Raw genomic sequence first — 46,121 nt, 5'->3', positions numbered from 1 at the left:
TTAGTCGCGCTCTCACGGGAGTGCGTGGATTGAAACCCGGCCACGCAGGTCGTTCGGTCGATCGAGGCGTGTCGCGCTCTCACGGGAGCGCGTGGATTGAAACACCAACCTGCACGTTGCGTGTCACCACGCCGCTACCGTCGCGCTCTCACGGGAGCGCGTGGATTGGAACCTAAAAAGGTGTCCGACACCTTTATTGGAAAGGGAACACTAATCGGCACTGATCGATACTAATCCTGAGCACCCCAAAAGGTGCAGGCATCAACGCATCGATTAGTGACAATGAGTGTTCCTTTCCTCCGGGCAAGAAAACGTTCCGGCACTCAAGTTAAGGTTAATACCACCCGCGGGTGGCACTGAATCAAAACCCATCCCAAAACAAAGTTGGTCCTGCGAACTCGATATGCAGATTGGTTCTCCGGCGCCGGGCACCAATTCTTTGTCTGGTCACTTTTAGCGTTCGTAGTTCTGCAATCGTTCGAGGTACAAATGTGATTCGACGAAGTTCCGGTGCGCCGAATCCGTCATCTCCTCGAGCAACTCCAGTGCTGAGATATAGCTGGCGAGATTCCCGTTGGATGAGATCATCTTGCCGTCTTTGACGAAACTCACTTGACTGTCGTCCTGCACGGACAGGCTTGGGTAGGTCTGCTGCAATAGGTCGCCTCCACCGATGTAGGTCACGATTTTGCGTCCGTTCGCGACACCCGAAGCGCCAATCAAATGAGCTCCGGCGCAGTTGCTCATCGTGAAGTCAGTCGTTTTCCCCTTCGTTTTGACAAACTCCACAATCGCATCCGTCGCGACCACCGTTTCCATGTCATACGAGCTGGACACGACCAGCACGTTCAAATCCGGACAGTCGTCGAACGAATAGTCCGGGACCACTCGCAACCCGCTTTCCATCGGAACTGGTTGATGCGATTGGGCGATTGTGACGACGTTGAAGATCCGCTTGCCTTCTTCGTTGGGCTTGGAGAAAACATCGATCGGAGCAGTGACTTCCGTCATCAAGACATTGTCGAACAACAAGACACCGATGGTCGGCAACGACTTGTCAAACGTGGCACGATTGACACTGTCGTTCACATTGATGGTGCACGTTTGGGGTGACGCGGTGATCGCAGCAGCCTTTGAATCAGTTTTTGCTTTTGCGACTTCTTCGGCGGGAATGGTCAGACGCCGAGCGTTTCTGGGGTGAACCATGGTCACAACGACTTGCGTTTCTTTTGTGGTGTCCGGATTTCGGGCGACTTCGTGCAGAACCATGGTGGGTTCAAAGAATGTGTCACCTTGGTGCAACACCCGCAGGGGCTTCCCTTCGATTTTGAATTCCAATGTTCCTTTCAAGACGTAGCCGACCACTTCACCGGGATGATGGTGTGGCGGAGAGGACGCACCGGGAGCGAAGGTGAGTTTGATCAGCGACTTCGACATGAGGGCTCCGTCCACCTTGCTTGAAATGGGATCGGTGCGAAGTAATTTGACAACCGGCATCTTTGAATGCGACGGTTGTTCTGCCACAGGATGACGCGGCGTTTTTGCCGCCCCGGACTCGGTGTCTCGACCATGCGAGGTGCTGCCAGAAGCAATCAAGAGCACATACAGAGAAAGAGTGATCAATGGGCTTGTCTTCATTTCTTTTCCTTCAATTGGTCAATTTGGTTGGTTGCTTCAACAAAGATTCGATGTATTTGTGATCGGTCTGGAATGGAACCGCTAATCGGTTCCATGTGTTGATCATGGAAACCACGATGCTCAACTGGCAGATTCCTTCTTCGCCAAATACGGCAACGGTTTCCTGATAGAGTTGGTCGCTGACTCCTTCTCCACCGGCAAGCCGAGTCACTGCTTCCGCCCAACAAAAAGCCGTTCGTTCTCGCGCTGTGTAGCAACCGGCTTCTTCCCAAACGCTGACCAAGTCGATGCGTTCATTCGTTTCATTCATCAATCGCAGTTGTTGGGTATGCAGACTGACGCAAAATGAACAGCCATTGAGTTGCGACACACGTAGCTTGACCAGCTCGAGCAACTCGGCCGCCATCGGGTAATCCGCAATCGTTGCTTCGATCTTGGACAACTGCTGAATTTCGCGTGAAATCAATCGAAAATAGTCGGCTCGCATTCTCTTCTCCATGTGGTTGTCGAGCATCGTTGTTGAGTAGAATCATAAATATCCGGTGGCTCCTAGAAAGATCCACTTTAGGCAGAAACAACGGAGCCACTTTGGAGAGCCAATGCCGCGAAGAAAGGAACAATTTGAGTTTGACTGGATTCAACTGGACAACAACGCCGCGACTCCGGTCTATCAGCAACTGGAAAACCAGCTTCGCCATGCCATCACCAATCAAGTCTTACAACCGGAAGACCGCGTTCCTTCGAGTCGCAATCTCGCGTCGGCGATCGGCGTGTCACGAAACACCGTTTTGTCCGCTTACGAACAGCTGATTTCGGAAGGGTATTTGGAATCCGTTCGAGGCAGCGGTACGCGGGTGGCCAAGATTCCGCCGCAGGCTTTTGAATTTGACACGGCATCAAAATCCAATGATCCTCCGGTCAATTCGCTCGACGATCTTTCCCCTTTGGGACAGCAACTGTCCGAAGAGTCGCACTGGTTGCCACCCGTGGCAACGCATCCCAAAGCATTCACGCCTCACTTGCCCGCGACCGATGAATTTCCACTTCAAATTTGGAACCGATTCAGCAACGAGCAGGCTCGATGGTCGTCGAGGCACCTGAATCTGGGCGAGCCGCAGGGATATCTTCCGCTGCGAGAGTCCATTGCCCAGTACATGGCCGTTTCACGTGGCTTGTCATGCACGCCTCAACAGGTCGTGATCACCTCGGGGTCTCAACAAGCCTTCACAATGATCGCTCAGTTGCTACTGACTCCAGGCGACAACGCGTGGGTAGAAGAACCAGGAAACGCACCGGCAAATCGATTGCTCGACATCGCGGGAGCACAACTGGTTCCCGTGCCGCTGGACTCCGAAGGAATCGACCTGTCACGAGCCCCAAAAATGAAGCCCACGCCAAGACTCATCTGCGTGACGCCGGGCGGGCAATGGCCAATGGGAATGACCATGAGCCTGAACCGAAGACTGCAGCTGATCGCCACCGCACAGCGGCACAAGAGCTGGATCATTGAGGATGATTACAACGGCGAGTTTCGCTACACGGGACGCCCGCATGCTTCGCTCAGCAGTCTCGACTCTTCCGGCCGAACGATCTACATGGGAACGTTCAGCAAATTGTTGTTTCCGGCCATCCGACTGGGCTTTCTAATTGTTCCCCCGCAGTTGGCGAAGGCGTTTGCCTACGTGCGATTCCTTCAAGATCGTTCATCGCCGCAGCTCGTTCAAATGACTCTCCACCGGTTCATCGAGTCCGGGAATTTTGTCAAGCACATTCGCCGTATGCGTTCACTGTACGCTCAGCGTCAGACAACGCTCTATGAATCGTTGCAAAAACACTTAGGCGATTTCATTGAAGTCCAGAAACCTGAGTCTGGAATGCACCTCACGGTACGGGGCGTCGCCAAGGAAGCTGAAGAGAGACTCATCACCGCCGCATGCCGAGCGAAAGTAGAGTTTCATCCCGTCAGCATCTATTCACGAACGCACGAAACGCAAGGGATGATTCTCGGCTTCGCCGCGTTTGATACTCAAACCATTCAGAGAACCGTTCGCCGCTGGGCTAGAGAGATGAGCTAAGAATCGCCTCGACTACCGTGGCAAGATTGCAGGGTTGGTTGGATATCTGCACCCTCGCAGTTGCAGAGACGTAAAACGCGTTGCCATCTCCCCTCCATAATCGCGAGACAAAGCTCCAATTCCATTTGCAGAGCCGCCGTGAGAGGAACCGGTATCGTCTCATGGGAGAATGGGAACACTAATCCGCACTGATCACACTAATTCAGAGCTCCCAAAGGTGCAGGCATCCACGCATCGATTAGTGACAATGAGTGTTCCTTTCCTTCGATCAAGAAAACGTTTCCGCACTCAAGTTCAAGACAGTGCCACTTGCAGGTGAACCTGAAAAGTTGTCCGTGAACCCTTTCTTTCCGATGAAGATTACGCGACAGGCCGATCGCAGGGAGAGTGGCTCCTGTTGGGAAGCACCCTCCCCACGCGGCAAAGAGGTCGTGCAGTTATTAAGTGCTGTGCAGTAACGCGTTGAGAACCCCGCCCGCGCGGGACGTCGATTTTATTACTGACGTTCTTCGAGGCGTCCTTGGCCCAGGACCTGAACCGTAGTGGGCGAGGCGACGAGTCCTTCCCCACGCAAAGGACTCGTCGCCTCGTCCACTACCAAATGCTGCCCTTAATCAACCGACATCCCCAGCGGGAGCGGGCGAAAAGCGAGCGTTCAGTGAGATTTCCGGGGGAGGGCAAACCGCGCCGCTTCCCATGCTCGGCCCCCCTCCCTCGCGTACGCCTGAACGGCGGCGCTCGACCTCCCCCAAAACTTCGTTTCGGGAGAGGTTCTCAAATGCTGAAACCCGCTAAAACGCGACCTCGACAAACTGCACGACCTCCAAGTTCGGAGGGATGAACCGGGTGTTTGATCTTCTTGGTTTAGAACTCTTCGATTACTTCTTTGCCTTTGCGGGTGCCTAGCGCGTTGTAGAGTTCTTCGTCGATTTGCGAGGAGATCGCGCGGACGGATCCGTCGCAGAGTGCGAACTGGCATAGGCCGACGTGTGGGGCGGAGAGGCCTTTGTCGTCACCATCGATTTCGTTGGGACGGTATTGGGTTTCGAACAGCACCATGTGTCCGTGGTCGTCGCCCAAATCGTCGATGTCGCGGACGGCGGCAGACCAGGCGGTCTCGAAGTTCATGTGGCCTCCGGTCGACGGGTTGCTCATCGGGAGTGGCCCGTTGGTGCGTTCACCCAGTGCCAGGGTGTTGGAGAGCCCGTCGAGGATGTCTCGAAATCGCGTGGGGCTGTTTCGATAGAACACGCCCTCGCTCTGCAAAGGCGTGTCGTCGAGGTTGACTGTCGCGGTGGATGGTCCCCAATTGGCCGCGTAGGAGGCGGCGGCGTAACGTTCGATCGGCGTCACTGAATCGTCGCGAACCACGTATGAGCCTTCGGAGTACGTGTCCGAGGGGCAGAGGAAGGTCGCCAGTGAAGTTTCTCGGGCGTCGAGGTTGGCGACATCCCATACCGGACGGCTGAAGTCGAACTGCTCGAACAGGCCGCGCTGTTCGATCTGAGGAAGAATGGCTGTCCCCCAGGCGACGCCCATGTGGTTGGCGTCGAACAACGGACCGCTCGGGCCCGGTTTGTGAAGGTATCCCGCGGGGAGCCGTCCGTAGGTGGATTCGTAGTTGTGGATTCCAAGGGCGAGTTGTTTGAGGTTGTTGCTGCACGACATGCGGCGGGCGGCTTCTCGGGCGGCCTGTACCGCGGGCAAAAGCAACCCGACGAGGACGCCGATAATCGCGATCACCACAAGGAGTTCGATGAGAGTGAAGGCTCTGCGGTGTTGATAGAAGGGAGAGAGTGAGTGATGCATGGATTGAGTTGGAATGATTGAGTTGGAACAGATAAATGGGAGCGCACGTTGTTGCTTCGTGGCAATTGCCACTTCATGGCAACGTGCGCGGTTGTTGACGAATGACTTGCTGACGCGAACGGCTCGTAACTCAATGAATGCAGCGCGATCGGGGCGTTCGCTCTCGACCACGGCGGACCGGGACCGTTTCCGGACGCAGTCATCTCGGTGGATGAACACGCTGGATAGGTCACCCTGAATGACCACGCTGAATGACCACGCTGAAACTGCGCTGGATAACCATACTGGCGAACGCCCAAGCGACACACGGTCGATGAGTGCGGGATCGAGCGCAGGCAGCAAGGTTCATCGCCGGTAGCGATCAAACAGGCGTCTGCCGATTTGCGAAGGATTGAGTTGGGGTGACGTGCCGCACGTCAGTGAGAGACCAACTCGGGAGGCGGCGAGGAAGGAGGATCGTCGAGGCGTCCTCCGTTTAGGCAGAGAGTTCGGTGGAACCGAATGCTCGAGGGCGTCATTGCCGACGCCAGACTTTCCGGAGGCAGCGGGCTGCGGACGTCAAAGATGCGTGCGAGCCAGCCTCGGAGATCAACGTTGCAGAAGCCATCGTGAGAGATCGAATCTCGCGGAGTGCAATCGTAGCGAGTGGCTCGGTAAGGAGTTGATCCGTATGCAGCGGATTTCTGAGCGGCGGACTCGAAGAGGATGAACTCGAACCCGAAGAAGACGTAGTGCGAGTGGTGGCTGGCCGCGGTGAGGGTCGCAGAACGATGGGGCGCAGAACTATTGGACGAGTAGGGATCTGACGTTTTGGCGAGCGTCGGTCGGTCGTCGGAAGGTGCCGGGTGCGACGAACCTATCGTCGGTTGTGAGGGCGGGTGCGAGGACGAGTGCGGGTGTGAATGTTCGTGCGCGTGATCATGAGAATGTGCATGAGCATGTTGGTGCGAGCGGCCGTGAGAATGAGCGTGCTCGGCCGGGTGAACGTGAGGTATCAAACCGTGCGGCAGGGCGGCATGGGTGTGACCTTTGTCGCCGTCGGAGTGGCTGTGCGACGTGACGCTGCGTAGCCCCAGCACGCACACCGCGGCAGCGGCGAGCATCACCAGGATGGACGATCGGTAGAGGTGTCGATAGTTCACGAAAGTCGTGATCGTCGCGAAGGAGGTTCAGGTGGCCGAACGAGGAAGGAAGGTCGCGCCGTGCAGGTTCCGTCTGCGTGCGGGGCCGTGCTGGGCTGCGGGCAGGTTTGGGCTGCGTGCGGGTTCGGGCGAGAAGGGAAGCGATATGATAGTTCCCGTTACCCGCGAGGTAAGAGGGAGTTCGCTCCGTGTGCGATTGGACGCCGCACGTCCTCGCGCGTTTTCCGGAAGATTGGTTCGGCAGATCGTGTTTTTCCGTGGTTGCGGCGAGGGCCGATGCGGGATGGGAAATTGTCGCGTTGCGAGTCCCCTCAGTGTGGACTTCTGATTAGGTTACGATGAACACTGTTCATGCTTTGATAGCTCGCGTTTTTTACCCAAGGTTGTTTTCCCATGTCGTCGCCCGTGGTGGATGTCACGCTTTGGCAAGGCCAGCAGGAATGCTGGATCGGCGAGTCGGGATTGCCGCTGGAGATTGGGCGGCAGTCGCGCGACGAGGAAAATGCGATTCTTCGAAAGGTGCAGGATCTCGGCAATCAGTACCGCATCGCGATCGCGCCGATCACTTCGTTGGGGTTGCCACGTCACGCGTTGAGCGTTTCGGTCAATGACGAGGGGAAGCTCGTCCTGAAAAACCTGCATGCCCGCTCGACGTTTCAGGTGGCGTCGGATCCGGTGCCGGTGATGCCACAGGCGAGCGTTCAGGATGACCGTGAGTTCACGATTCTGTTGCCCGAGAATCTGATCGTGAAGGTGGTGTTGTGCACGAGTTTGTCTCAGAACCAATCGGATTCGGGCGGCGAATTTGAGCCTCATGGTTCGGCGTCGTTCCGGACGATTTCGCCGGATTCGAAACGACCGCCGTCGCCCGATCCGGACGCGTTTCGGGCTGATTTCACGATGCCGATGAATCCGGGGGCGAGTTTCATCCGGACGTTCACGGAGGATTCCAACCCGAATCGTGGGCACGCGGCGGTCGACTTGGTCCGTCAGGCTCTCGCGGTGGTGAAGAAGTCAGCGGGCAGTGATGAGTTCTTTGACACGGCGGTGCAGAGCGTCGCGGGAATGATCGAACTGGATCGCGCGTATGTCTTGATGCGGGAAGGCGAGTCGAAGTGGTGGGTGCGTGCCCATTTCGATCAACGCGAACAGGAAACCGATGAGTCCCTCGAATCGGCGTCCGAACCTAACGGCGGCGGATTGTTTCGAAAGCGGTCTAACAACGACGAAACGGTCGAGGACGCCGAGGCGGAAGCCAATCCCGAGGCGTCGGCCGAGCGGAATACACGGATCGATGTCCCTCTGCCCTCAGGGAGTCGGTTGTTGTTGCAACGTGTTTTGCAGAAACGCGAAACGGTCATTTACGAACCGGAGAGTTACAAGCACACCATCGGATCATCGATCATGCTGCTCGACCGTGCGGTTGCGTCGCCGATCTTTGACGACCACGGCGTCGTGATCGGTGCACTCTACGGTGATCGTAGCTACGGTACGAATCATCCGGACACGCCGATCGGTGACCTCGAGGCGACGCTGCTCGAAGTGATGGCCGGTGCGGTGTCCGCAGGGATACTGCGCCAGCGACAAGAGGCGATTCAGGCGTCGATGACGCAGTTCTTCTCGCCCGCGATTACTCAGCGTTTGCAGCAAAACGAAGACTTGCTGACCGGTCGTGATGCGGAGGTGTCGGTGCTGTTTTGTGACATCCGCGGTTTCAGTGCGATCACTGAACGGGTTGGTCCGGAGAAAACGATCGAGTGGATCAATGATGTTTTGACGCAGTTAAGTTTGTGCGTGACCCGGACCGATGGCGTGTTGGTTGATTACGTCGGAGACGAGTTGATGGCGATGTGGGGGGCGCCGGCGGAGCAACCCGATCACGCCCGGCGAGCCTGCAACGCGGCGTGTCAAATGCTCAAGCAGATCGAACCGCTGCGGCAGCGATGGAAGGCGATTACGCCGGAGCGGTTTGGCGTGGGGATCGGGATCAACACGGGCATGGCCCGAGTGGGAAACACGGGATCGTTGGTGAAATTCAAGTACGGTCCGCTCGGTAACACGGTGAACTTGGCGAGCCGTGTGCAAGGGATCACCAAAAGATTTGGGGTGTCGGCGTTGATCACGAAAGCCACTCGAGACGCGCTGGCCAAGAGCAGCGCCAGCCATGCCGAAGCTCTCGGCAGCGAAGCGATCGCGACGGAGTGCGATGAAGCGATGCAGACACGGCGGCTGGCGAACGTACGGCCGTTGGGTGTCAAAGAGATTGTCGAGCTGCACGAGTTGCAGACCGGAAACGACCCGACGTGGCGATCGATGGCCGACCGGTATGAGTCGGCGCTGCGATCGTTTCACCATTCGGACCTCACGTCGGCGGCGCGGGAACTGGCGTCGCTCGTGCACGAACACCCGGGCGACACGCCGAGCGTGGTGCTGCTAGGCCGCGTCGTCGACGCCATCACCAATCAGACCAAGAAGGTCAATCCGGTGATGGAAATGCAATCGAAGTAGAACCGTAGCGAAAGTCGCCGATCACTCCGTGATCGGTTTGTAAGAGACGCTCCGATCGGCGCCACTCATTAAATTGACAAACCGTTGGCGGGCATGGTTGCCAAAAAATGCAGACGGAGAGAAGAGCGAGTGGCGTTGATTCCGCCGGGGCAAGCCCGAGCGGAAGCCGAGAGTCACGGTCATGAGTCACTAGCCACTAGCCATGAGCTAAAAGCTAATAGCTAATAGCTAATAGCTAATAGCTAATAGCTAATAGCTAATAACCAGCACCTGCCCGGATGGGCAGGGACGCTTAGCGTTGCACGCGGGCGGAGCCGCCTTTGGCGAAGGCTTCCACTTCGGGAAGCGTTGCTCGGCTGACGTCGCCGGTGAACGTGGTCAGCAACGCGCCGTGTGCCCAACCGATTCGCAGGGCTTCTTGGGGATCGCGTCCGTCGAGCAGGCTGTAGATCAAGCCGGAGGCGAACCCGTCACCACCGCCGATGCGGTCGATCACATCGAGTTCTGCGGTCGGGGCGACGTACTCTTTGCCGTCGTGCCACAGCACGGCACTCCAGGAGTGACGGTTGGTGGAGTGGACTTCGCGCAAAGTCGTCGCAACCGCTTTGACGTTCGGGAACTTCTCGACGGCGTCGCCGATCATCTTGAAGAAATTCGCTGGGTCGAGTTTTCCGGTGGACTTTTCTTCCACGTCGGGGCCTTTGATCCCACATCCCTTTTGCAGGTCTTCTTCGTTACCGATCAGGACGTCGACGTTGGAAACGATCTTCGCCATCATCTCTTGGCCTTTCGAAAGGCCGCCGATGGTGTCCCACAGTTTCGCACGGTAGTTCAGGTCGAACGATCGGATCGCGCCGTGGCGTCCGGCGGCTTCCATCATCTCGACGACGACTTGCGAGGTCGTTTCGGACAACGCGGCAAAGATACCACCGCTGTGCACCCAACGAACGCCGCCGGCGAAGATTTTATCCCAGTCGAAGTCGCCTGGTTTGAGCATCGCACCGGCTTCGTTGGCTCGGTTGTAGAACACAACAGGAGGACGAACACCTTGGCCGCGGTCGCTGTAAACGGTCGCCATGTTGGGACCACGCACACCGTCGTGTTGGAAGTGCTTGTAGTACGGACGCACGCCCATCGCGCGGACCTGACGTTGGATCAGTTCACCAATCCCGTTATCAACCATGGCCGTCGCAACGCCGGTCGAAAGACCGAAGCAAGACGCCAAGTTGGCGGCGCAGTTGTACTCGCCACCGGAAACGTGAATGTCAAAATTGGTGGCGGTGCGGAACGGGGTCACACCGGGGTCGAGGCGGTGCACCAAAGCACCCAAAGCCAGGAAGTCGAGGTCGGCACCAGAAGCAGGAATTTTCATGCTGAGAACTTTAGTGTGAAGATGGAAGATCGATTGGGATGCGTTGTGGAAACCGCGTCAATCAAATGCGACCGACGCGTCGGTGACCAAGAACGTTGTCGGGTTAACGGAGGATGGCGGCAAATCGGCGTCGATTCGCTCTCGCCGCCTCGGTGTTTCTGACGTGCGGTGTCTCGAACTCGAGGAGTTTGTCGCGGGTTCGAGACTCCGGCGATGCAACATGGTGTTTCGGTTGAGTTAGTCGGTCAGATCGTGACCGATGCGAAACCACCATCGACGGCAATGTTTTGGCCGGTCACGAACGAAGACGCGTTTCGGCTCGCTAGCCAAATCGCGGCTCCGGCGAGTTCTTCGGGTTTACCGAACCGAGCCATCGGGGTGTGGCCGATGATTTGGCCGCCGCGTTCGGTGTACGTGCCGTCGTCATTGAACAGCAGTTTGCGGTTTTGTTCGGCGGGGAAGAATCCAGGGCTGATGGCGTTGACCCGGACACCGGTCGTGGCCCATTCACGCGAGAGCCACATCGTGAAGTTGATCACGGCTGCTTTGGCGGCGGAGTACGCGACGACTCGCGAGAGCGGGATGATGCCGGACATCGACGCGATGTTGATGATGCTGCCGACGCCGGATTTGATCATCGCGGGCGCGAACACTTGGCTCGGCAACAAGGCACCGCCGACCAGGTTGAGGTCGAACACCGATTGCCAGGCGTCAATCGGCAGGCCGCAGATGTCGCCTCCCGGTGGAATCGTGGCGTCGGGGTGGTTGCCCCCGGCGGCGTTGACGAGCACGGTCGGCGTGCCGGCCCACTCGGTGATCGCGTCATTGGCGGATTGGAGCGACTCTTTCTTAAGTCCATCGGCGGCGAAAAATTTCGCGTCGCCACCCGCGGCCACAATCTTCTCGGCACGGGCGTTGCCGCGTTCCGCGTTGCGGCCGACGACAGCGATTTTCGCTCCGGCGGATCCGAGGGCCTCGGCCATGTGGCCGCCGAGTTCGCCTGTGCCGCCGATCACAACGGCGACATCATTACTAAGGTCAAAAAGGTTGTTCGTGTTCATAGCCGAACAATCTAGCCACACGTATGGCCGGAAACCAGACGACGCAGCAGGCATTTTTGCCAGAAGACGCGGTATGTTCGCGGCAGCGTTCCGGTCGCCGGGGTTGACGTTCATTCCATAGATTGCGGCCCTGTGTTTGGGCGTCATCCGCGCTGGTTGCCCGGGCCGTAATCTTCTGGCGAAAGAGAGGTTTGGCGTGAATCGTCTTATGACTTTTTGCCATCCCGACGAACCTTCGGGGGACAGAGCCCGGCCGGCGTGAAAGTTTCGTGAACACGCTCCGTCAGCGAGGCGTGCTCAAACGCGGCGTCCGACGTAGACGTAATAGGGGGCGCGCAGCAGTGGCAGGTACGGAACCTTGCCAAAGTTTTCGCTCAGGTGCACCGTTTCGAAATGACGCTGCAGCATCGCCAAGTGGTCCCCATTGAGGAACACGTTGTCGGCGGCGAACCAGTGCTGCCAGAACGCCCGTCGCAGCCCGCCGTGTTGGTGCATGCCCTTGTCGGCATGTTTCCGAGAAACGTAGAAATCGGTGACGCCGATTTGCCCGCCCGGCCGGAGAAGTTTGATCGCCGCCTCGACCGCGGCAAACCAATCCGGGATCATGGTGAGGGAGTACGAAAAAGTGACCAGGTCGGCCTGCCGGTCGATTGCCTGAAAGGTGGTCGCGTCGGCCAGGTGCGTTTTGACGACCGGTCCGTCCTGCGACCCGCGATGCTCGGCGAACTTCAGCAGGGATGGTGAGAGGTCGACTAGATGTACCTCGGACAGTTCACGTGCCCGGTCGCCGGCGAGAGTCAGGTTTTCACCGGTGCCGCAACCGAGGTCAACCCAGACGCCACCTTTCTCGAATTCGATTTTTTCGATCAGCGGTCGTCGCCCGTGCAGCAGTCTCGATCGAAAGCCGTCGTAGTCACCGGCCTGTTTTCCGTAGAAACTCTCGAGCCGGTCCTGGTGGGTGTTGCCTGTCGTTCGGTGAAGCAGCAGTTGCCGCAGGACTCGAAAATCGCTTGCCCAGGCACTCATGCTGCCATGCCTTTGACGTCCGCAATGTAGAAGCTGCCGTAGGTGTTCACGCGATCGGAGTTGTGGAGTTCTTGAGCGAGTTCGCGGTGATAAGAGAGCAGTTCACCGAGGCGACAACGTTTCCCATCGTACCAAACCTGCAACGGGTCGATGAAGTCGACCTCCAACGCGGCGCTCCGCCACAGCACACGCGAGTGCGATGCGGCGCGATCGAGGATCGCCTGCCATTCGCTCGCGAGGTGTTCTGGATATCGATCGTAGAGCCAGTCCATGTGATCGAGCAGGACGAACCGAGAGATCGAGCCTTGATGATGGTTCAGGAACGTTTCGATCGTGGAGGTGTGGACCGAAATGCGATTCGCAAGGCCGTCTTTCAAACGGTCGAAGTTGCACGCACGCAGGTATTCGGGGCAGCAATCCTGGGTGTATTCGCCGGTCAAGTAAACTCGCCAGAAGTAGTTTTGTTTCAGCGGAGTGTTCTGAAAGACCGACGCAATGCGGTCTTGGATGAACCCGGCGATGCCTCCTGGGTAGTCGCGATCGATTTGGTTGCGTTGGCTGCGCGGCACGCCGAGCATGGCCATCGTCGTGTCACGGCGAAGCGCCCAACGCAAGGGACGCGTCCAGAGGAGCCGGTCGACGTTTCGACGGGCATAGATTTCACGTTGGCTTTCGATGTCGGGTGCTTCGAGCAGTTCATCAATCGCGGCACGCAGTTCCGAAGAGCGTTTGACATATCGATTGATCAGCCAAGCGAACAAACCCGATGTGCCACGAAAGTAGAAACTGCGTCGGCGATGGCTGCCGTCGAAGAAATTGCTGCGCAGGTCCCAGACTTTTTTCGCTTCGGGGCTGAGTTGGTCGCGGACGGCATCACGATAGAGTGACTGCCATTGTTCGTGGCGACCTTTGCCGAAGAGTTGGAAAAAGTCATCGTGGTGCAGCGTGTTGATTGCCGCGATCTTCAATTCCAATAACGCGTTTTGTAGCGGATTGACGTCGATCGCGTGCACCTCGCGGGGACTCTCGAGTGCGTAATCCAGAGCGTTACAGCCAGCCGAGGTGATCAATGCGACGCTGTCTTCGGAAGTTAGTTCCAAAGCTCGTCGATCGATTTCCGGATCTTCCCAGCAAGTGTTGTAAACCAAATTCTGACGGTGGACCGCAGTAAAGCAACGATTAGCAAGCCACTGAAGCGCCATGAAATATTCACTTTTGTTGGGGACGATTTCGTCCGGTGTCGGACGTCGGTGGGAAGGTCATGTCGGGGATAGCGACGAGCGGATTTTTAGCAGACGCATATTTAGATTTGATGATTGTGTGAGATGCCTTCGGTAAAGATTGGCTCGCGTTTGATCGCGGTATGAGCCACCGATGAAGAACGTTTCGTGAAGGAATCGTTTGTCGCTCGCGGCTAAAGCGGCCGTCCGGGTGATCGACATGCCGCGGCGTGGGCCGGTTCGTGGCTGTCTTCAATGGGCTCGCGGTTGTCGTGAATGCTTGCCTGGTTGCCGCAAAATGTTCGCTATAGGCAGATTGCGGGGGATAGGATGGTCGTGTGAGTCGGAATTGCCTGAAGATTCCTTGGTGCGATTTCCACGTGCGATTTCGCCATACGCCAACGGTTCCAAGCAAAGAGAGCCGACGAGGTGTCGTCGGTGGAGTCTGAGTTGAGGCTCCGAATCGGAATTAGCCGCTCGATTCTTTCGCGATTATCGTCGCATTTTCGACCACCCCGCCCTGCCTTGTTCCGCCCTGCTCTGCTCTGCCCTGCCCTGCCCCGCTCTGCCCTGCCCCGCTCTGCCCTGCTCCGACCTGGCTTACTTTGCCTTGCCCAATCCTCCCGGACACAGGCTTCCCCTCAACGCAATCCTCCCTCACGGGACTGTTCATTTGATGAGAAGCCCCGAGGTTAGCCAACGGATACCAGCCCGATGCGTCACGGCTTGTTGATTTATTCGTTTTACGGCAATACCGTTCAATGAAGCACCGGGTTGTGGCGTTTTCGTTTAACCGGTAGCCGTAGGCGACGCTTGACGGAACGCAACCTACCCTTCGGGCACGGGTTAAACGAAAATTGAACGTTATTGCGTTTAACGGGTAGCCGAAGGCGACCTACTTGCCACTGCACGTCGCCTACGGCTACCGGTTAAACGAAAGCAGGTTGGCTCTTGATTAAATCGACAAACCGGTCAGTGAGTGGTTGTGTGTGATCCCTCGCTGGCGCAGCGGGCTGGTAAATCGACAAACCTTCACCGCATGCGCTGCGCGTTTTTCCCCGCCTATTTCTCCCTTGTCCTACGTTTGCACCATGTCTTTGCGTCATGAACGTTGCATGATGGAAGCGTTTGCACCGAATCTCACTCGGCACGCTGTGTCTCTCTGAGCGATGATCTAGACGTTGGATAGCAGACGATTGTTGTTGCTGATGATCGCTTGTTTGTGTTTGTTCGAGTTGCTGGTTCGGCATTTGGAGGGCTCGTTGCCCTGCCCGAGAACCGTTTGCCTGCCTGTTCGTTTCCGCCGAAGTATTCCAGTTGTCATGCATGAAAACCTTGTTCTTCGAAAAGCTGTCCTTGTGGATTCGATGAGGTCCTGTCGATCCGACGAACGCCGTCGGCCGCGAATGCATGACGCCCCGTTGCGATGGATCGCCCTGTTTGTGTTGGGGTGTTTCGTCTCGACGTGGACGCCTGCCATTGCCGAAGAGTTTACGTTCAGTTGCTGGTTCAATGGATGGCGAAAGAACGCGAACGACCCGAGCGCGGATGTCTTTGCGATCGAGACCAATCGGTATGCGATGATCCTCGATGTTGCCGACTTTGATCGTTTTCGGCTTGGGTGGATTGAGAACTCGGTGAGTTATGAACAAGCCGTTCAGCACAAGACGGAAAAATTCCTGCAGCTTCCTGACGCTGAGTTGCTGATCGAAATGGAAGTTGACGGGGTGCAGTATGTCGCGCGAACATGCGAGGCGGGACTGCAGTCAGGCGTCAAACATCTCTCTTCGGTACGGCTATGGGAGTCAGGGCGTTTCGTTCAGCACTATGACTTCCTGGATCTTCACTTTCGGTCAGAGGCGGGACGTATTCTGAAGTGCGATGCTCGCATGGATTTGGTGGCTTGGCCGGATTCCTTGACGTTGAATCTGATCGTCTCCGGTGCAATGGATTGTAATCGTTGCGAGATGCGACTCGGTGTGGATAGCCGTGTGGGGAAATGGCAGGAAACGACTGCGTTTGAGGGACCGCTGCGCGACGGCCAGGAAAAGCAACTGTCCGTCACCTGTTGCATGCAGGACTCGCCAATCTCGCGACCGAATGCTGATTCAGCCGAGGTGTCGGTTTCCGTGGTCGGCGGCAAGGCTCTACCAGTCCGCTTCGATCGTCTCAAAAACTGCTACGTCGCAACCGCGGAGGATCTGAGAAGGCGACGAGGGCCCGCTTCACGCGAACTGCGCGAGTACGATGAGTTTGAGATCACCGTTGCGGGAGCAGACGGGTCTGTTCCTCTTTTGATTGACCTGCGTCCTCCCGCGAGTGTTGTCGGGGTTTGTCCGGTTCTCTGTGACGAAGCAGGCAGGCCGAACGGGCTGCCCGTTCAGTTGAGCAAAAACTGGCACTACGCACCGATGGGATCCTACGTCATGACGTACACGATTTTGCCGCCCGCAGATGAGCCGACCACTTATCGATTGAAGATGGTCTACGGTTTCTATGGGACACTTCCTGCGGCGAGTCATGCGCAATTGTGTTTGATCGGGTATGGCGGCAATGGTCGATGGGACCAGTTGGCGATCGGTTCGTGGGGCGAGACGATTTGTTTCGACATGGACATGAGTCTGGTCAACGTCGCGGTCACGGATATCCGAACATTGATGATGCGTGATGGCGAAAAAGGGAAGAAGTGGGGATGGACCAACGCGGGTTGGGGAGGTGATTGGCTCAACCTAAGTGACACGCGGCAGGCGAAATACTTTCCCAACGGACTCAAAACCGCGTACCTGTCGCACGGCCCCTGCCTCACGGATGTTCGCCATGAGGGATATTACGGGCAGGACCGCGAGGTCGAGTTTACCGCTCGCGTGCAAACCTTGCGGACCGACGATTACTGTCGAACGTTCATGAATTTGGTGTATGAGTTCGAACGTGATCTGGACGTCGAAAAGGTTTGGCTTTTCAAACTCGGGCGAACGTTTACCTATCAAACGCCGCGGTTGGACTACGGCAATGCAGAGGGGATCATTCGATCCCTGGACGTTCCGGTTGACGTTCCCAAAGGCGAACTGTTTTTGAAATCCACTGAGCTCACCGGTGACGCGCCGCATTGGGTTTCGTTCACCGGCGCGTCCGAAGCGGGGGCGAAACGCAGCAAACCGAACGGCTACCGATCCTTGATCGTTCGTCGCTATCACGCGGAAATCAACGGGCGAGATTATGAGAAGCCGACGATCCGGTGTCCTTCCTATGGATCGGAACCGACCAACCTGGACCTCGAGTTATTGCCTCCCGGGGGAATGCGGCGTTTTCGCAAGGGAGATCGAATCGAGTTGGATCTCGAGCTAATCACTCTGCCAAGAGTCGCGGACGACTACTACGGTCCGAACGAATCGTTTCGCGACCACTTGGAGGCTAGTCCGTCATCCTGGAAAACGACCTACCGCGAAGTGAACAGGAATGACTTGCGAGTGACTGTGGATGGTGGTCGGTTGCGCCAGCGGTATCCGGTGGTGGTTGATGTGGAGCAGTCGACCGTTTCGATGGAAATCAACGGCGGTGTGGGGGCGGTCCCGATTCAGTTTCGAGGCATACCGAATTCGGAAGGTTTTGAGTTGCATGAGGTGGTCGATGGCCGCCGCGTGACTCTGGACCAATCGGTGCATGGTATGGATTTTTGGCAGGTGGATTTTGATTCGGCTACGAACACGTACCGAGTTACTTTCAACTTGCCGTTAGACCGAACCGCCACGAGCCGGTGGGTGTTCGAGACACGAGCGACTCCGTCTCAGTGATGCGAGAGCCGGCGGCGAATCGCTCGTGGCTGGGTGTGTAGCGCGTTCTCTTTTGGCGAGGCGCTATGCGTTTACTTGGATTTCGAATCCAGCTCGCTTTGCGTGGTCAACGATGGTGTCATTGAGATGATTGGGATCGCTGACGACGACACGCGTATCGGGCGGTAGGTCGGCTGGACGGTAGACTCTGCCGGTCGCGTCTTCGACGAGGACGGGTCGGTTGTCATTGACCTCTTGATGTTCATCGGTGAGAACGCCGGTGCGCGCCGCGTCGGTATTCATCCGAGCGGTTTCTTGGTTCGTTCGCATGCCGGCATCGTGGGAAAACGCGGTGTGGCGCCAGTGAACGTTGAGCGTAGCCATGGGTTTCGTACTCTCCAGAGATGTCTCGTGGTGCGTCAATGCCTAGTTTTCGGGTAGCGAAACTCGCCAAGAGTTTTGGGAGGGCTGGTGAATCACCGAAAGTCTTGGCGACTTTCGCTACGGCCTTGATCCCTCATACTTGATCGTGACGCACCACTAGGATTGCAGGGATGTTTACGATTGTGTTGAATCGAATACATCTCGGATGCAAATCACGGGCCAGAGATTCCAAGCATCCACGCCCTCCGCAAATTCTGTCTTTCCCTCCCCTGCCCCGCTCCCACGTAGCTCGGTCTCCCCGAGACCGAAACCAGTCTCTAGAACAAAACAACCGCGTTCACGATGCGGGCGATTTCGGGCTGTAGTGTCTTCGCAACCAACGGCTGAGTCCTTCGAGGCCGGGAAAGAGGACTCGTTCGGTGACGTTGCACTGATCGAGTTTGTCACGGATTTCCCATTTCAGTTCGGCAGGTATCAGTATTTTGCAGCACAACTCTGGGTGTTCCTCGATCCAACTGTTCAGCCCGAGAGTGGCGTTCGACATCACCGAAAAGAGTGCGTACTGATTGACGATCCGGTCGTCCATCGAGGGAGGCTCGAAGAACAGGAGAAAGGGATCTTCGGACATCATGTCGAGTTCACGCAGCGAGGATACCGCGTGATTGAGCATGTCGGTTGTGAAGGTGTTGGCGCCTTCTTTTTGGAGTGCGTCGCGGATCTTTACGGGGAGTAGTTTGTGAGTTTGCTCGTAATCGATTCGCCAGATCGCGCCATCGATATCCGTTTTGTCGGTGCTGACCGTTGCAAAGTGGGCGGCGATCAACGGAGAGTGAGTCCAGTCGAGCAGTCGCGTCGGCAACCCATGGTGTTGGGCGAGTGAGAGCCAGTGCCAGTACGAGTCACGGGCGACTACATTGCGATGGGCGTACTTTTTGAAGTTACGCAGCAGGTGTTGCTCGAGCCGATCGAAGGCGCCGCCGAGGCGGATCAACGTGGTGTCGAGCGGGTAGGCGGCGTCGGAAAGTCCGCGGAATGCACAGGAAGATCGAAAGCGGCCGAGCTGGTCGTTCCAGGCACCGCCGAGCAGAAGGTCTTGTAGGTGTCCCCAATTTTCAGCCGTTTCGATATGCACGGGTTGTTTCCGGTTGCAGACGTTGGATCGAAGAAATGCGTCAGTGCCCGTGGGGCATTCGCCGATCGGTCTCGTTTGATCATTCCGGCCGCCGCCCACGGATGAGGCTCATCGTACCAAATGCAATCGGCAACCCGGGACCGCGGTGAACGCGTCAGTGGGAATCGGACGGAGAGTGATGCGAGGTCGACGCAGATGGAATTTCAGAAATCTCAAACAAATTTTGTGCACGAATTCATTCTCAACACGAACCGCTATGTAGTAAACCGACTTCGTGATCCGTTGAGATCGCGAGCGGTTTGTTTGTTGTGTTGCAGAGTGTTTCGGGTTTCGTGCCGGATCACACTGCGGCGCGCTTTCGAACCTACCCAAAGATATTGGTGATCGACCGACGGCATTCGAATTACGAATCGATCCGAGAACCGTTCAGTCAGTCGGCGTTAGCCGCGGATATAACGGGCCTGCAGCGTATTCAAAAATGATGTAGTCGATAACGCCGAACTTCGGTGGTCTGTATTCTGACGAATCCGGATACAGGTATCGGATGCGTCCAATTTTAAAATGCTCAACGGCTTGTTGATTTGGATGACATCTCCGGACGAAAGCGATCGGCTCGCGAATTCACGGTTGGGTTTTGTTCACAATTCACGATGGGTTCATCGAACTTTGATTTTGCTAAGGTGGAATTTGATGAAGAAGTATGATTTTCGTTGCGCAGCATTGCTTGTTTTCGTCGGGCTTTCGGCACCGTGTTTCGGCGGGGAAGTAGCTACGAATGACTCCAGTGGCGGTGTGGTTCACTTTCGAGAAAGTGGCGGATTGGTGGTGATGGAGGCTGAATCGACTCATTCCGATTTAGGCGATTGGGTCTTGAAAACTGACGTCGAAGACTATCGCGGGAAGGGGCACATCGAGTTCACCGCGAACACGAAAAACGGCGGCAATCCCAAGTCGCCATTGCAGTACCGTTTCACGATTGAAAAGCCGGGAACGTATCAACTCTCTGTGCGGTCACGCAAACGTCTCGAGGGTGAACCGGGTGACAAATGCAACGACGGCTATTTTCGTGTGGTCGGCGATTTTCAGGCCAACGAGAAAGGGGCAGGCATAGATATCCTGACGGTGGACACGAAGCTGTATGGAGGAAATGCCGACTCGTGGGGATGGGCCAAGATGCTCGACGCTCATCACAAGAAGCACCTGCCGCTTTACGAATTCAAAGCGGGTGAGACCTACACCCTGGTAATGTCAGGCAGGTCGATTCGTTGGAACGTGGATCAAATCGTTTTTCGTCATGAATCGATTGATGAATCGGTGCTCAACGGAAAGGAACTCGAGGAATCACCTCGGGTAGAGTGAGTGCTGTGTTGAAAGAAGGGCGGGAGCCGAATCCGTTAATCGGTCGGCTTTCGTGCGCGGTGTGTGCGCGAATGTTGAGGTCGGAAATGAGGCCAATGCTTATTTGAGTGTTCTTGGAAATGATGTAGTTGATGTCGCCAAACTTCGGTCGTCTGAATTCTGGCGAATCCAGCTACGAGGTTCCGACCCGTCAAAATTTGAAACTTACTTGGGTAGCGAAACTCGCCAAAAGTTTCGGCGCGCCCTGGCGAATCACCGAAAGTCTTGGGGACGTTCGCTACGGGATTTGGACCCGTCAAGATTTGGAATTCACTTGGGTAGCGAAACTCGCCAAGAGCTTCGGCGGGCCCTGGTGAATCACCGAAAGTCTTGGCGACGTTCGCTACGGGGGTGGATCCGCCGAATTTCAGAATGCTTTGGTCGTTTATGCCATCTTTCGTTCAGGTAGTGGATCTTGCGAAAGATCCTGGTGCCTGAGGATCTTTCGCAAGATCCACTACCGCCTATCCGAAGAGCAAGCCTCGTCGGAATACTATGCTGCTCTGTCTACAAAAAAACATCCCGTTGCTTTTGGCAACGGGATGTTCGATCGAGTCGATTCGGACGCGGAGGTTTAGAACTCTTCGTCGATGATTTCTCTCGAAGCACGTGTGCCGAGCGAACCCCAAAGTCCGTAAGGGCTCTTCTCGCCTTTCTGTACTGGGTCGGCGTTGGCGTCGCCGGCTTCGATGGAGTCGGTGATGAATTTGACCGCACCATCGCCCATCAGCACGTGAGCACCGCCTTGGTGACGACTGGAGATTGTCGAGATGCCTTGGCCGTTGTCACCGCCGGTCGAGCAGGTCGCCGAGTTCGGTGGCAACACGGTATGCACTGCCGAGAAGACCCAACGTCCGTCAGCCCAACGTGAGCCACGGCTTTGGTTTCCGGAGAGAACGTTTTGGCTGCTCGGATAGAATTGAGGGCGAGTGGGGTCGGCCAGATCTTGGCACTTTTTCGGTGTGAACAAGGTGCTGTAGTGAGCACTCTGAGCGACTTCGGCGATAAGCTCTTTCTGTCCGACGCTGGTCGCCATTTCGCCAGCGGCGATGGTGTTGGAAAGACCGTCGAGAACGTCACGGAACTTGGTCACGTGGCGGCTCCAGAACATACCGCGGTTGCTGCCACGTACCCATGCAGGGACGTTTGCCAAGTCGCTGGTGGTTCGTGCCGCGAGGTCTTGAACCGAGTTCCAACCTGGCCACGCCGCGGTTCCGTTCCAGTCATAATAATCGGTCCGGTTCTTACCGCCCGAGTGAGACATGCGTGGGTTGTCACCAAGGGAACACGCATAGTTGGTGCGTCCGAGCGACGGTAGACCAACGCCTGGATCGCTCGGGCAACGGAAGGCGGGGATATCCAGTGCCCACGGTTGAAAACCACCGTACCAGGGTGCTGGTCCCATCGGTTGGTACTGATCGCCTTCGGCGTCGACACCGTTGGTGATTTGTTCCCAGATTGCTTGCTGTTCGATGAACGGGGTCACACCGACGAGCCAGCTAAGCAGCAGAGCGTTGTTCTTGCTGTTATCGCCGGTGCCACGGGCGTCCGTACCGGACATGTTCTTGGGCAATTGGTTGTAGGCGGAGTGGTAGTTGTGGATCGCCAAGCCGATTTGTTTGAAGTTGTTGCTGCAGCTCATGCGGCGTGCGGCTTCTCGAGCGGCTTGGACAGCGGGCAACAGCAGGCCGACCAACACGCCGATGATTGCGATTACGACGAGCAGTTCCACCAAGGTGAAGCCGTCTCTGGAGGAGCGGTTAGAGGGACGAGACATGGTGTTCATGGTTTTCTCACTTAGTAAAAACAAAAATGTTCGGGAAATCAGCTACGCCTGGTGGGAGCTGATCAAGGTTTCGTTGACTTCGTTTTGTTGACTTTAAAGGACGCCGCGTTTGCTGATGTGGCAACCAAGCTTCCTCGTGTTTGTGTTGGGTTTATGACCGGTTCATTGCTTCTTCTTCGGCCGTCGGTCCTGGAGTATCGGATTCTTCGCCAGAGCGTTCGAACTCAGCCGAAATGGCGTCGGCTTGCGCGTCGAGGTCTTCACGCGATTGACCCTGAAGCACGTCAACCGGTTGGTTGGAGTCACCGCAGCCGACGGTGCATGCGAGGGGGGCGGAGACCAGAAGAGCCAAAGCGAGGTGTGCAATCAGTTTCATTTGGGGATGTCCAGACTGTTGATAGGCATTGTTTTTGGTGGAGAGGCGTCCTATTTCCGAAGCGAGAAATAGTGCTCCGGACCGCCTCCTTGTGTTGTGATAAAGGCCTTGTCTATAGCGTTAAACAAGCCAAACTCGCCGATCTAAACACTGTGAGAAGAAAAAAACGAAACTATTCTTTCCGTAGAGTGTTCTTGTGGCGTTTCGTCGCTCTCTAAGCACGTTTGGTGGACTGCAAATCGTTCTCTTCGTGCCGCGTTTTGCAGTCTGTGCGCGAAGGGGCCTCACAAGATGTTGCATGCGCACGTGAGGGGGATGCGAAGAGTGCATCTAGAAACTTGATGCGACTGATGCCTGTAGTCGGACTCGCCAGAATTCAGGCCACCGAAGTTCGGCGTTATCGGCTAGGTGTTTTTAAAACGCTTCCGAAATCGCCCCTCTGTGGTTCGGTGGGTGGGTCTAGTGTAGGCCTTCCCCTCTTTGGCAGAGATTGGTTTTCGGGTAGGGGGGTAGTGGATCTTGTTAAAGATCTTGGTGGGTGAGGATCTTTAACAAGATCCACTACGCGAAGAGAGGGGTTCCGGTGCTTGTTGCTCGCGCCCTTTTAGCGACCGCTAGATCGTGAGCTCGCGTTCCTCCGCATCTTCTATTCTTCGGTTTGCTTTTCTTTGATGACGTTGATGTGGGGAGCGTTTCGAAGGGGGGCTAGCTGCGCGTCTGTGAACTGATCCACGCCAACGATGAGCCGGCGTAGGCTGCGGTTCTGAACGAGTGGGGACAGATCGGTGACGTTGGTGTCGCGAACGTCGAGTTCGAGAAGTTCAAGGTCAGCGAGCTCCGACAGATCGCTGACGTTCGTGCCACGCATGTCGAGTGACTTTGGGTGGAGCGTGTAAAGAAGGTTTACCCTGACACCGGGCGGCCATGGCGATGACAGTGTTCGAACGAGTGACTGGACTTTGCCGCGGAGTCGGACCGCTTTGCTGTCGGCATCGAAATCCAGCTCCAAGTCGGCTGGTTTGCGGTTGTTGATTCGGACCCAGGTGTAGACAATTTTCACTCGGTCTTCGATAGAACGTGGGTATTTCATATCGTAGATCAGCATCTTCTCCGCCAATGGGGCCCGGAACCGGCTGGAGTGGCACAGGTCGGTGATGAGTTGTCTGAACGCCGCGGTGTGGAGGTAACCACTATTGTTCGTTTTTTCGACGTAGCGGCGAGCGAAGTCGGCGAGGTCGGGTTCAACTCCTTTTTCGTCATCAAGCAGTTTTGTGGCTGACTTGAAGTCTTGCATCAGGAAATACAGCCAAAACTTTTTGTGCCAGACGCGTGATTCCGGTGGCGGATTGTTAGAAAGCACGGTGTCGATATGTTGCATCGACATCTTCACCGTCGTGGCAAAGGTGTCTTTCGGGATCAGCGGAATGCTGGTCAGGTGATCGGACACCTCGACCGCCGAATGAACCTGTGCTTTGAGGCGTTCTTCGGATTTGTTCTTTTCAACGATGTATTTCGCGAGTGACTCTTCGGCGCGTTCTTTGGCGCGTTCCGCGTTCTTCTGTGCGGTGGTGGCGAGTGCTCGTTCGGTATCGGCTCGGATCCATGCGGTCTCAGCGTCGGCGCGTGCGGCGACTGCGGTTTGGTGTTTTTCTCTGAGTTGCGAAACAAACAATGCGGCAAAAAGAAGGAGGATGATGACCGACCCCGAGACGACGGCGCACACATCACGGTGACGACGCCAAAACAGTCCGACTTCGCGTAGGACGCTGCTTTGTTCGACGGACGCACTGTATCCGGCCAAGAACCGTGAGATGTCTTCGTGCAGACAGTCGACGTCCGCATAGCGATCTGAAGGGTCGGTTGAGGTGGCTTTCTGAATCATCGCGGCCAACGCGGAATCCGTCTGCGGTCGCTTCTTTTGGTAGGAAGTGATCGGTTGCAAGGTGACGATCTCGCAGAGCACGCAACCGAGAGCGTAGATGTCCATTTGAGGCGTCTTCTTCGTGCCCCGGTTTTTTTGCTCGGGAGCCATGTACGTGGGTGTCCCCTTTACGGAATCGAGCAGCGGCCCGTACAGGTCGGGGTCGAGTAAAACCTCGGAGTCATGCATCGTTTCATCGGAGGGCATCACGACGCCGAGTCCCCAGTCGCAGACTTGGGTTTCGCCGAACTCGCCGATTTGGATGTTGTCGGGTTTGATATCGAGGTGCAGCACGCGTTGCGAGTGCGCATACGCGATCGCTTCGCAGACCCGCATGAACAGCATCAACCGTTTGCGAAGGGGAAAGCGATCGCGTTCATGACCGTTGCGAAGTTCATCAAGGATCGCACGGAGCGAACGGCCTTGTTTGAATTCCATGGTGAAGAACGGGCGACCGTCGGCGTCGACATCCATGTCAAACAGGTTGATGATGCATGGGTGTTCCAAACGCGCCGTCAGGTGGGCTTCACGCAGGAATGCGTCGAAGTGGTCATGAGAAAATTTGGCGAGCGGTTTTGCCAATGCGACGTGTCGGACGGTCTTGGCATCATAAACCCGAAAGACCTCTTTCATCCCACCACGACCGATCAACTCCGGGTTTTGATATCGGTCGTCGATTTTGCAGATCGACGTGTAGAGCGGACAGATCTCGTCGAACGTCGAGGGATCGTTCATCTCCTCCGAAGTGATCTCCTCGGAGGCGTCGTAGAGAAGTTTCACCAGTGGATCGATACGACGATGAGAGTCGTCATTCTCGCCGTCCGATGAGGTGGTCGCAGGTTCGGTGTTCATTCGGGAGAGTCCGGAAATTCGAGTTGTTCTCGGAGCAGTTTGACTTCTTGGGCGAGTCTCTTCTTCACCCGATTCTTGAGTACGTAAACACTCTGGACACTCACGCCGAGGTCTTCGCTGATTTTGGCCGATGATTCTCCTTCGGTGCTGCGAAGGAAAACCTCGATCGCGTTTCCAGAGAAGATTTCCTTCATGCGGTCCATTGCGAGGTGAACAACATGCCTTTGCCACTCGGCTTCGATACGCTGTTCGATCTCCGGTGAATCTTGTGGTAAATCTTCGAGGTTGCTAACGTCGGTGCTGCCGACGCGTTGAGCCCGTTTTCGTTTCCAGTAGTCGTTGGTCGCGACGTTGAGAATGAGTCGAGTGAGCCAAGTTCGAAACCGGGCTTTCTCTTCAACCCGTCGATAATTGACGAGTTCTTGCCAAACACGCGAGAGGACTTGTTGGCACACGTCATCGACGTCCGACGGTGAGGTCCCCATTCCGATCAGGAAGCGACGGATGAACGGTTCGTAGTACTGCAGCAGTTCGTTCCAATCGGGATGGTCTTTTCCCGATTGTGCCCGTTCGAGCAAGGTGATCCTGGTCGGCAGGTTTCTAGATGATTGCATGGGGCCGACGGGCGGACACTCACTGATTAACCGAAGCGGTACAAACGGGTCTGGGGGGCGGTCATGATCGAGGGTTTGCCAGCCTTGGAGGACCCAAAGGGTTCACGCGGCGGACCCAACCTTTAGCGGGAGAAATGGCACAGCCCCGTAGGTGTAATTTACAACAAAAAGGCGAGCCCGATCGGTCACCCGGCAACGGCCGTCCTGACGATTCGCAGCAGACCGTCGCGACCGTTCCCAACCAACCAGTTTACCTCGCAAAATAGGGCTGCTCAACAAGATTTCTATAGACCGGCACGTGTTGAATGTGGGCCATTTCCCGATGCCGTGGGTACCGATTATGCCGGCTGACGCTCAGGTGGCGTTCAGCTTTTCGATCGCGGTGTCCACCATTCTGCGAGAATACTGATGCAGTTTGGCGTGGCCGGGACACCATCCTTCGAGAAACCGTACGAAGTCTGCCCATGCCATCGGGTACAGGTCTCGCCATTCGCGTTCGAGCAAATCGATGTCGGTGTGGATGTCGGGGGCGATGTCGGGGTGGGTGTCACTGTTCGCCGTCGCGCTGCGTAGCGTTTCAAAATAGGTTTCCAGGTGGGCTTCCTCGAATTGCTCGCACTGCGTCTCATTGAGGCAACTGCCGAGGAAGTACGCGACGTCTTTCATGCCACAACCTCGCCCGACGTATTGGAAGTCGACCATCGCCGGTGCAATGGAGGGGGCGTCTGCGAAGCAGAAGTTGGCGACTTTGGCATCGCCATGGACCAGTGTTTGAAATTTTGCCGACTGCAGTTTGTCGTCAATGGCTTTGGCGGCATCTTTGAGCGGTCCGCTGGGCATCGCTTCCCATTCGTCGGGACGGGTTTGCAAGTGCCAATAACATCCGGTTGGCCACAATCCGTTTGGGCTGTCTTTGGCAAATGGGGGTGTTCCCATGAAGGTCGCATGGAAGTTCGCGAGCCAACGCAGTCCTGTTGCGACGCCCTGGCTATCGAGGTGTTGGCGTCGTACCGGAAAGCCTGCGGCGTCGAGGTCTTCGAGGACTAAGACACGCCCGCCCGAGATTGTGTCTTCCGCGAGGCATCGTGCGACGCGGCAGTTTGCGTCGCAGCGATCGCTCCATGATCGATACCAATTCGACTCGATGTCGTACGAGCGAATTTTGCGTTCGTGCGATCGTGATGTGTTCCATCCGCGGGGATGGCTTTTCTGTGTTGGCGGGGAAACGTGTTTGACGATGACTGACTTTTCGGGGCCCCCGCTGAGTTCGACGCGAACGATCTCTCCGTAGCCGCTCCAAAGTGATTGCAGACGTTGCACGCTGACGATGTCTTGGGCCGACAAGGCTTGGAGAAGCCATTGGCAGAGTTCGGGTGATCGTTCGAAATCGCTGGGCATGGGTGGCGCTGAGTTTCAAAAGAGGCGAGGCGAACCTCTGGGAAGGGTTGTCGGACGACTGTGTGCGGGCACGCATCGCAGATCTGTTGGCTGGGAAGTCTGTTGGCTGGGAAGAATGTGTTGTTCGCTCTATGCTGCTCGCCGGGATGCGTCCGCGCGGGAGGTCTGGAAGGGCTGGTGTGGTTTCATCTTCGATGATGGTGCCTGTTTCTATGATTGTGCTTGGTGTTTGTCTATCGTGTGTGGAGGCTTGAACTTGACCCAGTTGGCTGTGGATGGACATTCGCTCGGCGAGCATTGGTTGCTCCGCCCTGACGTTGATTTTCTCAATCATGGGTCGTTCGGTGCGTCACCCAAGTGTGTCTTGGAGGCTCAGCGGGGGTGGTCGGAGCGGCTCGAGCGAGAGCCGATCGAGTTTCTGGCACCGGAGCGAACGCTCCTGCCGAAGCTCGATGAGGTGCGTGACGTCGTCGCGACGCAGATGCAGGCGTCGTCTCGGGATCTCGTGTTCGTTCGAAACGCGACCGAGGGTGTCAATGCCGTGATCCGATCCCTGCCGTTGCAGGAGGGCGACGAGGTTCTGATTACCAATCACGGATACAACGCGTGCAACAATGCCGTGCGGCATGCGGCAGAGGTCGCCGGCGCGGATGTGGTTGTGGCCGACATTCCGTTTCCGATTCGTGGTTCCGATGAAATCCTGGATGCGATCGCCGCCGCGTTATCGCCAAAGACGCGTTGGGTGTTGGTGGATCACGTGACCAGCCCCACGGGGATCGTGATGCCGGTTGCTGAGATCGTCCGTTTGGCGCGCTCGCGCGGAGTGCGCGTGATGGTAGACGGCGCGCATGGTCCGGGAATGTTGTCGGTGGACCTTTCTTCGTTGGGGGCGGACTACTACACCGCGAATCACCATAAATGGTGGTGTGGCCCTAAAGTGTCCGGGTTCTTGTTTGCTCGCGAAGAATGGCAGAGCGACATCCAGCCGACCGTGATCAGTCACGGGGCGAACACCGAAGGATTGGGCGACACGTCGTTTCACGCCAACTTCAATTGGCCCGGCACATTCGATCCGTCACCGCTGCTCGCTCTTCCGACGGCGATCAAATTTTTGAGCGGATTGTTCGCAGGCGGCAGTGATGTGGGGCCTGGGATCAACACCGAGGGAATGCGGGCGTTGATGCAGCGTAACCATCGGCTGGTTGTCGCTGGTCGATCGAGACTGCTCGATCGACTGGAAGTCGATGCGCCCGTTCCCGAGTCCATGCTCGGCAGTTTGGCAACGATTCCTGTGCCGGGGTGGAGCGGTTTGACTGACGAGCGGCTACGCGAGATTGCCGAACGACTGCGCGGGGAACATCGTTTTGAGTTCCCAGTACTGCGGGTGGGGAATCAAGGCTGCCTGCGCATTTCGGCGCAGGCATACAACTCGATCGAGCAGTACGAGCGACTCGCGGATGTACTCGCGACGGATCAAGCGTTGGTAGCGAGACGCGGCAGCCAGTCCTGAGTCTTGATGACCTCGCTGATGAACATTTGCTGGGCGACGAGAATCGAATTCTGCAGTTCTTCCGCCTTGGCGGTTCCCGCTTCATTTTCGACGTCGAGCGTTCCGGTCGCGTCACTGAGGAATTCAACTTTGTATCCCCGGTGAAAAGCTTGGCGAGCGGTCGTGTCGCAGCACATCTGGGTCATGTATCCGGTGATGCAAACGGTGTCGGCGTTGACCGACTTCAGCCATTGATCGAGATCGGTACCGGTGAACGAGCCGGGGAGTTGTTTGTCGATCAAAATGTCGCGAGGGCGATTTTCGACTTCACTGTGCAGTTGCCACATGTCCGAGTTGAGCCGAAACATTGGCGAATCCGGATCGGGTTGATGGTGACGGATCACGGCCGTGGGGACTTTGGCTTTGGCGGCCTCGTCCATGACTTCGAGGATCCGCTGCAAGTGGCCATCGGGGTAAGAGACCGGCAACGCGCCTTCGAAATATTCTCGCTGGACATCAATTACCAATAGGGCACGACTCATCGTTTTGTCTCTCGTATCTGCGAAGTGGGGTGATCACGGCCAAGAATATAGCATTTAGGCGACATCCTGGAGGGGCACGCAGCCCGCCGGAGGAGAAGCCCCCGGATCGCTGATTTGCGGCGAAACGACGGTAAGTGCCGGTCTCTTTGCCTCTTTTGTTCCCCCATGAGGAGGGTGCGGGCGTGTTTTGGAGGGTGCGCGGTGGCTCAGAATGCGCGATGCGTGCGCATATTCAAGCGACGTCCTAGGAAACGGACAAGACTCGTTTGTCGCGAGATCTATCCTATGTTCAACGTCGGCTTGCATCAGGTTTGTTGCGACTGGAGAGTTGCCTGTTTCAGGGTGCCGAGAGCGGGAACGGAATGTTCCGTTTTATTGTTGATATGCTGCGATACTGGTTGGTAGTGATTTCGAAGTTTGTAAGGATTGAGTTTGATGCTTGGTTGACGTTGATGTGCAAGGGATGTGTTTTCTTTCGTTTGTATGTCTTGTCGATTGATAGTGTTGTCTAGTAGGCATCAGTGAAGTGTTGGTGGTGTTGTATTAAGAGCCTGATTGGAAGTATGTCAGGCGAAGAGAATGGTCGGCGGTTTAAATGAGGCAACTGGGACCAACGCTCGTCGGCTGCTGGCTTGTTGAGAAGTGATATTGTTGGATTGCATATGAATTCGTATGCATAGGTTTGGTGGTGTTTGTTAAGTCCTGTATGTCTCATGCGAATGCGGTCTTTCTCTGGCCGGTTGTCTTAAGCATGCAATGCAGGCTCCTCTCGGATGGTCGTTTCCTATCGAGGGATGTTGCTGTCTATCTTGTTGGCTATTGCGGCATTCTGGATTGCCGCGCGAGAAACATAATCGCCCGATCAAGAAAACGTTGTTCGGTTGGGTTTGATCAAGGTTTGTTCTGGTGAAACGCGCGTAGACATTCTTGCGTCTTGAAGTCTGCTCAGGGACTTATTAGCCGATCTTTATTCGCCGCGGTTTTGATGGGGGAGTTTAGGATGGCGCCCACCGGATTATAGGTTTGTTGAGGTTGGCTTTTTGGTTTTTATGCGCCTTTGGGTTGTCGCGGTGTGGATTTGGCGGGCGGGCTGTTTCTTGGCTGTCGAGCCACTGCTGCGTGATGATGAACGTGTGTTTGATACGCGATCTTTAGGTGGTGTAAGGCGTTGTTTTATTAGGCGTTTCATGCCTTGTGTGCGTGCTCGTTTTTTTGGGTGTGTGCTTAAGTTGTGCGCAGGGGGGTGTTGCTTTGTGTGTTTTGATGCAAGTGTGGCAGGAGTGTTTTTAGTTTTTTGTGTGTGGGCAGATCGCGTTTCGTTGTCTGAGTGGAGGGTGGCTTAAGCGTTATTGATGATTGGCTACGGGGGGCGTTTTTGCTTCTTTGTGCAAGACGCAAGGATCGTCTGGAGGTGATCGGTGTTTTTTTGTTTGGGGCGGCAGTGATGTTGGGCGAGTAGGAATGTGTTTTTGGAACAGCAGTTGCGTTTGTGTTATTCAAGTTTGATTTTGATTTAGTGCCCTGCAGATATATGGGATTAGGCGTAATGCGTTGGAAAAGATGTAAAGGTTTTACTCTTGTTGAATTGTTGGTCGTGATCGCAATTATTGGAGTGTTGGTTGGGTTGTTGCTTCCTGCGGTGCAGTCGGCTCGTGAGGCGGCTCGAAGAATGAGTTGCTCCAACAATTTGAAGCAGATTGGTTTGGCAATTCACAACTATCACGACGCGTACAAGCAGTTTCCGCTCGCGGTGCTCGGTGAGGGGCCGTCGGCAGATGGTTGGCAGCGTCAGACGTCCTGGCTGATTCGGATTTTGCCGCAGTTGGAACAAGGGGCCGCCGTCGACGGGATTACCTATGAGGGGACGACGTTTGATTTGATGGACGCGTCATGGGCTGCACCGGCTCGCGCGTGGGATGCGATGAATCGGTTGAGGGTGCCGAGTTACAGTTGTCCCTCGAGTGTTCTGCCGAAGACTTGGATTTACCCAACGAGTGCGGCGACACAGGCTCTTGGGGCTCCGGAGACGATCGAAGTGCAGATTTCTGACTACGCGGGAAACAACGGTTGCAACTACAAGGGCGGCACCGTGGCTGATTGGCACGAATCCGCGGAATGGCAACGTGTCGGTGTCATCGCCGACAACGGCTTTTTTGGCGTGAAGTGGCGTGAAAACATGGGGCAGAACTGGCCTGGGACGATCACGAGATTCGCCACGATGCTCGACGGCACGTCGCATACGATCGCAGTTGGTGAACAGGGTGCGTTCCACGGTTTGGACAACGATTTCCGCGCCAGTGCGGTGCGTGGCGGAATGTGGTCCTGTGCCACCGGTACGCACAGTTCAGACCTGTCGAATTACGTGGTCACCCGTTTCCCGATCAATTACTCGGGAGATAGCTGGACCGCCAAGAGCAGCCAAGGTGTGGTCAGCGGTGCGTGGGCAAACAACCAGTACACAACATCGTGGGGCAACACTGCGTTTCGTTCCCAGCACACGGGCGGAGCGCAGTTCTTGTTCGCGGACGGATCGGTGCATTTCCTCACCGAGAGCATTCAGTTTGATATTTATACCGCTCTGATGGACCGGTATGACGGGACCGTACCAGGAGAGTTCGAATGATTAGGAAGTGTTTGAGTGGAACGCGACAAGTTTTGCGTGTTCCTCTGTGGGCGGTTGCTCTGTTGGTAGCCTGCGTTGGGTGTGGTCCCGAGGGGCCAGAGATTGTTCCGGTGACGGGCACGGTGTTGCAAAACGGGCAGCCTGTCTCGAATGCATCGATCACGTTCTATGCCGCTCAGGGGCGCCCTTCGTATGGCACCTCAGATGCCAATGGCAATTACTCGTTGGAGTATTCCAGGGACGTCGAAGGGGCTGTTGTGGGCAGCCACACGGTGGTGGTGACGATGACCTCGTTAGGCCCGCCGCCGGCCGTGGAAGCCGGAGCTCCTTCGTCGCGAAGGGCGGCGCCAACGAGAGGAAGACGCGAAGGCGGTCCGATGGAAGTCACTCTTCCCGAGCCCGTTGTGGTGTCGGCAGATACGGAGAGTCTCGACCTCGTGCTTCCGTAGGCGGCGAGATACTATAAGGGAGTTGGCCTGAGCACGGGAAACGGCAGGCACTGCCCTTCTCGGACCTCTCGCTGAACGCTCGCATTCCGACCCTCCCCAAGTGCGGAGGTCTTTCAGTATTGCGTTACCCTCCCCACTCCTTTTTTTTGGGGGGGGGCGGACTGCTTCGGGCCGCGGAGGGTTGCACGCTGGATTTGATGCTGAGCCCTTTTCTCGCTTCGCTCGACCCTCCCAATCGGAGGGTGATAATAAACGCTTGGCAATACAGCACTTAAAAAACTGCACCGCCTCTGCGTTCGGGAGGGGGACATCAATCTTGCGAGCATGGCATTTTTAAACGGCGCAGCCCCCGAACAGCACGGGTGATCGATCTGCGCTGCGGGGCTTGGTGTGTGCCATGGGCAAATGAAAAAAGGGTTTTCGCCGTTCAGCGAAAACCCTTTTTTCGTAGGAGTACGGATGAGAGGATTCGAACCTCCACGCCCTTATCGGGCACTAGATCCTGAGTCTAGCGCGTCTGCCAATTCCGCCACATCCGCATGTGTGTCGCGTGAAGATATCCGCTGCGGGGGGCTTCGGCAAGACGCACTCGCGGTGAAGCCTGATGGGGCCGGTTTTGCCGGAGGTTTGAGTGGGTGTGCGACGCATTGGCAAGTGGTTTGGGGTGGAGTGCCGCAGAGCGTCGCACCGGATACGATGGTGCAATCGTTTTCTTGCTAGCCGCGTTCGATGAAGCAGTGTTTTGGCTGAACCCAACGAATCCACTCCACAATCGCTTTCCTCGTCGAAAATGACGCCGGATTCGCAGGCGGATTCGCCGCCGGTGCCTGAGTTCGAGACGTCGACTTTGTTGCAGTTTCTGCCGGGGGTGGGGCCCGCGCGGGCGGAAAAACTGAGGAAGTTGGGGCTGCGGAAAGCCCAAGACGTGCTCTTTTTTTTCCCGCGGGAACACCAGTTTCCTCCACCGCCGACCAAGGTGGAGGATTTGAAGGAAGGGAGCCCGGCGACGTTTATCGGTAAGATCACCGATGCGGAGTTGGTTTCGAGGACTCCGGGAAAATCGCTGTTTGCTGCGATCGTGGAGAATGATTCCGGCGCGGTGCGGATTGTTTTCTTCAACCAGCCGTTCCGCGCCGAACAGTTGACCTTGGATCGGCGCGTGCGGATCAGCGGCACGCCGAAGCTCGCTGGGTTGCGATGGGAATTCACGCATCCGAAGTACGAACTCATCGAGGGAGACGTCGACGGAGCCGATGAGGAGAGAAACGGCGAGATCCTTCCGGTTTATCCGCTGACCGAAGGCATCAAGGAGTACGAACTCCGGCGGCTGACGCGGCGGGTTGCCGACGTTCTCGCAGACGGCGTGAAAGAGGTCATGCCGGGTGAGATTCGGTCGCATGCGGCGCGGCGTTTGCGAGATGCCGGCGTCGCAGTTGAAGGGGCGTTGCCGACGATCGCGACTACGCTGCGTGACCTTCACAATCCGCCGTCGGAGGAGGAACTAACGGCGGCTCGCGTTCGGCTGATTTTTCAAGAGTTGTTTGTCATGCAGCTCGCCTTGGCGATGCGTCGTTCGTCACTGACCGGACGATTGCAGGCACCGGCGATGACCTGCACCGCGCAGATTCGGCAACGCATTCTTCGGCGGTTCCCTTTTGAGCTGACGAGTGATCAGAATCGTGTGATCGATGAGATCGCCGCCGAGATGGGACGGCAGTTTCCGATGAACCGATTGTTGCAGGGTGATGTCGGTAGCGGAAAAACGGTAGTCGCGATTTTCGCCATGATGCTCGCCGTCGCGTCGGGCCATCAAGCGACGTTGATGGCACCGACCGAAGTGCTCGCCCGTCAGCACTACCAAACGTTCGGCAAGATCCTCGCCGACAGCCGCGTGCGGATCGGTCTGCTTTGCGGATCATTGTCGACGGCACAACGACGTGAGACTCTCGAAAAGATCGCATCGGGTGAGTTGGATCTGATCATCGGCACGCAGGCTCTCGTGTATGACATCGAGTTTCACTCGCTCGGGCTCTGTGTGATCGACGAGCAACACAAGTTCGGTGTCCGGCAACGAGTTCGGTTGCGAGAAGGCGGCGTCGACCCGCACTACCTCGTCATGTCGGCGACCCCGATTCCTCGCAGCGTTGCGATGACGCAGTTCGGTGATGTCGATTTAAGTACGCTTCGTGAGAAGCCCGCCGGACGTGGCGAGGTGCATACGTATCTCGCGGTGGACTCATGGCGAGATCGATGGTGGGATTTTGTGAGACAGCGTATCGCCGAAGGAAGGCAAGCCTACGTCGTCGCTCCACGTGTGGGTGATGATGTCGCCGAAAGAGGCAACGATCGCCAAGAAGATGAGGACGGCGCCGCGGCGGTCGATGAGGTGGAAGATGTAACGTCGGTGAATCGAACTTACGAACATCTGCGGGATCGTGTGTTTCCGAAGCTCCGGGTTGAGTTGCTGCACGGTCGGATGAATGCCGAAACCAAACAGGATGTGATGCAGCGTTTCGCTGACGGAGAGGTGGACGTTCTCGTCAGCACCACAGTCATCGAAGTTGGAGTCGATGTCGCCAATGCAACCGTGATGACAATCCTCGGTGGCAATCGATTTGGACTCGCTCAGTTGCATCAGTTGCGTGGCAGAATTTCTCGAGGTGTTCACGCGGGCTATCTGTGTGTCTTTACCGACGGGGAGGGATCACCTGAGGAGAGCGAGCGTTTGAAAGTGTTTGAACAAACCAACGATGGTTTCGAACTCGCCGAGGCGGACTTCCGATTGCGTGGTCCGGGAGACATGTTGGGGAAGAAACAAAGTGGTTTGGCACCGCTGCGGATTGCTGATCTCAATCGTGATGTTGAGATCCTGCAGGTCGCCCGAGAGATGGCTCAGGACCTGATCGATGAGGACCCGCAGATGGATGCGGAAGAGCTCGAGGGACTGCGAGATCAGGTCTTGCGGCGCTACGCGAGTCGTCTCGATCTCGGCGATGGTGCGTAGTCGTCATCGGGGCGATGAAGAGCCCCCCGTGCGCGTCGCGGTGTGGGTCTCGGTCGCCGGCGCACAGCAGCGAAAGAAGTTCTAAATTCGTTGTCCTATCTGCATGATCACGGTTGCGACGACGTTCTTTACTGACAAAGCTAGCAACAAAGAACAGCTCCAATACAGACGAGAGATGTCGTCCAATGTGTGTGGTTTGTGGAGTCATTGTTGGATCGCAAACCGCATGTTGACGTTCGCCTTGGGACGTTTCTCACGACCGTTGATAGCGCATGATGATTCGGCAGCGAGAGCCGAATCCATGTTGCATCGTCATCAAGGCTGCATTGTCGATTGCTTTGGATGTGGTGTTTTTATTGGGCTGTTCACCGTTAGTACGATTCCATCAGAGTGAGCCCATGAATCTTCGATTCTTTCTAGCCTTCGTGTGTGTCGGATTTGCGATCCCGGTATGTGCGAGCGAAGACACGATCACCACCGCGTTGGTGCGACTGCAGCAGCACATCGAGGGCACCTCCTCGTTGTCTCCGGAAGAACTCGCTCGGGGACGTGCGCTCATCGAAAAGAACGCGGGCGTGCTCGGTGCGGATTCCAAAACAATGGCGAAAGCGTTTGCGGTTGTTGAGCTCTATGAGCAGAAGGCAGGGCCGCTGTTTTTGAATCCAAAGACGAAGAATGGGTTTCCGCGAAAGCCATCGCCTGACCTGCAACTCGAGCACACGATGTTGGCTCTACAACAAGGGTTGCTGGACAACGCGTACACATCAGCCAACTTGAAGAAGTATCGCCGAATGATGGACGGGATGTTCTTCAAAACATCAGTGTACTTTCCCGGTGCGGTCGGCAAGGCGAGTTCGGGAAAAGGGATTCATTCGGCGTTGATCAACGCGTCGCATCCCAAAGCGGTCGGAAGTCCGGTGGCCGGTGCGGACGGAGCGGCACGTCGACCAACGGGTTGGTACCTGGTGCCAGGGCAGATCGCGGAAGTCGCAGTGCCACCTACCATGGTCAACAAGGGCTTTTCAATCCGAGTCGGGGCGCACTCTTGGGATCTGTCGAAGAAGAAAACGATCGAACGCATCGATCGCGTGTCATTGGTCTATCCGATCACCGAGGCGCGGACCCTGATCGCGAATCCTCTCGGGGGCGGTGTTTACATTGAGGTTCCGTATCAAGCCAATCTTGGCGCGGTGAAGGTGTGGGTCAAGAACGCGGCGCGGGCACCGTTTTTTTCAATGACCAAGACACATTCGACGACATTGGCCGAGTGGAATCGAACTGAAAAGAGGTGGCCAGGGCCGTGGGCAGATTTCGAGACCGACAAATTCATGATGCAAGTCCCGACCGCTTGGCTCAGCAAGTTGAACAACCCGATCAAACTGATGCAGGATTGGGATAAGGCGATGGATGCTGTATCCGAATTATTCGGCCATCCGCTCGTTCGATCGAAAACGGTGCTGTACCTGCAAGCCGATGTGGCGATGCGAGGCAACGCGAACTTCCCCGGCTATCCTCAATCGAATTACCCGTACAACGCATATCAACCCGAACAGTGCCGGCATCCATGGATGTTGAAAGGACCACAGTTCGCAGATTGGACGGTGTTCCACGAAGTCGGGCATTCGCAGTTTTGTTCCAAGTTCCGTGGCGAAACGGAAGCTCTCGTCAACCTTCCTCACGTTGCGGTCATGAACCGCAAGTTTGGATTCAGTTTGGACGAAGCCTTCGGTTCTTCGGTGAACAAGATGAATCACCTCACGATTGATGAGGTTGCCGTGATGTGGATGGTTACGGAGAATTTCCGCAACGGCAAACCGATGAACATCAGCAACAAACCCGGTGACGAGGTGAAGTATCAGCACCGCGGTTATGGGAAATATGTCGAGATCGCCAACCTCTTTGGTTGGGACGCGTTGAGTCGTTTTTGGCAGGAGGAGAATGCCAGTTGGAAACCAGGAGATCGCGTTCCTAACAACTCCGATCCGACCGACGCGCGTATCTTGCGATTGTCCAAGGCGGCCGGGGCTGACCTGACACCGTTGATACACTTTTGGGGAGTTCAGCCCGAACGGCCTCAGGTACTCGCGAGGATGATGCGTCGAGAAGGCTTGCAACCGTCGAAGGAAATCCGTGACCGGTTGTTGCACTACAAGACGTTGATTCCGATGGACAATGGCGAGTTTCGCCAGCATCTCAAACGGGTCTATCCGAAGGGGCTCGGAAAACTCACCAACCCGCTGTACGGAACCGGGTGGTATCGTGCCACGGCGGCGACATATAGCGAGGCCGACGGTGAGGCGGCGCAGCAAGCGATGCAGGACCTAATTGAACGCTATTTCGGTAGGCAGTCGGGGGCGAGCTAGTCAACGCAGAGATTTCGCAAGGGTTATAGTGAAGGAGACGTCAGGTCTCCAATCACCATCCCTTGCTAGCGGCCCCGCATGGTTCAATCGCTCAAACGAGATGAGTTTGAAAGCGAGAAGCGTTCTTCGAGAGAATTGCTTTTGCGGTTGTTGGGGTGGGCTGTGGTGCTGTTGCTGGCCAAGGTCTTTCTGTCGATTGTTCTCGAGTATCGACGTTATTTTCCTGCCGATTTTGAATCCAACTTTCTTAGTGGACGGCGGCACTCGTTCACGGGCGTGTATCGGCAGGCCTTCTACGTCCACATCTTGTCTAGCCCGATAGCGTTGATGTTGGCGACGTTTCTCGTTGTCAGTCAAGGCAAAGGCCGTTTGCGGTGGTGGCATCGTTGGGCAGGGCGAACGCAGTTTTTGTTGGTGATGTTGGTGGTTGTCCCGAGCGGAATGATCATGGCAAAAGACGCCTACGCCGGGCCGATCTCGGCCGCAGGTTTTGTGGTGTTGAACCTCGCGACGGCGGGGTGTTTGGCCCTCGCGGTGCTGCGGGCACGAGAACGCCGCTTCGTCGCACACCGCCGATGGGCGATGAGGTGTTTTGTCTTGCTCGCATCGCCGTTGTTGCTGCGTTTGATCGCCGGCGCGGCCATTGTGACCGGGATGGAATCCGAACGGTCCTACCAATTGAACTCTTGGATCAGTTGGTTGATTCCGCTGATCGTTTACGAAACTTGCTTTGCCCGCCGTCCGCGCAGAGAATGGAATCCAGATCGTGCAGCGGCGATACCCACTGAAAAAGAGGCGGTTCCATGACAGGTTTGAAAAATCGGGTTCGCAGGAGCCTTTGTTGGGGCGGAATCGTGTTGATTGTTCTGGCGACGGTTGGGTGCGGAGGCGAATCGTTGGTGCGGGTGCCGGCCGATGACGCGGAGTTCTCAAGTCCCGCCGACTATGAGCAGTACGATCAAGAAATGCATGAACTCTCGGTCGGGCAGACTGAATAAAGGGTCACGCACAAGTTTTGCATGTGGAGGGGTGGGGGATGTTGACGCAAAAGAAGCGAGACGCGTTTACTTTGGTGGAATTGCTCGTCGTTGTGGCAATCTGCGCAGTGCTCTTTGGGTTGTTGCTGCCGGCGACGCGTGGGGCGAAGGAGGCTGCGCGGAGGATGAGTTGCAGTAATAACTTCAAACAGATCGGTCTCGGTTTGCACAACTATCACTCGGCGTACAGCCAGTTACCGATGCAGATGGGAGGAACCTACGATTCGGAATCGGATTCCGGCGGCACGTCTGCACCCGGAAACAACCGCTATCGATTGAGTTTTCTCGTCGGGCTATTGCCGTTTGTGGAACAGCAGATGATTTGGGAAGACGTGTCGGCGGGGGAGTTATCTGATGGGGAGAGCAAACAGTTTTCGCCGATGGGGCCTGCCCCGTGGACTCGGCAGTTTGATCCGTGGCAAACGGAGATTCCGACATTTCGATGCCCCTCCGATCCAGGATTGGGTTTGCCGTCGCATGGCCGGACTAATTACGCCGCATGCCTTGGTGACGCCACTCATTGGCTCAATACCGGGCCGACTCGTTGGAATGCAGAATTGTCTGCGTGGGCGAATGACCGAGAATCGCAAATCAAGGCGTCGGGACGTGGTGTGTTCGTGCCACGAAAGGTGATCCGTTTTCGGGATGTTCTCGACGGCTTGGCCAACACAATCATGGCCGGAGAAATTTGTACGGATCTAGGTGACCACGATAGCCGAACGAGTGGATCGCTTTTGAATCCGTGGTCGATGATTCATGATTCGCCGGTCTTGTGCCGGGAACAGCTTGATCCGGAACGACCGATGTTTTGGGACGTGGCGAACAAGGATGCGGTAACGGCGAGCATTGGCAGCGAGAATCAACGGCGAGGCTTCCGTTGGGCGGACGGGGCGGCGCTATACACGGGGTTCAACACGATCTTGCCGCCGAATTCGGGGGTGTGTTTTGCGGGCGGGGACTCGGGCATCGGAATGGCGTCAATGTCCAGTCGGCACCAAGGTGGCGCGCATGCGTTAATGGCAGATGATGCCGTGAAATTCATTACTGACTCCATCGAGGCAGGCAATACCGAATCGGGGACAGTTATTTCGGGCGGAACCGCCGGACGTGAACCGGGAGCGATCAGTCCATACGGGTTGTGGGGCGCACTGGGGACACGGGCGAGCGCAGAGGAAATCGAAGAGAACCTTTAGTGGTTTATGGCACTTCGATTTTTGGGGAGTGGATCTTATTAAAGATCCTGCTTGTTAAAGCTCCTCATGCCGCGGGATCTTAAATTAGATCCAATACGGGTTACCCGAATGCCTAGTTGAGTTGGGATACTCGAAGAGAGTGAAGAGTTCGGAGTGTATTCTCGCTATTGGTTGGTGGATAATTCCGATTCGAGCTGGCCAAACGTTTTGCTCCATTTGGCGTCCAGGTCGGTGTCCGGCGGGATCGCCAAGCGGGCGTTTGCGATCTGTTTCAATGTTTGTTTGCGAAGAGTGTTTTGTTGGCGAACGCCATCAAACGCAACGCCTCCAGGGGTACTGTCTTCAGTAGCACTGTCTTCAATGGCACTGTCTTCAATGGCACAGCCGAGAACTTCGACGAGCATCCAACGGCAGCGAGCGAGGTGAAAATGAGCGGCGAGCAAGGCGTCGGCATGTTCGACGGTTCCGCGATCTGAGTAACGCAGTTTGTGCAGTTGCACGGCGAGTTTGGACCAACCCCAAATTGCGGGCTGGTCGTCTGGGCCGCGGATTGCGGCTCGCAGGTCCGGTTCAGAATCTTGCTCGATGGCCAACTTCTCGAGCGACATGGCGGCCTGCGTTTGCAGGTCGAATACGTTAGGAGATTTTTCGAGGATCTCGGCGAGGACGTTGAGTGACGCTTGGGTTTTGCCTGCTCGTCTGAGCCATTCTGCGTGGCGAACTTGTGTCGCAGCGACTCGGTCTTCGGGAAAGGATGGCAATGCGATGGCGACGCTGCACGTTTTCGCGGCGCGGTCATAGCACGCCTTTGCGGTTTGGGCGTTGATTGCTTTGGATGCGAGTTGTGCCCAGGACTGGCCAATCCACAGCCAATCTTGCGGCGATACCGCGTTTGATTTCGGTGGCAGTTTTGCTAGCATCGCATCGAGCTCTTTGATCTCGGGCATGACGATCCGCTGTTTGGCGATCATTCCTTTGAATCGGCGGACCGTGGTTGCGAGTTGCATCGACTCGACGTCTTTGCCTCCTTTCGCGTCGGGCAGTTTGTCGAGTTGCGAGAGTGTCCTTTGCGCGGCCTGCAGATCGCCTCGTTGAGTTTGTGCTCGGTAGAGGAGTTGAAGGACCGTTCTCGAAAAATCGCTTGGGACAGCGAGTGTTTTTGGGGGCCCTCTTTTTCGTTTTCCTCTTGGGCTTGGCGGTCCGATCCGCAGTGATTGAACCAGAGGGAATTTGCCGGTCGTTGTCGAGCGTATGACCGCGTTCGAATCGCCGGTGCGGTCAGCGATGATGGCGATCATTTGTTTTGCGGTAAGCAGCGGCAGCGTTGGGCTGCGGAGTTTGGATTCGAGAACCTTTACCGCCGCGTTGTATTGTTGGGACGCCTTGGACAAGAGCGCGAGCATCGCGTCAGGATCTACGTCAGGTTGGCTCGCTCGGTGCAGAAACAAGGACCAGTACGCGGTGCCGGAACCGAGTTTGGCATCGGCATAGAGCGATGATTCTTTGCGCACTTTGGCATAGGCTCGGGTCGCGTGTTCGTATTGTCCAAAAGCGGCGTAAGACTGAGCGAGCGTGAACCAAATTTCGTTGTGTTGTGAGTCGTCCGGCCAGCGGGCGTCGATAACCTCGGCGATCGATTGCATGTACCGAAGTTCGCCGACATCGTCCGGTTTCCCCCAGTGAATCGCGGAAGCCTCCTGCAGTGCCGCCAAGGCGATCGATGCACCGTCACGGGTGGCACTGGCGGACGGATCTCCGGTTCGAGCGATGGTTTCGCCATAGATGGCCGCTTCCATCAATCGGCCTGCTTTATGCGAGAGATACGTCAGCAGGTAGAGCAACTCTTCTCGCCGTTGGCGATCATCGCGATGTAGGGACATCTCATAGGCTGCCCTGATCGCGCCGAGGGCTTGTCCAAACTGCGTCTCGTATTCATCACTGTCGGTCGCCTTGTCGTCGAGTTCGGACCAGGACTCGTATTTTTGGTAGGCATCGTTGTAGGCGTCGTCGAAGTACCGAGACGTTCGTGCCGGTGCAATGATCGCGATTCGTTTGCGAGGCTCGGAGGGGCGTGGCAGGACGAGGTCGGGGGCTACCGTCGGTCCGCCAAAGGGTGAGCGGTTTTTTTTCGTTGGCAGTGTTTTCTTCGTTGGCAGTGTTTTTCCTGTTGTCAGTGTTTTTCCTGTTGTCAGTGTTTTTCTTGTTGGTCGGCCGGGGCCGGGAGTCGTTTGTACTTGCGAGCGAGGTGAGTTGTTCCGAGGTGTCCTTTCGATTGGGGGTCGGGATCTTGGCGGCAAGGGCTTTGAGTGTTCCAGGAGCGATGGCGATGGTTTGGGGAGACGATTCCCCGGATGTTTGGAGTTGCCGTGTTGCGCGAGATTGTGTGGCGGATGGTTTCGTTGCCGCGTTGTCCGGCGAACGCGTCAGAAACATGACGAGCGAGGCTCCGAGCAGCAGCGATACCAAGCTGAGTCCGGCGATCATCGGCGTGCGGTTGTTTCGGTTCTTGGCACGGTGTTTTCGATCGTTGCCGGGATCGCGATCGGTTTGCTGTGGCTTCTCCTCCGTTTGAATAATGATCGGGGATTTTGACTCCGGTTCTTTTTCACGTTCGTCGCTGGTGAGAGGACTCTCCGAGACGTTTTCATCTGCATCGACTTCATTTATATCGACCACCAGTTCGGAAGAGGCGTCATCGTTTCCCGTGGGACCGAGGTCTGTTTCGTCAAACGAAGGCGCTTGCGCGTCAATCGCAGTGATGAGTCTTCCTTTGGGGGATAGAAATAGAGTCGCGCCGCACTGGCATCTCAATGACGAACTGAAGTTCAGATCGAGTTGGTGCACTTTGAGGCAAACCGGACAGATGCCTTTACGGTAGGAAGCGGCGGTAGCGATCGAGGAGACTCCGTGCGTTCAAGCCAGTGGGGAAGAGGATTGCGATTCGCTATTGCAGTTTTAGGGTGATTCCCCAAATGGGGCCACGCGTTTTATTTCTTTTCCGCGGGTAACGGTTTGACATGGCTAGACCTTCGGGCATGACGCCGACATCCCGGTAGTTCCCTCGGTGCGATGTCGCGAGCAGTTTGAATTGAGCCGCGTTCGCTTTGTTGACTTCCATTCCCCGCGTGTGGATCACAACGTTGGGGTTGGGTTTGGAGGCAAAGTATTTGGCAGCGCCATCGGTGAAGGCACCGTCACCGAGCACGTAGATGACGTCGGGTTTCAGATCCATCGCGACCTGGATTGCCTTTTTGCCGTTGGTCCTCAGGCAGAGCGGCACCGTGTCGAGCCAGTTCGCCAGCGAGGCTTTGTTCTTCGGGGTGGCGGCAACCAGTTTTCGCACCGTGTTCGGGTGCATCATTCCGTAGGCGGTGTCGCTGTAGAAGATGACGTAGAAACGTTGTTTGGGTGTGAGTTGGTTGATGGTGATCATCAGTTGGATGAGGGCGGTTTCGAATCGTCCCCGCGTCATGCTGTTTGAGTTATCGATCACAAAGACGTTATTGATTGCTGCGAACTTGCTACCGAAGATGGTTGGTTTGCCTTTGGTAGGCGAGTTGCCTTTGCCCGGCAGCATTGATGATTTCGCCGGCATCGCGGGCGGTTTGATCGATGCGGTGCTAACGGTCGACAGGAAGTCGGGCACGGCGGCGGACTCAACGACTTCCGGTACGACGTCTTCGACCGGGGCTGAATCAGGTTCGTTGTCGACCGGTTCGGTGATCTCGACGGGGTCGGTCTCGATAGTGAATTCTTCGACGAGCGTCTCGTTTTCGCTGGGCGCAGCGATGATCACGAGGCTGTCTTCCTGTGGACTCACCAAGTAGAAACTCGCCAAGGCCAGGATGATCGCGACGTGGACGAGAATGCTGATGCTGTTGGTTCCGATTTGACGGAAGATCGCATCACGCCGCTCGGCGAACCAAAAATTCCATCGCAACCAATGCTTCCGCCAGCCTTCGTTTTCGTCGATCAGGCGTTGTCGTTGGAGCTGTTGTTGCTCAGTTTCTCGTTGCGACTGTTCGATGACCGCTGCCATCGAGAGGGACTCGGATGCGTCGGGGACAGGAGTATCCGAACAAGTCGCGACGTTGTCGGTGTTGTCTGCGGGGTTGTTGAATTCGGGGCAAGCGTCGTCCGGGACGTTATCTTGCGAGATGCTGTCTTCTGAAACTTCCGAGACGCGGTCTTCCGGATCTTCCGAGACGCTGTCTTCTGGGGTGGGCGCGGCGGCGGGTGAGGTTTGCTTCGTGGAGGAAGTACGCCGTTCTCGCTGAAGAAGATCCCGGTACCCTTGCAGTTCAGCCGGGGGGGCGGAGTCTGCGGGGACCTCGTAGAGGCGTCCGTGTTTTTCAAGAATTTTGAGCCCACGGTTTTCGGGCCGGTAGTATCCATTGGCTTCCGCATGGGCGAGTTCTGAGCGTGGTATCAGCAGGAACTCGATGCCATTGGAGACCGACACAAAACGTGGTCGGTTGGGGGATGAGGTCATCGGTGAGAAAGACGAGAGATAAGACTTGCGTCGGCTGACCGATATTGGTCAACCGGGACACTAAGAACGACTCTCGAAGAAGAATGTACCTGGCTGATTCGCGAAATCTACGGACTCCTAGTCCTTGAATTCCGCGATCACGCTGGAGAGGGATTGCTTGGCGTCGCCGAAGAGCATTCGTGTGTTTTCACCGAAAAACAGCGGGTTTTCGACGCCGGAGAAGCCTGAGGCCATGGATCGTTTGAGGACGAAAACGGTTCGGGCGTGGTCGACATTGATGATCGGCATCCCATAGATCGGGCTGTTCTCGTCCTCGCGGGCGGCCGGATTCACGACGTCGTTGGCTCCGATCACGATCGCAACATCGACGTTGTCGATTCGTCGGTTGATGTCGTCCATCTCGACCAGTTGGTCGTAGGGCACGTTGGCTTCGGCGAGCAGAACGTTCATGTGACCGGGCATGCGACCGGCGACCGGATGGATCGCATAACTGACTTCGGCACCGTTTTGCTCGAGCAGTTCACCGAGTTCGCGTACCACGTGTTGCGCCTGAGCGACGGCCATTCCGTAGCCGGGGACCATGACGACCGATGAGGCGGCTTCCAGGATCAGGTATGCGTCATCGGGCACGATCGGTTTGACCTCGCCTTCGACCTTGGTCGCCGTTTTGGCTGCGGTGAATCCGGAGAACAACACATGGCTGAGCGAACGGTTCATGGCTTTGCACATGATGTTCGTTAGGATGATTCCGGCGGCACCGACGAGCGATCCGGCGACGATCAAAATGGTGTTGTTGATGGCAAGACCGGCGGCACAGGCGGCGAGTCCGGAGTAGCTGTTGAGCAGTGAGATCACGACGGGCATGTCCGCACCGCCGATCGGGATCACCGCCATCACACCGAGGACCAGCGACAGCACGATGACCGCGTAGATCAGGGTCGCGTTCCAGGTTTCCGGTTGAGCGACCATCATCGCGCCGCATCCGATCATCGCGATCAGCAGTAACAGGCTGATGAATTGTTGCCCGGGCAGCGTGATCGCTCGGCTCGGCATCGTTTCGGAGAGTTTTCCCCAGGCCACGATGCTGCCCGAGAATGTCACACCACCGATCAAGATCGAAACGAGGATGGTGATGATGGTGAAGGTTGATTGAGGGACGGTGGTTTCGGGGTTGCCGCCCATGTCGAGGGCCGCCCATCCGACCAATAGGCTCGCAACACCTCCGGAACCGTTAAACAGAGCCACCATTTCCGGCATGCCGGTCATCGCCACGCGTCGTGCGGCGACGGCACCGATGATGGTCCCGAGTACCGCCGCGACGGCGATCCAGCGGAAATCAAGGATCTCTTTGGAAGCAAGTGTGACAACGACGGCGACCAGCATCCCGAGCGAGGAGAGCTGGTTGCCCCGTACCGCGGTTGCGGGTGAACTGAGCAGTTTCAATCCG

Annotated in this window: 33 protein-coding genes and 1 tRNA gene; 14 read left to right on the top strand and 20 right to left on the bottom strand. The window is 56.4% G+C overall.

Features of this window, described 5'->3' with window-relative positions; genetic code table 11:
* Window positions 1-453: 453 nt before the first annotated feature.
* Together RSSM_RS31360 and RSSM_RS31355 are read right to left on the bottom strand one after the other, a co-directional pair.
* Window positions 454-1,638: a cupin domain-containing protein gene (locus RSSM_RS31360; protein ID WP_063709163.1), complete on the bottom strand. Its 1,185-nt coding sequence runs from the start codon at window positions 1,636-1,638 to the stop codon at window positions 454-456.
* 10 nt (window positions 1,639-1,648) lie between these two features.
* Window positions 1,649-2,125, bottom strand: a complete 477-nt coding sequence (locus RSSM_RS31355) for a carboxymuconolactone decarboxylase family protein (RefSeq protein WP_044304159.1) — start codon at window positions 2,123-2,125, stop codon at window positions 1,649-1,651.
* 112 nt (window positions 2,126-2,237) lie between these two features.
* Between RSSM_RS31355 and pdxR the strand changes: the two genes are divergently transcribed.
* Window positions 2,238-3,713 carry a MocR-like pyridoxine biosynthesis transcription factor PdxR gene (gene pdxR / locus RSSM_RS31350; protein ID WP_008689592.1) on the top strand — a complete coding sequence of 492 codons (1,476 nt, stop codon included), beginning with the start codon at window positions 2,238-2,240 and terminating at the stop codon, window positions 3,711-3,713.
* 864 nt (window positions 3,714-4,577) lie between these two features.
* Here pdxR and RSSM_RS31345 read toward each other — a convergent pair.
* Both RSSM_RS31345 and RSSM_RS31340 read right to left on the bottom strand, forming a co-directional pair.
* Window positions 4,578-5,522: a DUF1559 domain-containing protein gene (locus RSSM_RS31345; RefSeq protein WP_044304158.1), complete on the bottom strand. Its 945-nt coding sequence runs from the start codon at window positions 5,520-5,522 to the stop codon at window positions 4,578-4,580.
* A gap of 416 nt (window positions 5,523-5,938) precedes the next feature.
* Window positions 5,939-6,664, bottom strand: coding sequence for a hypothetical protein (locus tag RSSM_RS31340; protein ID WP_008689585.1), 726 nt, complete (start codon window positions 6,662-6,664; stop codon window positions 5,939-5,941).
* A gap of 393 nt (window positions 6,665-7,057) precedes the next feature.
* Between RSSM_RS31340 and RSSM_RS31335 the strand changes: the two genes are divergently transcribed.
* On the top strand, window positions 7,058-9,172 hold the full coding sequence (locus RSSM_RS31335; RefSeq protein ID WP_008689581.1) for an adenylate/guanylate cyclase domain-containing protein: 2,115 nt from the start codon (window positions 7,058-7,060) through the stop codon (window positions 9,170-9,172).
* A gap of 292 nt (window positions 9,173-9,464) precedes the next feature.
* Here the strand turns inward: RSSM_RS31335 and RSSM_RS31330 are convergent, their stop codons facing one another.
* The 4 genes from RSSM_RS31330 to RSSM_RS31310 form a co-directional block, all read right to left on the bottom strand.
* Window positions 9,465-10,544: a sugar kinase gene (locus RSSM_RS31330; RefSeq protein ID WP_008689578.1), complete on the bottom strand. Its 1,080-nt coding sequence runs from the start codon at window positions 10,542-10,544 to the stop codon at window positions 9,465-9,467.
* Window positions 10,545-10,789: 245 nt separating this feature from the next.
* On the bottom strand, window positions 10,790-11,605 hold the full coding sequence (locus tag RSSM_RS31320; protein ID WP_008689572.1) for an SDR family oxidoreductase: 816 nt from the start codon (window positions 11,603-11,605) through the stop codon (window positions 10,790-10,792).
* A gap of 297 nt (window positions 11,606-11,902) precedes the next feature.
* Entirely contained in the window at window positions 11,903-12,631 is a 729-nt protein-coding gene (locus RSSM_RS31315; RefSeq protein WP_008689571.1) for a class I SAM-dependent methyltransferase, read from the bottom strand.
* The gene (locus RSSM_RS31310) at window positions 12,628-13,833 is read right to left on the bottom strand and encodes a DUF3419 family protein (protein ID WP_008689569.1); all 1,206 of its coding nucleotides are present in this window, start codon (window positions 13,831-13,833) and stop codon (window positions 12,628-12,630) included. Before RSSM_RS31310 ends, RSSM_RS31315 begins: the two co-directional genes overlap by 4 nt.
* 1,424 nt (window positions 13,834-15,257) lie before the next feature.
* Here RSSM_RS31310 and RSSM_RS31300 point away from each other — a divergent pair.
* Window positions 15,258-17,642: a hypothetical protein gene (locus RSSM_RS31300; protein WP_144060274.1), complete on the top strand. Its 2,385-nt coding sequence runs from the start codon at window positions 15,258-15,260 to the stop codon at window positions 17,640-17,642.
* Window positions 17,643-17,705: 63 nt separating this feature from the next.
* Here the strand turns inward: RSSM_RS31300 and RSSM_RS31295 are convergent, their stop codons facing one another.
* Window positions 17,706-18,005: a hypothetical protein gene (locus tag RSSM_RS31295; protein ID WP_008689563.1), complete on the bottom strand. Its 300-nt coding sequence runs from the start codon at window positions 18,003-18,005 to the stop codon at window positions 17,706-17,708.
* Between the two features lie 337 nt (window positions 18,006-18,342).
* On the bottom strand, window positions 18,343-19,137 hold the full coding sequence (locus tag RSSM_RS31290) for an FRG domain-containing protein (RefSeq protein WP_044304157.1): 795 nt from the start codon (window positions 19,135-19,137) through the stop codon (window positions 18,343-18,345).
* A gap of 690 nt (window positions 19,138-19,827) precedes the next feature.
* Between RSSM_RS31290 and RSSM_RS31285 the strand changes: the two genes are divergently transcribed.
* On the top strand, window positions 19,828-20,496 hold the full coding sequence (locus RSSM_RS31285; RefSeq protein WP_144060272.1) for a hypothetical protein: 669 nt from the start codon (window positions 19,828-19,830) through the stop codon (window positions 20,494-20,496).
* 613 nt (window positions 20,497-21,109) lie between these two features.
* Here the strand turns inward: RSSM_RS31285 and RSSM_RS31275 are convergent.
* From RSSM_RS31275 to RSSM_RS31255, 5 genes are all read right to left on the bottom strand, one after another.
* Entirely contained in the window at window positions 21,110-22,312 is a 1,203-nt protein-coding gene (locus tag RSSM_RS31275) for a DUF1559 domain-containing protein (RefSeq protein WP_044304156.1), read from the bottom strand.
* Between the two features lie 160 nt (window positions 22,313-22,472).
* Window positions 22,473-22,697 carry a hypothetical protein gene (locus tag RSSM_RS31270; protein ID WP_008689548.1) on the bottom strand — a complete coding sequence of 75 codons (225 nt, stop codon included), beginning with the start codon at window positions 22,695-22,697 and terminating at the stop codon, window positions 22,473-22,475.
* 646 nt (window positions 22,698-23,343) lie between these two features.
* Window positions 23,344-25,470: a serine/threonine protein kinase gene (locus RSSM_RS31265; protein WP_008689547.1), complete on the bottom strand. Its 2,127-nt coding sequence runs from the start codon at window positions 25,468-25,470 to the stop codon at window positions 23,344-23,346.
* Window positions 25,467-26,084, bottom strand: coding sequence for an RNA polymerase sigma factor (locus RSSM_RS31260; RefSeq protein WP_008689545.1), 618 nt, complete (start codon window positions 26,082-26,084; stop codon window positions 25,467-25,469). Before RSSM_RS31260 ends, RSSM_RS31265 begins: the two co-directional genes overlap by 4 nt.
* A gap of 354 nt (window positions 26,085-26,438) precedes the next feature.
* Window positions 26,439-27,482: a phosphotransferase gene (locus RSSM_RS31255; RefSeq protein WP_008689544.1), complete on the bottom strand. Its 1,044-nt coding sequence runs from the start codon at window positions 27,480-27,482 to the stop codon at window positions 26,439-26,441.
* Between the two features lie 256 nt (window positions 27,483-27,738).
* On the opposite strand from RSSM_RS31255, the gene RSSM_RS31250 reads away from it, so the two are divergent.
* Window positions 27,739-28,992, top strand: a complete 1,254-nt coding sequence (locus tag RSSM_RS31250) for an aminotransferase class V-fold PLP-dependent enzyme (RefSeq protein ID WP_236621524.1) — start codon at window positions 27,739-27,741, stop codon at window positions 28,990-28,992.
* Here the strand turns inward: RSSM_RS31250 and RSSM_RS31245 are convergent.
* On the bottom strand, window positions 28,956-29,513 hold the full coding sequence (locus RSSM_RS31245) for a cysteine hydrolase family protein (RefSeq protein ID WP_044304154.1): 558 nt from the start codon (window positions 29,511-29,513) through the stop codon (window positions 28,956-28,958). The genes RSSM_RS31250 and RSSM_RS31245 overlap by 37 nt on opposite strands.
* A 362-nt stretch (window positions 29,514-29,875) precedes the next feature.
* On the opposite strand from RSSM_RS31245, the gene RSSM_RS35125 reads away from it, so the two are divergent.
* The 3 genes from RSSM_RS35125 (at window position 29,876) to RSSM_RS31235 (ending at window position 32,585) form a co-directional block, all read left to right on the top strand.
* The gene (locus RSSM_RS35125) at window positions 29,876-30,025 is read left to right on the top strand and encodes a hypothetical protein (protein WP_236621523.1); all 150 of its coding nucleotides are present in this window, start codon (window positions 29,876-29,878) and stop codon (window positions 30,023-30,025) included.
* 1,019 nt (window positions 30,026-31,044) lie between these two features.
* Window positions 31,045-32,136: a DUF1559 domain-containing protein gene (locus RSSM_RS31240; protein ID WP_044304153.1), complete on the top strand. Its 1,092-nt coding sequence runs from the start codon at window positions 31,045-31,047 to the stop codon at window positions 32,134-32,136.
* Window positions 32,137-32,168: 32 nt separating this feature from the next.
* Window positions 32,169-32,585, top strand: a complete 417-nt coding sequence (locus RSSM_RS31235) for a carboxypeptidase-like regulatory domain-containing protein (RefSeq protein ID WP_144060271.1) — start codon at window positions 32,169-32,171, stop codon at window positions 32,583-32,585.
* 454 nt (window positions 32,586-33,039) lie between these two features.
* Here RSSM_RS31235 and RSSM_RS31230 read toward each other — a convergent pair.
* Window positions 33,040-33,124, bottom strand: a tRNA-Leu gene (locus RSSM_RS31230).
* A 251-nt stretch (window positions 33,125-33,375) separates the two neighbouring features.
* On the opposite strand from RSSM_RS31230, the gene recG reads away from it, so the two are divergent.
* The 5 genes from recG (at window position 33,376) to RSSM_RS31200 (ending at window position 40,182) form a co-directional block, all read left to right on the top strand.
* Window positions 33,376-35,589: an ATP-dependent DNA helicase RecG gene (recG, locus tag RSSM_RS31225; RefSeq protein WP_008689531.1), complete on the top strand. Its 2,214-nt coding sequence runs from the start codon at window positions 33,376-33,378 to the stop codon at window positions 35,587-35,589.
* 398 nt (window positions 35,590-35,987) lie between these two features.
* A complete protein-coding gene (locus RSSM_RS31215) occupies window positions 35,988-37,952 on the top strand; it encodes a M60 family metallopeptidase (protein WP_008689527.1) in 1,965 nt (654 codons plus the stop codon).
* 78 nt (window positions 37,953-38,030) lie between these two features.
* Entirely contained in the window at window positions 38,031-38,759 is a 729-nt protein-coding gene (locus RSSM_RS31210; RefSeq protein ID WP_008689525.1) for a DUF2306 domain-containing protein, read from the top strand.
* The gene (locus RSSM_RS31205; RefSeq protein ID WP_044304151.1) at window positions 38,756-38,950 is read left to right on the top strand and encodes a hypothetical protein; all 195 of its coding nucleotides are present in this window, start codon (window positions 38,756-38,758) and stop codon (window positions 38,948-38,950) included. Before RSSM_RS31210 ends, RSSM_RS31205 begins: the two co-directional genes overlap by 4 nt.
* Before the next feature lie 38 nt (window positions 38,951-38,988).
* Window positions 38,989-40,182, top strand: coding sequence for a DUF1559 domain-containing protein (locus RSSM_RS31200; protein ID WP_008689522.1), 1,194 nt, complete (start codon window positions 38,989-38,991; stop codon window positions 40,180-40,182).
* 164 nt (window positions 40,183-40,346) lie between these two features.
* Here RSSM_RS31200 and RSSM_RS31195 read toward each other — a convergent pair whose 3' ends face one another.
* The gene (locus tag RSSM_RS31195; protein ID WP_144060270.1) at window positions 40,347-42,479 is read right to left on the bottom strand and encodes a tetratricopeptide repeat protein; all 2,133 of its coding nucleotides are present in this window, start codon (window positions 42,477-42,479) and stop codon (window positions 40,347-40,349) included.
* 5 nt (window positions 42,480-42,484) lie between these two features.
* Between RSSM_RS31195 and RSSM_RS33470 the strand changes: the two genes are divergently transcribed.
* Complete coding sequence (locus RSSM_RS33470; protein ID WP_144060269.1) at window positions 42,485-42,754, top strand: hypothetical protein; 270 nt, start codon at window positions 42,485-42,487, stop codon at window positions 42,752-42,754.
* 372 nt (window positions 42,755-43,126) lie between these two features.
* Here the strand turns inward: RSSM_RS33470 and RSSM_RS31185 are convergent, their stop codons facing one another.
* Window positions 43,127-44,674: a VWA domain-containing protein gene (locus tag RSSM_RS31185; RefSeq protein WP_044304150.1), complete on the bottom strand. Its 1,548-nt coding sequence runs from the start codon at window positions 44,672-44,674 to the stop codon at window positions 43,127-43,129.
* A 117-nt stretch (window positions 44,675-44,791) separates the two neighbouring features.
* The coding region (locus tag RSSM_RS31180) for an NAD(P)(+) transhydrogenase (Re/Si-specific) subunit beta (protein WP_044304149.1) at window positions 44,792-46,121 on the bottom strand (1,330 nt) is incomplete at its 5' end.

This window comes from Aporhodopirellula sallentina SM41 (assembly GCF_000346505.1).
Taxonomy (GTDB): domain Bacteria; phylum Planctomycetota; class Planctomycetia; order Pirellulales; family Pirellulaceae; genus Rhodopirellula; species Rhodopirellula sallentina.
The sequence above is the reverse complement of the archived record's forward strand: the minus strand, read 5'-3'. Positions and strand labels throughout refer to the sequence as shown.

Excerpts from the sequence above, each read along its gene's own strand:
- RSSM_RS31360 (WP_063709163.1), bottom strand. The coding sequence starts at position 1,638 with ATGAAGACAAGCCCATTGATCACTCTTTCTCTGTATGTGCTCTTGATT.
- RSSM_RS31355 (WP_044304159.1), bottom strand. The coding sequence starts at position 2,125 with ATGCGAGCCGACTATTTTCGATTGATTTCACGCGAAATTCAGCAGTTG.
- pdxR (WP_008689592.1), top strand. The coding sequence starts at position 2,238 with ATGCCGCGAAGAAAGGAACAATTTGAGTTTGACTGGATTCAACTGGAC.
- RSSM_RS31345 (WP_044304158.1), bottom strand. The coding sequence starts at position 5,522 with ATGCATCACTCACTCTCTCCCTTCTATCAACACCGCAGAGCCTTCACT.
- RSSM_RS31335 (WP_008689581.1), top strand. The coding sequence starts at position 7,058 with ATGTCGTCGCCCGTGGTGGATGTCACGCTTTGGCAAGGCCAGCAGGAA.
- RSSM_RS31330 (WP_008689578.1), bottom strand. The coding sequence starts at position 10,544 with ATGAAAATTCCTGCTTCTGGTGCCGACCTCGACTTCCTGGCTTTGGGT.
- RSSM_RS31320 (WP_008689572.1), bottom strand. The coding sequence starts at position 11,605 with ATGAACACGAACAACCTTTTTGACCTTAGTAATGATGTCGCCGTTGTG.
- RSSM_RS31315 (WP_008689571.1), bottom strand. The coding sequence starts at position 12,631 with ATGAGTGCCTGGGCAAGCGATTTTCGAGTCCTGCGGCAACTGCTGCTT.
- RSSM_RS31310 (WP_008689569.1), bottom strand. The coding sequence starts at position 13,833 with ATGGCGCTTCAGTGGCTTGCTAATCGTTGCTTTACTGCGGTCCACCGT.
- RSSM_RS31300 (WP_144060274.1), top strand. The coding sequence starts at position 15,258 with ATGCATGACGCCCCGTTGCGATGGATCGCCCTGTTTGTGTTGGGGTGT.
- RSSM_RS31295 (WP_008689563.1), bottom strand. The coding sequence starts at position 18,005 with ATGGCTACGCTCAACGTTCACTGGCGCCACACCGCGTTTTCCCACGAT.
- RSSM_RS31285 (WP_144060272.1), top strand. The coding sequence starts at position 19,828 with ATGAAGAAGTATGATTTTCGTTGCGCAGCATTGCTTGTTTTCGTCGGG.
- RSSM_RS31275 (WP_044304156.1), bottom strand. The coding sequence starts at position 22,312 with ATGTCTCGTCCCTCTAACCGCTCCTCCAGAGACGGCTTCACCTTGGTG.
- RSSM_RS31270 (WP_008689548.1), bottom strand. The coding sequence starts at position 22,697 with ATGAAACTGATTGCACACCTCGCTTTGGCTCTTCTGGTCTCCGCCCCC.
- RSSM_RS31265 (WP_008689547.1), bottom strand. The coding sequence starts at position 25,470 with ATGAACACCGAACCTGCGACCACCTCATCGGACGGCGAGAATGACGAC.
- RSSM_RS31260 (WP_008689545.1), bottom strand. The coding sequence starts at position 26,084 with ATGCAATCATCTAGAAACCTGCCGACCAGGATCACCTTGCTCGAACGG.
- RSSM_RS31255 (WP_008689544.1), bottom strand. The coding sequence starts at position 27,482 with ATGCCCAGCGATTTCGAACGATCACCCGAACTCTGCCAATGGCTTCTC.
- RSSM_RS31245 (WP_044304154.1), bottom strand. The coding sequence starts at position 29,513 with ATGAGTCGTGCCCTATTGGTAATTGATGTCCAGCGAGAATATTTCGAA.
- RSSM_RS35125 (WP_236621523.1), top strand. The coding sequence starts at position 29,876 with ATGTTCCGTTTTATTGTTGATATGCTGCGATACTGGTTGGTAGTGATT.
- RSSM_RS31240 (WP_044304153.1), top strand. The coding sequence starts at position 31,045 with ATGGGATTAGGCGTAATGCGTTGGAAAAGATGTAAAGGTTTTACTCTT.
- recG (WP_008689531.1), top strand. The coding sequence starts at position 33,376 with ATGACGCCGGATTCGCAGGCGGATTCGCCGCCGGTGCCTGAGTTCGAG.
- RSSM_RS31215 (WP_008689527.1), top strand. The coding sequence starts at position 35,988 with ATGAATCTTCGATTCTTTCTAGCCTTCGTGTGTGTCGGATTTGCGATC.
- RSSM_RS31210 (WP_008689525.1), top strand. The coding sequence starts at position 38,031 with ATGGTTCAATCGCTCAAACGAGATGAGTTTGAAAGCGAGAAGCGTTCT.
- RSSM_RS31205 (WP_044304151.1), top strand. The coding sequence starts at position 38,756 with ATGACAGGTTTGAAAAATCGGGTTCGCAGGAGCCTTTGTTGGGGCGGA.
- RSSM_RS31200 (WP_008689522.1), top strand. The coding sequence starts at position 38,989 with ATGTTGACGCAAAAGAAGCGAGACGCGTTTACTTTGGTGGAATTGCTC.
- RSSM_RS31185 (WP_044304150.1), bottom strand. The coding sequence starts at position 44,674 with ATGACCTCATCCCCCAACCGACCACGTTTTGTGTCGGTCTCCAATGGC.